General features: G+C 59.2%; 60 protein-coding genes and 1 tRNA gene (1 of these 61 running past the window's edge). 24 read left to right on the plus strand and 37 right to left on the minus strand.

Going from position 1 to position 54,722, the window contains the following annotated elements:
* Positions 1–35 precede the first annotated feature (35 nt).
* Positions 36–112 (minus strand) — tRNA-Asp (locus B5G03_RS02045).
* Between the two features lie 17 nt (positions 113–129).
* Entirely contained in the window at positions 130–336 is a 207-nt protein-coding gene (locus B5G03_RS16960; RefSeq protein ID WP_140401621.1) for a hypothetical protein, read from the minus strand.
* Between B5G03_RS16960 and B5G03_RS02050 the strand changes: the two genes are divergently transcribed.
* Positions 335–718 carry a hypothetical protein gene (locus B5G03_RS02050; RefSeq protein ID WP_087180145.1) on the plus strand — a complete coding sequence of 128 codons (384 nt, stop codon included), beginning with the start codon at positions 335–337 and terminating at the stop codon, positions 716–718. The genes B5G03_RS16960 and B5G03_RS02050 overlap by 2 nt on opposite strands.
* 76 nt (positions 719–794) lie before the next feature.
* Here B5G03_RS02050 and B5G03_RS17300 read toward each other — a convergent pair whose 3' ends face one another.
* From B5G03_RS17300 to B5G03_RS02080, 6 genes are all read right to left on the minus strand, one after another.
* Positions 795–2,078: a hypothetical protein gene (locus B5G03_RS17300; protein ID WP_087180146.1), complete on the minus strand. Its 1,284-nt coding sequence runs from the start codon at positions 2,076–2,078 to the stop codon at positions 795–797.
* Positions 2,079–2,095: 17 nt separating this feature from the next.
* Entirely contained in the window at positions 2,096–3,328 is a 1,233-nt protein-coding gene (locus B5G03_RS02060; RefSeq protein WP_140401624.1) for a hypothetical protein, read from the minus strand.
* A gap of 112 nt (positions 3,329–3,440) precedes the next feature.
* Positions 3,441–4,619 carry a hypothetical protein gene (locus B5G03_RS02065; RefSeq protein WP_087180148.1) on the minus strand — a complete coding sequence of 393 codons (1,179 nt, stop codon included), beginning with the start codon at positions 4,617–4,619 and terminating at the stop codon, positions 3,441–3,443.
* Positions 4,616–5,362 (minus strand): hypothetical protein, encoded by a 747-nt coding sequence (locus tag B5G03_RS02070; protein WP_087180149.1) that lies wholly within the window; start codon positions 5,360–5,362, stop codon positions 4,616–4,618. Before B5G03_RS02070 ends, B5G03_RS02065 begins: the two co-directional genes overlap by 4 nt.
* A complete protein-coding gene (locus B5G03_RS02075; RefSeq protein WP_087180150.1) occupies positions 5,359–6,759 on the minus strand; it encodes a sensor histidine kinase in 1,401 nt (466 codons plus the stop codon). Before B5G03_RS02075 ends, B5G03_RS02070 begins: the two co-directional genes overlap by 4 nt.
* Positions 6,756–7,415 carry a response regulator transcription factor gene (locus B5G03_RS02080; RefSeq protein WP_087180151.1) on the minus strand — a complete coding sequence of 220 codons (660 nt, stop codon included), beginning with the start codon at positions 7,413–7,415 and terminating at the stop codon, positions 6,756–6,758. Before B5G03_RS02080 ends, B5G03_RS02075 begins: the two co-directional genes overlap by 4 nt.
* A 216-nt stretch (positions 7,416–7,631) precedes the next feature.
* On the opposite strand from B5G03_RS02080, the gene B5G03_RS02085 reads away from it, so the two are divergent.
* The 4 genes from B5G03_RS02085 (at position 7,632) to htpG (ending at position 11,562) form a co-directional block, all read left to right on the plus strand.
* Positions 7,632–8,006, plus strand: coding sequence for a GntR family transcriptional regulator (locus B5G03_RS02085; RefSeq protein ID WP_058966647.1), 375 nt, complete (start codon positions 7,632–7,634; stop codon positions 8,004–8,006).
* 4 nt (positions 8,007–8,010) lie between these two features.
* Entirely contained in the window at positions 8,011–8,865 is an 855-nt protein-coding gene (locus B5G03_RS02090; protein ID WP_087180152.1) for an ABC transporter ATP-binding protein, read from the plus strand.
* A complete protein-coding gene (locus B5G03_RS02095) occupies positions 8,862–9,518 on the plus strand; it encodes an ABC-2 transporter permease (RefSeq protein ID WP_087180153.1) in 657 nt (218 codons plus the stop codon). Before B5G03_RS02090 ends, B5G03_RS02095 begins: the two co-directional genes overlap by 4 nt.
* Positions 9,519–9,639: 121 nt before the next feature.
* Positions 9,640–11,562 (plus strand): molecular chaperone HtpG, encoded by a 1,923-nt coding sequence (htpG, locus tag B5G03_RS02100; protein WP_087180154.1) that lies wholly within the window; start codon positions 9,640–9,642, stop codon positions 11,560–11,562.
* Positions 11,563–11,790: 228 nt separating this feature from the next.
* On the opposite strand, the gene B5G03_RS02105 is transcribed toward htpG, so the two are convergent.
* The 12 genes from B5G03_RS02105 to B5G03_RS02160 form a co-directional block, all read right to left on the minus strand.
* The gene (locus B5G03_RS02105) at positions 11,791–13,113 is read right to left on the minus strand and encodes a pyrimidine-nucleoside phosphorylase (RefSeq protein ID WP_087180155.1); all 1,323 of its coding nucleotides are present in this window, start codon (positions 13,111–13,113) and stop codon (positions 11,791–11,793) included.
* Positions 13,114–13,131: 18 nt separating this feature from the next.
* Positions 13,132–14,076, minus strand: coding sequence for an ABC transporter permease (locus B5G03_RS02110; RefSeq protein ID WP_087180156.1), 945 nt, complete (start codon positions 14,074–14,076; stop codon positions 13,132–13,134).
* Between the two features lie 3 nt (positions 14,077–14,079).
* On the minus strand, positions 14,080–15,147 hold the full coding sequence (locus B5G03_RS02115) for an ABC transporter permease (protein ID WP_087180157.1): 1,068 nt from the start codon (positions 15,145–15,147) through the stop codon (positions 14,080–14,082).
* Positions 15,140–16,639, minus strand: a complete 1,500-nt coding sequence (locus B5G03_RS02120; protein WP_087180411.1) for an ABC transporter ATP-binding protein — start codon at positions 16,637–16,639, stop codon at positions 15,140–15,142. The genes B5G03_RS02115 and B5G03_RS02120 overlap by 8 nt, the downstream gene beginning before the upstream one ends.
* A 205-nt stretch (positions 16,640–16,844) precedes the next feature.
* Positions 16,845–17,687: a YjjW family glycine radical enzyme activase gene (locus B5G03_RS02125; RefSeq protein ID WP_087180158.1), complete on the minus strand. Its 843-nt coding sequence runs from the start codon at positions 17,685–17,687 to the stop codon at positions 16,845–16,847.
* A 1-nt stretch (position 17,688) separates the two neighbouring features.
* Positions 17,689–19,230 (minus strand): YjjI family glycine radical enzyme, encoded by a 1,542-nt coding sequence (locus B5G03_RS02130; protein ID WP_087180159.1) that lies wholly within the window; start codon positions 19,228–19,230, stop codon positions 17,689–17,691.
* 278 nt (positions 19,231–19,508) lie between these two features.
* Entirely contained in the window at positions 19,509–20,582 is a 1,074-nt protein-coding gene (locus B5G03_RS02135; RefSeq protein ID WP_206423592.1) for a BMP family lipoprotein, read from the minus strand.
* A 201-nt stretch (positions 20,583–20,783) separates the two neighbouring features.
* Complete coding sequence (locus B5G03_RS02140) at positions 20,784–21,197, minus strand: cytidine deaminase (RefSeq protein ID WP_087180161.1); 414 nt, start codon at positions 21,195–21,197, stop codon at positions 20,784–20,786.
* A 2-nt stretch (positions 21,198–21,199) separates the two neighbouring features.
* Complete coding sequence (deoD, locus tag B5G03_RS02145; protein ID WP_087180162.1) at positions 21,200–21,919, minus strand: purine-nucleoside phosphorylase; 720 nt, start codon at positions 21,917–21,919, stop codon at positions 21,200–21,202.
* Positions 21,920–21,975: 56 nt separating this feature from the next.
* Entirely contained in the window at positions 21,976–22,764 is a 789-nt protein-coding gene (locus B5G03_RS02150) for a tyrosine-protein phosphatase (RefSeq protein WP_087180163.1), read from the minus strand.
* A 31-nt stretch (positions 22,765–22,795) separates the two neighbouring features.
* Complete coding sequence (locus tag B5G03_RS02155) at positions 22,796–24,778, minus strand: fructose-1,6-bisphosphatase (protein ID WP_087180164.1); 1,983 nt, start codon at positions 24,776–24,778, stop codon at positions 22,796–22,798.
* A gap of 141 nt (positions 24,779–24,919) precedes the next feature.
* The gene (locus tag B5G03_RS02160; RefSeq protein WP_087180165.1) at positions 24,920–25,789 is read right to left on the minus strand and encodes a DMT family transporter; all 870 of its coding nucleotides are present in this window, start codon (positions 25,787–25,789) and stop codon (positions 24,920–24,922) included.
* Between the two features lie 180 nt (positions 25,790–25,969).
* On the opposite strand from B5G03_RS02160, the gene B5G03_RS02165 reads away from it, so the two are divergent.
* Both B5G03_RS02165 and B5G03_RS02170 read left to right on the plus strand, forming a co-directional pair.
* Positions 25,970–26,863 carry a radical SAM protein gene (locus B5G03_RS02165; RefSeq protein ID WP_087180166.1) on the plus strand — a complete coding sequence of 298 codons (894 nt, stop codon included), beginning with the start codon at positions 25,970–25,972 and terminating at the stop codon, positions 26,861–26,863.
* Position 26,864: 1 nt separating this feature from the next.
* Positions 26,865–28,757 carry a hypothetical protein gene (locus B5G03_RS02170; protein WP_087180167.1) on the plus strand — a complete coding sequence of 631 codons (1,893 nt, stop codon included), beginning with the start codon at positions 26,865–26,867 and terminating at the stop codon, positions 28,755–28,757.
* Between the two features lie 7 nt (positions 28,758–28,764).
* On the opposite strand, the gene B5G03_RS02175 is transcribed toward B5G03_RS02170, so the two are convergent.
* From B5G03_RS02175 to B5G03_RS02190, 4 genes are all read right to left on the minus strand, one after another.
* Positions 28,765–29,058 (minus strand): hypothetical protein, encoded by a 294-nt coding sequence (locus B5G03_RS02175; protein WP_087180168.1) that lies wholly within the window; start codon positions 29,056–29,058, stop codon positions 28,765–28,767.
* Positions 29,059–29,162: 104 nt separating this feature from the next.
* Positions 29,163–30,272: a THUMP domain-containing class I SAM-dependent RNA methyltransferase gene (locus tag B5G03_RS02180; RefSeq protein WP_087180169.1), complete on the minus strand. Its 1,110-nt coding sequence runs from the start codon at positions 30,270–30,272 to the stop codon at positions 29,163–29,165.
* 121 nt (positions 30,273–30,393) lie between these two features.
* Complete coding sequence (locus B5G03_RS02185) at positions 30,394–30,873, minus strand: DUF1648 domain-containing protein (RefSeq protein WP_087180170.1); 480 nt, start codon at positions 30,871–30,873, stop codon at positions 30,394–30,396.
* A gap of 1 nt (position 30,874) precedes the next feature.
* The gene (locus B5G03_RS02190; RefSeq protein ID WP_087180171.1) at positions 30,875–31,858 is read right to left on the minus strand and encodes a Gfo/Idh/MocA family protein; all 984 of its coding nucleotides are present in this window, start codon (positions 31,856–31,858) and stop codon (positions 30,875–30,877) included.
* Positions 31,859–32,014: 156 nt separating this feature from the next.
* On the opposite strand from B5G03_RS02190, the gene B5G03_RS02195 reads away from it, so the two are divergent.
* A complete protein-coding gene (locus B5G03_RS02195; RefSeq protein WP_242962264.1) occupies positions 32,015–32,467 on the plus strand; it encodes a MarR family winged helix-turn-helix transcriptional regulator in 453 nt (150 codons plus the stop codon).
* Entirely contained in the window at positions 32,454–33,524 is a 1,071-nt protein-coding gene (locus B5G03_RS02200; protein ID WP_087180413.1) for an FUSC family protein, read from the plus strand. The genes B5G03_RS02195 and B5G03_RS02200 overlap by 14 nt, the downstream gene beginning before the upstream one ends.
* A gap of 86 nt (positions 33,525–33,610) precedes the next feature.
* Here B5G03_RS02200 and B5G03_RS02205 read toward each other — a convergent pair whose 3' ends face one another.
* Both B5G03_RS02205 and B5G03_RS02210 read right to left on the minus strand, forming a co-directional pair.
* On the minus strand, positions 33,611–35,248 hold the full coding sequence (locus tag B5G03_RS02205; RefSeq protein WP_087180172.1) for a DUF4148 domain-containing protein: 1,638 nt from the start codon (positions 35,246–35,248) through the stop codon (positions 33,611–33,613).
* Positions 35,245–36,150, minus strand: coding sequence for a hypothetical protein (locus B5G03_RS02210; RefSeq protein WP_087180173.1), 906 nt, complete (start codon positions 36,148–36,150; stop codon positions 35,245–35,247). The genes B5G03_RS02205 and B5G03_RS02210 overlap by 4 nt, the downstream gene beginning before the upstream one ends.
* Before the next feature lie 202 nt (positions 36,151–36,352).
* Here B5G03_RS02210 and B5G03_RS02215 point away from each other — a divergent pair, with 202 nt between their 5' ends.
* The 13 genes from B5G03_RS02215 (at position 36,353) to B5G03_RS02275 (ending at position 45,101) form a co-directional block, all read left to right on the plus strand.
* The gene (locus B5G03_RS02215) at positions 36,353–36,697 is read left to right on the plus strand and encodes a sigma-70 family RNA polymerase sigma factor (protein WP_087180174.1); all 345 of its coding nucleotides are present in this window, start codon (positions 36,353–36,355) and stop codon (positions 36,695–36,697) included.
* A gap of 138 nt (positions 36,698–36,835) precedes the next feature.
* Positions 36,836–37,492: a class I SAM-dependent methyltransferase gene (locus B5G03_RS02220; protein WP_087180175.1), complete on the plus strand. Its 657-nt coding sequence runs from the start codon at positions 36,836–36,838 to the stop codon at positions 37,490–37,492.
* Positions 37,493–37,583: 91 nt separating this feature from the next.
* Positions 37,584–38,972: an AmmeMemoRadiSam system protein A gene (amrA, locus tag B5G03_RS02225; protein WP_087180176.1), complete on the plus strand. Its 1,389-nt coding sequence runs from the start codon at positions 37,584–37,586 to the stop codon at positions 38,970–38,972.
* Positions 38,969–39,793 (plus strand): AmmeMemoRadiSam system radical SAM enzyme, encoded by an 825-nt coding sequence (gene amrS, locus B5G03_RS02230; protein WP_087180177.1) that lies wholly within the window; start codon positions 38,969–38,971, stop codon positions 39,791–39,793. Before amrA ends, amrS begins: the two co-directional genes overlap by 4 nt.
* 330 nt (positions 39,794–40,123) lie before the next feature.
* Complete coding sequence (locus B5G03_RS02235) at positions 40,124–40,348, plus strand: aspartate dehydrogenase (protein ID WP_087180178.1); 225 nt, start codon at positions 40,124–40,126, stop codon at positions 40,346–40,348.
* Positions 40,349–40,425: 77 nt separating this feature from the next.
* The gene (locus B5G03_RS02240; protein ID WP_087180179.1) at positions 40,426–40,818 is read left to right on the plus strand and encodes a rhodanese-like domain-containing protein; all 393 of its coding nucleotides are present in this window, start codon (positions 40,426–40,428) and stop codon (positions 40,816–40,818) included.
* A gap of 148 nt (positions 40,819–40,966) precedes the next feature.
* Positions 40,967–41,539, plus strand: coding sequence for an SGNH/GDSL hydrolase family protein (locus B5G03_RS02245; protein ID WP_087180180.1), 573 nt, complete (start codon positions 40,967–40,969; stop codon positions 41,537–41,539).
* Positions 41,536–41,946 carry a peptide deformylase gene (locus tag B5G03_RS02250; protein WP_087180181.1) on the plus strand — a complete coding sequence of 137 codons (411 nt, stop codon included), beginning with the start codon at positions 41,536–41,538 and terminating at the stop codon, positions 41,944–41,946. Before B5G03_RS02245 ends, B5G03_RS02250 begins: the two co-directional genes overlap by 4 nt.
* 13 nt (positions 41,947–41,959) lie before the next feature.
* Positions 41,960–42,682 carry an SDR family oxidoreductase gene (locus B5G03_RS02255; RefSeq protein ID WP_087180182.1) on the plus strand — a complete coding sequence of 241 codons (723 nt, stop codon included), beginning with the start codon at positions 41,960–41,962 and terminating at the stop codon, positions 42,680–42,682.
* The gene (locus B5G03_RS02260; RefSeq protein ID WP_087180183.1) at positions 42,679–43,143 is read left to right on the plus strand and encodes a flavodoxin family protein; all 465 of its coding nucleotides are present in this window, start codon (positions 42,679–42,681) and stop codon (positions 43,141–43,143) included. Before B5G03_RS02255 ends, B5G03_RS02260 begins: the two co-directional genes overlap by 4 nt.
* Positions 43,140–43,598: a metallophosphoesterase family protein gene (locus tag B5G03_RS02265; RefSeq protein ID WP_087180184.1), complete on the plus strand. Its 459-nt coding sequence runs from the start codon at positions 43,140–43,142 to the stop codon at positions 43,596–43,598. The genes B5G03_RS02260 and B5G03_RS02265 overlap by 4 nt, the downstream gene beginning before the upstream one ends.
* Entirely contained in the window at positions 43,598–44,110 is a 513-nt protein-coding gene (locus B5G03_RS02270; protein ID WP_087180185.1) for a DUF6933 domain-containing protein, read from the plus strand. The genes B5G03_RS02265 and B5G03_RS02270 overlap by 1 nt, the downstream gene beginning before the upstream one ends.
* A gap of 142 nt (positions 44,111–44,252) precedes the next feature.
* Positions 44,253–45,101, plus strand: coding sequence for a hypothetical protein (locus tag B5G03_RS02275; RefSeq protein WP_087180186.1), 849 nt, complete (start codon positions 44,253–44,255; stop codon positions 45,099–45,101).
* Between the two features lie 119 nt (positions 45,102–45,220).
* On the opposite strand, the gene B5G03_RS02280 is transcribed toward B5G03_RS02275, so the two are convergent.
* The 8 genes from B5G03_RS02280 to B5G03_RS02315 all read right to left on the minus strand — a co-directional run bounded on the left by B5G03_RS02280 (position 45,221) and on the right by B5G03_RS02315 (position 49,945).
* The gene (locus tag B5G03_RS02280; protein ID WP_087180187.1) at positions 45,221–45,694 is read right to left on the minus strand and encodes a DUF7000 family protein; all 474 of its coding nucleotides are present in this window, start codon (positions 45,692–45,694) and stop codon (positions 45,221–45,223) included.
* Positions 45,695–45,759: 65 nt separating this feature from the next.
* Complete coding sequence (locus tag B5G03_RS02285) at positions 45,760–46,413, minus strand: vWA domain-containing protein (protein ID WP_087180188.1); 654 nt, start codon at positions 46,411–46,413, stop codon at positions 45,760–45,762.
* An 89-nt stretch (positions 46,414–46,502) separates the two neighbouring features.
* Positions 46,503–47,165, minus strand: coding sequence for a CatB-related O-acetyltransferase (locus tag B5G03_RS02290; protein WP_087180414.1), 663 nt, complete (start codon positions 47,163–47,165; stop codon positions 46,503–46,505).
* Between the two features lie 119 nt (positions 47,166–47,284).
* Positions 47,285–47,635, minus strand: coding sequence for a DUF2200 domain-containing protein (locus tag B5G03_RS02295; RefSeq protein WP_087180189.1), 351 nt, complete (start codon positions 47,633–47,635; stop codon positions 47,285–47,287).
* A gap of 21 nt (positions 47,636–47,656) precedes the next feature.
* Positions 47,657–48,634 (minus strand): O-acetyl-ADP-ribose deacetylase, encoded by a 978-nt coding sequence (locus B5G03_RS02300; RefSeq protein ID WP_087180190.1) that lies wholly within the window; start codon positions 48,632–48,634, stop codon positions 47,657–47,659.
* A gap of 27 nt (positions 48,635–48,661) precedes the next feature.
* Positions 48,662–49,171, minus strand: a complete 510-nt coding sequence (locus B5G03_RS02305; RefSeq protein ID WP_087180191.1) for a zeta toxin family protein — start codon at positions 49,169–49,171, stop codon at positions 48,662–48,664.
* A 159-nt stretch (positions 49,172–49,330) separates the two neighbouring features.
* Positions 49,331–49,525, minus strand: a complete 195-nt coding sequence (locus tag B5G03_RS02310; protein WP_087180192.1) for a hypothetical protein — start codon at positions 49,523–49,525, stop codon at positions 49,331–49,333.
* A gap of 126 nt (positions 49,526–49,651) precedes the next feature.
* Positions 49,652–49,945, minus strand: a complete 294-nt coding sequence (locus B5G03_RS02315) for a hypothetical protein (RefSeq protein ID WP_087180193.1) — start codon at positions 49,943–49,945, stop codon at positions 49,652–49,654.
* Positions 49,946–50,126: 181 nt separating this feature from the next.
* Here B5G03_RS02315 and B5G03_RS02320 point away from each other — a divergent pair, with 181 nt between their 5' ends.
* Together B5G03_RS02320 and B5G03_RS02325 are read left to right on the plus strand one after the other, a co-directional pair.
* Positions 50,127–51,893, plus strand: a complete 1,767-nt coding sequence (locus B5G03_RS02320) for a recombinase family protein (protein WP_087180194.1) — start codon at positions 50,127–50,129, stop codon at positions 51,891–51,893.
* 7 nt (positions 51,894–51,900) lie between these two features.
* Complete coding sequence (locus B5G03_RS02325) at positions 51,901–52,248, plus strand: sigma-70 family RNA polymerase sigma factor (protein WP_242962265.1); 348 nt, start codon at positions 51,901–51,903, stop codon at positions 52,246–52,248.
* 111 nt (positions 52,249–52,359) lie between these two features.
* On the opposite strand, the gene B5G03_RS02330 is transcribed toward B5G03_RS02325, so the two are convergent.
* The 3 genes in view from B5G03_RS02330 to B5G03_RS02340 are tightly spaced (at most 21 nt apart) and all read right to left on the minus strand, a layout consistent with a single transcriptional unit that may run on beyond the window.
* Positions 52,360–54,003, minus strand: a complete 1,644-nt coding sequence (locus B5G03_RS02330) for an alpha-glucosidase (protein WP_087180196.1) — start codon at positions 54,001–54,003, stop codon at positions 52,360–52,362.
* A gap of 21 nt (positions 54,004–54,024) precedes the next feature.
* Positions 54,025–54,699 (minus strand): beta-phosphoglucomutase, encoded by a 675-nt coding sequence (gene pgmB / locus B5G03_RS02335; RefSeq protein ID WP_206423593.1) that lies wholly within the window; start codon positions 54,697–54,699, stop codon positions 54,025–54,027.
* Positions 54,686–54,722, minus strand: partial view of a carbohydrate ABC transporter permease gene (locus B5G03_RS02340; RefSeq protein WP_087180197.1) — the end only. The gene runs 794 nt beyond the window's last position; the window shows 37 of its 831 coding nt (coding positions 795–831); the start codon falls outside the window, past its right edge; the stop codon is at positions 54,686–54,688. Before B5G03_RS02340 ends, pgmB begins: the two co-directional genes overlap by 14 nt.

Here is a 54,722-nt window from a genome sequence, read left to right on the forward strand (position 1 = left end):
GGATGCGCTCTACCGACTGAGCTATAGCAGCAAGATGGCGACCCGGATGGGGCTCGAACCCACGACCTCTAGCGTGACAGGCTAGCGTTCTAACCAACTGAACTACCGGGCCATCTTTGTGTTGCCGCATCAGCGACGTTGTTTATTATACGGCATGAAAAGAGAAATGTCAACAGCTTTTTTCACATTTTTCAATTTTTTTCGAACTCGTTTTTCCGCCCTCTTTTGCCCTGTTTTTTCTGGCAGCAAAGGCACAAACCTGTTATAATGAAAAAAACAAACGCCGCCTGCCCTGCCGCCTGTTTGCGGCCCGGCTGCGGGAAGGGAAACTGCCATGAACATTTCTGCCAAACAGCTGGCGGGTGCGCACTGCGGCCGCCGCTACGAAAAGGAATACCTGAACAAATTCCGCGACTGCCTCTCGTTCTATTACGACGGCAAGGTTCGCTTTGAACGCTTCTGCTACGGCGAGGGGGCTTGCTTTGTGTTCGGCGTATGGGCCAGCATCTCCCCGGAGGGTGTGCTCAGCTACCAGCAGCCCTTTGACCCGCTGGTAGACCCCGACGCTCTGCCCAAGGCCCTGACCGGTCAGGAAGGCGATGTGCTCTACTTCGACAACCAGCGCTGGAAATGGGAGGTAGCCTCCGACTTTACCTCCGACGCAAAAAACGGCTACACCCCTTTTAAGGTAAAGCTGGGCAAACTGCTGGGCCGGTAACCGTTTTCCATTTCAATCAACAGCCCGCCGGGTAACGCGTTTTGCATGCGCTGCCCGGCGGGCTCTTTTTGTCGCTTTAGAATTTGTGGTTTGTTTCCAGGGTCAGACAATCCGCCGCACCCTCCCGGTATTGTTCCGGTGTGCAGACGCCCAACAGCGTCTCACTGGTCCGGCTGGTGATCCGCTGGCCGGTCTGGTCGGTATAGCTTTCCTCATATTCCAGATCCCCCAGATCCACGATCAGGCGGCCATCCTCCAGAACATCCAGCACCATCGCAGGCCGCAGATATCCGTTGTGGCTGGTCTGCCGCCGGATTTCCACAGAGTCTCCGTCCCTTTCCATATAAAAGGGTTTCGCCTCGCCGTCCTGAATGAAATTGCAGATAAGCACATCTCCCACACAGGCCGATCCCTCAGTAAGTTGCAGGCCTTCCGGAAGCCGGGCAAACGGCTCCGTCTCGCCGGTGGCAAGGTCCAGCCGCTCCATGGTCCCGGTGGTAGAATCAAAGCAAAAAGTTTCTGTTTCGCCCATATCCGTAACCAGGAAGGACTGTCCGCCCTTCGCTTCGGCAACGGTGCGTACCGTTCCATCCCACTGAACCAGGCAGAGCTCCCTGTGCTGCACCACCTGGGTCTGCCCCTCCATCCGGTGCTCCCACCGAATGGCAATCATCCCCTGCTCCGTACAGCGCCCGGTAAGCGAAAGCGTTGCGGGCAGCTGCCAGAAAGCCGCCGTGGATGCCTGACCGAAGCCTTTGGCCGCATCCAATTCGATGCGTATCAGGGAAACGTTGACACTTCCGTCCTCCTGCCACTGCTCCCAGAGATAGTACACCGCAATTCCATCGGTGTAAAACGTACTGGCAGGGCGGTTAGGCAATGGCGTCGCCGGGCAGACCACCGCCCCGGAAGTGTCCCTCAGCTCCACTGCCGCCGAGGGCTCCGTCCCCTGCTCCTCCAATAGACCATACCGGCCATACACAAGCACCAGACGGCCGTCCTCCATGGGCAGCACCTCGACCCCGCTTTCGCAATCCAGCCAGGCGCCGCAGCTTTCGTCCTGATGGGCACAACCCGGTTTGCTGCAAAACGCCTGCCGCTTGCCGGTGTTCAGGTCCACGGTCTGCAAAATTTCCCCTCTGCCCTGCTGGGCGGTCACCGTCGTATACATGGTGGTGCCGTCCAGCTGCCAGAGATCCCCATCCCAGCTGAGCTGCCGCAGGCTTGTCAGATCCGCTTCGGGAACACTGCTTTGTGCGGCAGAGGCCGTTTTTTCGTCAACCGTTTCCCTCTCTGTCCCACAGCCTGCCAATAGCAGCAGACAAGCCGCCAGAAGGGCCAGGCCGGTTCGTTTGTGCATTCCTTTCACACTCCCCTTTAAAATACTCCCTGGATGGGCAGGCAATCCGCACCGCCTGCCATGTACTGCTGCGGTGTAAACAGGCCGTAACTGTATTCGCTGGTCTGACCGGTAACCAGTCGGCCGTCCTTATCCCGGTAGCTGGTTTCCACCATGGTTTCGCTCAATTCCACCAGCAGCTTGCCGTCCATCACTGCCGACGGGACCGCCGGGCGCACCACACCGTTCCGGCTACTCCAACGGGCGACCGGCTCCACCGTTCCATCCCCGCTTATGGCAAATGCCTGCTGTTCTCCTCCTTCCCGATACGTACCCACATACAGAGTACCTTTCAGCCAGAGCGGCGTACCCGTCAGCGAAAGCCCCGGTTCCAGCCGGGCAGTCTGCACGCTCTCTCCGGTGGCAAGCTCCAGCCGGTCCAGCTGACCGCTCACATTGTCGTACAAACAAACCGTTGCCTCCGGCTCCAGGCTGCCAGAATACTGGGCTGTCCAGAACACCTGCTGGGGCTGCGCCTGCCGGATGGTGCGCACGGCTCCATCCCAGCACAATTCACTGAGGAGCTGCCCCTCGTCAGTCAATTGACAGACCAGCAGTCCCTGACCGGTGGTCTGGCCGGTGAGGATGGCCGTATGCTCCAGCTCCCAGACGGTCGCCTCTTTCATTTGGCCGAATTCTTCGCCCGGCCGGGTGTGAATCCGGTAAAGCCGGTAGCGAGGCAGCCAGCCGGACCGGTACCAGCGCTCCTCCCGCACCACATACAGGTCCTTTCCATCGGTATAAAAGGCCGAAGGGGACCAGCCCTGCCCTTCCTCCGGCAAAGCGGTGGCATCTTGAAGAAGCGTGCCATCCGCCGCCCGCAGCTCCACCGCTGCTGTGCCGCCCGTCTCCTCATTGGTCAGGTAATACAAAACCAGATTCCCGTTATCCAGGCAGTTCACATAGGGCAATATGCCCCGTTCTTCCACCCAGGCCGGGCAATCCGCACCGCTGTGGGTGCAGCCCGCCTTGGGGCAAAGCGGCGCACAGCGGCCGTCGGTCAGGTCGATCGTTTGCAGAAACGCTCCCTGGCCGCTGCGGCTCACGGTGAACGCGGTCTTACCTGCAACGCACCAGTCCACGCTGCCGCTGCCGCTGGTCTGGCGCAGTGTACCCACCGCGTTCGGCTGCTCACTTTCCCGCCTTTGCGCCCCGCAGCCTGCCAGGAGGAGAAGCCCCAGTGCCAGCGCAGCGATTCTTCTTGTCATCATTCCTACTCTCACATTCCCCGCTCCGATTCCACCATTATATAGCTCGTATCGCCGTTCAAGTATTGCTCCGGGGTGAAAATTCCCCACAGGAACTCGCTGGTCACGCCTTCTGTCAATTTGCCGTCATCATCCAGGTACTGCTCCGAAAACTCGTTTTGATCCATTTGCACCAGGAGCCGGCCGCCCTCCAGTGCCTGCCGCACCACCGGGCTCTGCTGCCTGCCGTTGAGGACAATCTGCAGCGGGCTGCGTTGGGCTGCCCGCCCTGCTGCACCGCGAAGGTGAAATCATTCTGGGCACCGTCGCTCACATTGCAGAACAACCAGCCATCCGTGAACACCGCCCCTTCGGTCAGCAAAAGGCCGGGCTGGAGCTGCGCAAAAGGACTGTATTCACCGGTTTCCAGATCCACCTGTTCCAGCATGCCGGTATCGTAATCATAGCGGAAGGCCGCTGCCTGCCCGCTGTGCGGCAGCCATAAGGCCTGCCGCTCCCCAGCCTGGGCCAGGATGCGTTGACCACCGTCCCACGCAAGCTCATACAGCACACCGCCCATCGGGATTCGCACGCCGTCCACGCCCTGTTCAAACGTTGTTTTCGCCGCGAGGATCCCGTTCTTCGTACAGATTCCGGGAAAAAATCTCTCGCTGTCATTTTCCCAGTGGGCGATCTCCTGTTTTTGCCCAAAGTTCTCGCTTTCCAAACTGATTCGCACCAGAACATGGGTGATCACTCCGTTTTCCGTCTGCGAATACTCCCGGTGAACCAAATAAAGCCCTACGCCGTCGCTGTAAATCACACCCTCCAACGTCTCCGGTTCCACCGAAGCGGAACGCAGTACCCGGCCGGCTTCGTCTCGTAGCTCCAGTGTGAGCGGCTCCTCCTCTCCCGGTAGCCCCCGCCCATACAGAAGAGCAAGAGTTCCATCCGGCAGAGGGCACAGGTAGTCATCGTTACCCAGTTCCAGCCAGCCGTCGCAGCTACGATCCGTGTGGGTACAACCCTTCTTTGCGCAGAAAACTTCCCGTTCTCCGGTTTTCAGGTCGACAGCCTGCCAAAGAAATCCTCCGTCCACCTGCACATCCCCTTTCAGCCACGCGGTGTCGCCCCAGGTGCTGCACACACTGCTTCCGCTTACCGGTGTCATGGTTCCGTCAGGCTGCCATACCTGCTGTTCCGCCTGCTGCTCCAGCGAAGCCGGTGCTTGCCCAGCTGATTCCGTGGAGCCGGTTTCCGCAGCCCCGCAGCCCACCAGAAGCAGCAGCGCGGCCGCTTTTCGTTTGCCGTTCATTCCGCTCCCTCCTTCTCATTTGTTGCCGTGGCCACCTGTTCCGTCGTTTTGTGCTCAGCGCCAAGTGCGACGCCGCCCCGGTCCAACGCGTACACATACAGCTGTGCCGCCGGAGAATAAGCCGCGGCAAGATGGCCGTCCTCGCCGGAAAGATCCTGCCAATCGGAAAATTCCGTTACCTGCAAAAATCGCTTGTATCTCTCCAGCAGCTCGGCCGCCCGTGCCTGGCCGCTTGCGCCGCTCCACTGAAACCGCACCACCTCGCCGCCGGGGCCCAGCTCCAGCAAGAGGCTATCCGCCTCTTTGCTCCACTCATAGCGCATGAATCCGGCCGCATCCTGCAGCGCGTTTTTCCGGATATCTGCTTTCTCGCCTTCAAGCAGCGCGTATGCGGTCGCGGCTAGGGTGTCGCTCAGCAGGCCTTCGCTTTGCAGCTGTTCCACCACTGCACGGATGGTCTGTGCCTGCTCCTCTTCGGTTTGCTCCAGCGGCTGCCAGCCGGTGGAATCCCATTCCGGCGTGGTACCCGCCAGAAACTGCCTGTCATACAGAAGCTTTGCCAGCCCGTTCTCCCGCCCCTGGCCGGAAAGGGCATTTTCTTCCGCCGGGCGGGCATGGGTGGTTTGCAGCAGCCTTGCCTGCTGCAGGGTGCAGAAGGCAGAGGGCAGCGCCATGCAGGCCAAGCCCAAAAGCAGCGCCACCGCACAGGAAAAAGCGATTCGGATTCGCCGATTCTTGTTCATTCCCCCGCCTCCTTTAATGTAAAACGTACCGTTGTACCCTCGCCGGGCTGACTCTCAAATTCCAGTCGGGTACCATGAAGCCGGGCGATCCGCGCGCACAGCGCCAGGCCAAATCCGCTGCCATTCTGTGCTCTGGCGCGGGACTTATCCACCATATAAAAGGGCTCGGTGATGCGTTCCAGCTCCTTTTGCGGAATTCCTCGGCCCCGGTCACGTACCGTAATCTCCACCTGCCCGTTTTTTCTGTGAGCCGTGATGGATATTCTGCCATCCTTCGGCTCGGCCCGCATTCCGTTGTTGATCAGGTTTTCCAGCAGGGAGGTGAGCAGGTCCTCGTCCCCCAGCACCCGGCCCGCTTCAAAGCCCTCCCAGCACAGCCGGACCGGGTATTCCGCGGGCAGCGCGCGGGCGGTCCGTTCCGCCAAGGCCGCCAGGGCCACCGGACGCAATTCCAGGGTCTTGTGCTCCGGGTCCAGCGCCATGAAGGTCATCAGCTTGGCGCTCAGCGATTCCAGCCGTTTTGTCTCGTGATAAATGTAATTCGCCGCCCGCTGGCGTACCTCCGGCTTCACCTCGGCGCTGCGCATCAGGTCCGCATAGCCCAGCATGCTGGTCATGGGCGTTTTCAGCTCATGAGTGAAGGCGCTCACAAAGTCCTCCCGCTGGTGCACCGCCAGGTCCAACTGATTGGCTCGCTGCTCCACCGCCTCGGCCATGGCATCAAAGCTGGCGGCAAGGCTGGCCACCTCGTCGGCGCCGGTCATGCCGGTACGCCGGTCATAGGAGCCCGCCGCGATGGCCCGGGCGGATTCCTCCAGGGCTTTCAGCGGGCGGGTCAGGCGGCGGCTCACCGCCCACACCGCCAGCGCCACCCCGGCAAAGGCAATCAATTCCAGCCGTGCAAAGCCCGCCAGCTGCTGGTTCCGCAGCTGGAACACACTGCTCACATCGCAGCTGCTCACCAGCCACAAGGTTCTGCCCTGCCACTGCACCGGGCTTGCGAACAGCTGCCAGACCTTCGCCCCCTCTTGGGCGTAGGTCATCCCGTCCTCTCCAGCATCCAACGCCCGCAGCACCGGCTGCCAGCCGTTTTCCATTCCGGTGCCGGAATAAAGAAACGCGCGCTCTACGCTGAGGATGGCCAGCCCGACCCCCGCCTGTGCAGTACGCTGCTGCCCGTAGAGGACCACCAATGGGGGCTGCGTCTCCAGATTCGGGGTCTCGATCATGGCCTTTTGCAGCTGGTAGCACTCCGCCCGGTGGACGGCCACGTTCTGCTGCGCCGCCGCCTGCAGCTGGGCGGAAAACCCGCTGCCGATCAGCCAGGCCGCGCCCAGATTCAGCAGCAGCGCCAGCAACAGCAGAATGACGAGCGTCAGTTTTGCTGCCAGTTTCACGTTTCCACCTCCAGCAAATAACCGATCTTATATACGGTTTTAATCTTGTCCGCAAGGCCCAGCTTTTTGCGCAGGCGCTGGATGTGCAGGTCCAGCGTGCGGCTGCCTGCTTCCTCCTCGCCGCCCCACACCCGTTCGTACATCACGTCCCGGTAGAGGGCAATGCCCTGGTTGCGCAAAAGCAGCACCAGTAGATCGAACTCCCGGGGCGTGAGAGCCACCGGCGCACCGTCCTTTTCCACCCGGCGGGCCGCCGGGTCCACCACGACGCCAAAGGCCCGCAGCAATCCGCCGCCCCGGCCTGCCCGGCGCAGTACGCTTTCCACCCGGGCCAGCAGCTCCAGCGGCTCGAAGGGCTTCACGATGTAATCGTCCGCTCCCATGCGCAGGCCGCGTACCCGGTCCGCCAGCATGCCCTTGGCGGTCAGAAAGATCACCGGCGTTCCGGTGGGGCGGATGTATTCCATCAGCTCATAACCGCTGACGCCAGGCAGCATGATGTCCAGCAAAATCAAATCATATCGGCCGGTCTCGATTTTATCCGCGGCGGTCTCGCCGTCCAGCGCAATCTCGCACCGGTAGCCCGCCTGCAATAAAGTAAGCTCGATCAGCTCGGCAATGGGGCGTTCGTCGTCAACGATCAAAATCGGGTTCATCTGGGGTTCCTCTTTTCGTTTCTGCGTGGGCGGGGCCCATCCTGTGCTTTGATGATACCTGCCGCTCGTATCCAAATTGTATCACGTCCGCATCCGGCCGTTGGCGTTTTTCAAATTTTTTCTGCTGCGGCCTTGACAACTGTGTATATACGCGTATATACTGTATATGTCAGATATGTACAGTCTGATAAATCAAAGGAAAAGCGAGGAAGACTGATGGAGATCTACATCAGCAATTCCAGCCCAAAGCCGATCTATGCCCAGATCACCGACCAGATCCGCGCCGCCATCTTTGACGGCAGGCTCAAGGAGGGCGAAGCGCTGCCCAGCATCCGGCTGCTGGCCAAGGAGCTGCGCATCAGCGTGATTACCACCAAGCGGGCCTATGAGGACCTGGAAAAGGCCGGGTTCATCAACACGGTACCCGGCAAGGGCTGCTTCGTTGCGCCCCAGAACATGGAGCTGCACCGGGAGGAGACCCTGAAAAAGATGGAGGGATACCTGCAGCAGGCGGTGGACACCGCGCTGGCCGGAGGCATCAGCAAGGCGGAGGTGCTGGCAACATTGAACTTGTTGTTGGAGGGAGACTGATTCTATGGAAAACGCGATCTGCATCCGCGGTCTGTGCAAGCATTACAAGGATTTTTCGCTGGAGAATCTGGACCTGACCGTGCCCACCGGCACCATCGTGGGCTTTGTGGGAGAAAACGGTGCAGGCAAAACCACCACGCTGAAGGCCATCTTCGGAGCCATCCGCACCGACGGGGGCAGCATCGAGGTGCTGGGCTGCACCGACCCTAACCGGCTGGACAAATCCCAGATCGGCGTGGTGATGGAGGATTCCTTCTTTTATGAGACGCTCACGCCCCGCCAGGTGAACAGCATTATGAAAAGCCTGCAGCCCGGCTGGGACAGCGGCGAATTTGCCCGGCTGCTGAACGCCTACCAGCTGCCGGAGAAAAAGCTCATTAAGGATATGAGCAAGGGCATGCGGATGAAGTTCCGGCTGGCCACCGCTCTGGCACACAAGCCCAGGCTGCTGATTCTGGACGAAGCCACCAGCGGCCTGGACCCGGTGGTGCGCGGCGAGGTGCTGGACTACCTGCGGGACTATATTCAGGACGAAAACCACAGCGTTCTGATGAGCAGCCACATCACCAGCGATCTGGAAAAGGTGGCGGATTCCATCGCCTATCTGCACAAGGGGCGGCTGCTGTTCCAGATGGACCGGGACGAGCTGCTGGAAAAGTACGGCGTTCTGCGGTGCAGCCCGGAGCAGCTGGATGCGCTGGACACCCGGGTCAAGGTGGCCACCCGCAAGACGGGTTTCACCTGTGAAACGCTGGTCAGCGACGTGGCCGCCGCCCGCCGGACTCTGCCGGACGCGGTGATCGACCGGGCCAGCATCGAGGACATCATGCAGTTTTATACCGGGAGGGATGCACAATGATCGGCCTGCTGAAAAAAGACTTTTTCATTCTCTGGCATGCGTACCACAAAAATCTGGCCCTGGTCCTGGTGCTTTACAGCGCCATGGCTCTGGCGATGGACTTCACTTTCATGGTGTTCTTCTTTGCCTGGATCTCCGGCTTCTATATTCTGAGCGGACTGACCATCGACAACTACTCCAAATGGGACCTGTACGCCGCCAGCCTGCCGGTGAGCAAGCGGCAGCTCGTAGGCGCCAAGTTCATTCTTATTACCTTGGCGCTGCTCATCAGCTTTGCCATCGGCACACTGCTGTGCAGTCTGCTGGCTCTGTTGAAGGGCGAGCCTTTGCTGGAAAACCTGTTGAGCCTGCTTGCGGTTTCCTTTGTCTGCCTTGCCTACTTCGGCGTTTCCCTGGTGCTTTCCTACAAGTACGGCGTGGAGAAGGCCCGCACCACGGTACTGCTGGTTGCGGCGGCATTGTTTGGCTGCGTGATGGTACTGGACAAACTGGATCTGCTGCAGGATGTGGCCCTGCCTCCCCTGCTGCAAACGCTGTTTCTGGGGGATCTGGCCGTTTGGGGCTGGGCCGTGGTGATGCCGGTGGGCTGCATCGTGATGTATCTGCTCTGCTGGGCCATTGCCACCCGCATCTACAGCCGCAAGGAGTTTTAAACTTTTTGTGAACCCCCTTGCAGTTTGTTTCAAAAAGGTGTATATTAGATTAGCACTCAAATATAACGAGTGCTAATCTTTTTTGTTTTATAATACTTTTTCATAAAGGGAGCGTTCAATCATGGCTGTAAAAGAATTTAAGGCCGAAAGCAAAAAGCTGCTGGATATGATGATCCATTCCATCTACTCCAACAAGGAGATCTTCCTGCGCGAATTGATCTCCAACGCCAGCGACGCCATCGACAAGCTCTATTTCAAGAGCCTGACCGACCACAGCGTCACCACCAAGAAAGAGGATTACCAGATCCTGCTGGAGCTGGACAAGGCAAACCGCACCCTGACTCTGACCGATAACGGCATCGGCATGACCAAGGAAGAGCTGGAGGAGAACCTGGGCACCATCGCCCGCAGCGGCAGCCTGGACTTCAAAAAGGACAACAAGGCCGAGGACATCGACATCATCGGTCAGTTCGGCGTGGGCTTCTACTCCGCCTTCATGGTGGCCAGCCGGGTCACTGTGATCAGCCGCGCCTTCGGCAGTGACACCGCCTGGCAGTGGGAGAGCACCGGTGCTGAGGGCTACACCATCACCGAGGCCGACAAGGAAGACGTGGGTACCAAGATCATCATGGTGATCAAGGAGAACGCCGAGAACGAGAACTACGACGAGTTCCTGGACGAGTACAACCTGGTGCACATCGTAAAGAAGTACAGCGACTATGTGCGCTACCCCATCCGCATGGAGCGGGAGAAGACCCGCGCCAAGGAGCGCCCCGCCGATGCCGGTGAGGATTACAAGCCCGAGTACGAGACCTACACCGAGCTGGAGACCCTGAACAGCATGGTCCCCCTGTGGAAGCGCAGCAAGAGCGAGGTAACCGACGAGGAATACAACCAGTTCTACAAGGATAAGTTCTACGACTTCACCGATCCCGCCCGGGTGATCGTGAGCCGCACCGAGGGCACTGCCACCTATAACGCTCTGCTCTTCATCCCCGGCCATGCTCCCTTCAACTACTACAGCCGCGACTACGAAAAGGGCCTGCAGCTGTACGCCTCCGGCGTGCTGATCATGGACAAGTGCGCTGACCTGCTGCCCGACCATTTCAGCTTCGTGAAGGGCATTGTGGACAGCCAGGACCTGAGCCTGAACATCAGCCGTGAGATGCTGCAGAAGGACGGCCAGCTCAAGCTGATCCGCAACAGCCTGGAAAAGAAGATCAAGAACGAGCTGAACGCCATGAAGAACAACGACCGTGAGAAGTACGACGAGTTCTTCAAGAGCTTCGGCCGCCAGCTGAAGTTCGGCTGCTACGAGGGCTACGGCATGAACAGCGACCTGCTGAAGGATCTGCTGCTCTTCCACAGCGCCAAGGAGAACAAGCTGATCAGCCTGCAGGAATACGTGGACAAGATGCCCGAGGACCAGAAATACATCTACTACGCCGCCGGCGATTCCACCGAGCGCCTGGCCAAGCTGCCTGCCGCCGAGCTGGTGCTGGATAAGGGCTACGACCTGCTGCTGCTCACTGAGGACGTGGATGAATTCTGCCTGCAGGTGCTGCGCCACTACGGCGAGAAGGACAAGGAGAAGGAATTCAAGAACATTTCCAGCGGCGATCTGGGTCTGGAATCCGAAGAGGAGAAGAAGGCCGCCGAGGAGGCCAGCGAGGCCAACAAGGATCTGTTCGAATCCATGAAGACCGCGCTGGACGGCAAGGTCACCGCGGTGCGCCTGTCCACCCGTTTGAAGAGCCATCCGGTCTGCATCGCCAGCGAAGGCCCCCTGAGTCTGGAGATGGAGAAGGTGCTGAGCTCCATGCCCAACAGCGGCGACATGCCCGCGCCCAAGAGCGAAAAGGTGCTGGAGCTGAACGCTTCTCACCCGGTGTTCGAGACTTTGAAGAACCTGCAGGCAAACGGCGAGACCGAAAAGCTGGGCAAGTACGCGAACATCCTGTACAATCAGGCGTTGCTCATTGAGGGGATGCCCATCGAGGACCCCGTGGCCTACGCCCAGGCTGTGTGTGAGCTGCTGAAGTAATTCCGGCTTCTCCCAAAAGCAAGCATAACAAAACCGTCCGGTATCGTCAGCAATGCTGACCGTACCGGGCGGTCTTTTCATTTTCCTTTTCTCTATTCACGGTTTCGTTCCGAATGCCCTATAAATCGGCAGTAAGCCAGAACCACAACGCATTTTCAAACAAAAGTAAAGCCCGGCGGAAGAATTCCGCCGGGCTTTGTGTGTTTTCTTCTGGAATTGCGCAGGTTCTTAGAACCGCTCCACGCCTTCCTCGGTCACACGGGCCATGACCAGTGCGGGCACCGGCTCCGGCTCGGAGCCGAAGGTGAGGGCCGCGCGGAACATCTCCTCCGCCGCGGCAAACTTCTCCTCATGATCCGCATACAGGGTGGCCAGGCACTCGCCCTGCTCCACCTTGTCGCCGGTCTTTTTGTGCAGCACGATGCCTGCCGCGAAGTCGATGGCATCCTCTTTGGTGATGCGGCCCGCGCCCAGGCAGACACTGGCGTTGCCCACCATTTCGGTGTTCATCCGCACCAGATAGCCGCTCTCAGCTGCAATCAGCGGACGGCTGAACTTCGCCTTCTGGAACTTGTCCGGATCATCCAGCACCGACACGTCGCCGCCCTGAGCGGCAAACATCTGCTTGAGCTTCTCGTAGGCCGCGCCGCTGGCAACAGCCTCCTCCGCCATGCGGCGGCACTCCTCCAGCGAGCCCTTGCCCGCCAGATACAGCATGTTGGCGGCCAGCTGGTAGCAAACCTCGGTCAGGTCCGCCGGACCGTGGCCCTTGAGCACCTCCACCGACTCGATGACCTCCAGGCTGTTGCCGATGTTGTGGCCCAGCGGGGTATCCATATCGGTGATAAGGGCGGCCACCTTACGGCCGTTGTGCTGGCCGATGCTTACCATGGCCTTTGCCAGCTCGATGGAATCGTCCAGCGTCTTCATGAAGGCGCCGTTACCAGTCTTCACATCCAGCAGGATGCAGTCGGACCCGGCGGCCAGCTTCTTGCTCATGATGGAGGAAGCGATCAGCGGTACACAGCCAATGGTGGCGGTCACATCCCGCAGGGCGTACATCTTTTTGTCCGCCGGGGCCAGGTTGCCGCTCTGGCCGATCACGCTGATGCCGATCTGGTTCACCTGAGCGAAGAAACGCTCCCGGTCCACGGCGGTCTGGGTGCCGGGCACGGCTTCCATCTTGTCCACCGTGCCGCCGGTGTGGCCCAGGCCGCGGCCGCTCATCTTGGCGATCTTCACTCCGCAGGCAGCCACAATGGGCGCGATGACCAGAGTGGTCTTATCGCCCACGCCGCCGGTGGAATGTTTATCGGCCTTGATGCCGGAGATGGCGGAAAGGTCCACCATATCGCCGGAATGAGCCATCACATCGGTGAGCTGGGCAGTCTCCTTTTCGGTCATGCCTTTCAGGTAGATGGCCATGAGCAGTGCGCTCATCTGGTAATCCGGCACCTGGCCGTTTACGAAACCCATCACCGCAAATTCCAGTTCTTCGCGGCTCAACACGCCGCCATCGCGTTTTTTCGCGATAATATCAAACATACGCATAGGGCCGCAGCCTCCTTGTTATTTTGCTTTCACGTAGGGCTTGCCGTTGGCGGAAGGCACATGAGCCTTGCCCACGAACAGGATCAGAACCACCACGGTGACCACATAGGGGATCATGGAGATCAGCTGGGCGGATACCATCGCGTTGCTGCCCACGACCACGCGGATGCCGGAACACATGCCGAACAGCAGGCAGGCGATCATGGCGCCCTGGGGACGGAACTTACCGAAGATAACGGCAGCGATGGCAATGAAGCCCTGGCCCACGATGGAGGTGGGGCGGAACTGGTTCATGGTAGCCATGGTCACGCAGGCGCCGCCCAGACCGGCCAGGAAGCCGGAAATGCAAACAGCAGAGAACCGCATGCGGATCACGTTGATGCCCAGGGTATCACAGGTCTCGGGATGCTCGCCGCAGGCCCGCAGGCGCAGGCCGTAACGGGTCTTATAGAACACGAACCACACGATGACCAGCACCACGAACACCAGGTAGGTGGTGGCATAGGTGGAGAACACGTTCTTCATGAAGTTATCCCACACGCTGCCGCCGGTAAAGGCGTCAGCAAACAGGGTGGGGATCTTGCTGCTGGAGTCCAGAGGCGCCGTGTCGGAAGAATTGAACAGCGCCTTGGCCATCAGCACAGCCACGCCGGGAGCCAGGAAGTTGATGGCGGTACCGGAAATGGTCTGGTCCGCGTTCAGCTTCACAGTAGCCAGCGCGTGCAGAGCGCCGAACAGCATGCCCGCCAGGCCGCCGCAGATAAAGGACAGCCAGGGGTTGCCGGTGTAATGGCCGGTGGCCGCGCCCACGAAGGCGCCGATGGTCATCATGCCCTCGATGCCGATGTTCACCACGCCGCTCAGCTCAGAGAAGCAGGAGCCCATGGCCGCGAACAGCAGCGGAGGGGTGAACAGCAGGGTGGCGTAAATGATGATGCCAAGGTTGTTTACGATCAGATCCATTGCTCAGGCCTCCCCCTTCTTGTTGTTCTTGCGTTTTTTCACGAAGCGGAACACATGGGAGATGGCGATGAAGAACACGACCGTACCCATGATGATGTTGATCACCTCAGACGGGGCGCCGATCAGGTTCAGCTTGGAGCCGCCGTACTTCAGCGCGCCGTAGAACAGGCCGGCGAAGAACACGCCGATGGGATTGGAAGCGCCGATCAGAGCCACGCTGATGCCCTGGAAGCCGAAGCTTTCCTGGGCGGTGAAGATGCTGATACGGCTGCCCATGCCCAGCAGCTGGATCGCGCCGCCCATGCCGGCCAGCGCGCCGGAAATGGCCATAGCGATGTAGATGGACTTGTTCACGCTGATGCCGCCGTATTCCGCAGCCGAGCGGTTGAAGCCCACCGCCTTGAGCTGGTAGCCCAGGGTGGTCTTTTCGATGATCACGTAAACCAGGATCACCGCCAGCACCGCCAGCACGATGCCCCAGTTGGAGGCGGGGCACAGAGCGTCCAGCCAGGCCTTGGGGAACAGGATGCGGGCAGCGTCCTGCACGTTCTTGGTGGCCTCGGCGTTGCCCTCGTTGTGAATCATGGGCAGGTCAGCGATGTAGTTGGACAGGTAGAAGGCGATCCAGTTGAACATGATCATGCTGAGCACTTCGTTGATGCCCCACTTGACCTTCAGGAACGCCACGATCAGGCCCCAGGCAGCGCCCACGGCCAGAGCCGCCAGGAAGCACAGGGGAACCAGAATGATGGAGGGGGCGGGCACCAGAATACCCACCACACAGGCCGCCATGGAACCCATGACGAACTGACCCTCGGCACCGATGTTGAACACGCCGGTACGGAACGAGAACGCCACTGCCAGACCGGTGAAGATCAGCGGGGTGGCATACACCACGCTGTAAGCCATGTTGCGCACGCTGCCGAACACGCCGTCGAACAGCTTGGCATAGGCCTCAACGGGGCTGATGCCCATGGGCAGCAGGAACAGTGCGCCCACCACAAAGCCCAGCAGGATCGAGAACAGAGTCACCAGGAACTTGCTGTTCAGAAATTTTTCTACTTTATTCATCCGCCTTACCTCCTGCCATCCACAGGCCAAGGGTATTTTCGTCCGCATCTTTGCCGGGCAGACTGCCGTTGATCCGCCCGTCAAAGATCACGTCGATCTCGTCTGAAAGGCTGATGATCTCATCCAGCTCGAAGGACACCAGCAGCACGGCTTTGCCTTTGTTGCGCTGCTCCACGATGTACTTGTGCACATACTCGATGGCACCCACGTCCAGGCCGCGGGTGGGGTTCACCGCGATCAGCAGGTCCTTGTCGTTGGTGACCTCGCGGGCGATGATGACCTTCTGCTGGTTGCCGCCGGACAGAGTGCCCGCGGGCTTGTTCAGACAGTCGCGGGGGCGAATGTCGAACTTTTCAATGGCTTCCTGGGTGAAGCTGTTCACCGCGTCCATCTTACGGATACCGCGGCTGGAATATTTGTCCTCGGCAAAGTTCTGCAGGACCATGTTGTCGGCCACGCTGAACTCCAGCACCAGGCCGTGCTTCTGACGGTCCGCCGGAATGCTGGACACCCCATGCTCGAAGCCGTAGCGGGGCGGTTTGTTGAAGATGTCGGTTCCGTTCACAGTGATGGAACCCTTGGTGGCCTTGCGCAGGCCGGTGATGCACTCCACCAGCTCGGTCTGGCCGTTGCCGTCGATGCCCGCAAGGCCCAAGATCTGGCCCTTGCGCACCTGCAGGTTCAAGCCGCGCAGAATCTCCACGCCGCGGTAGTCCACCGCGTGCAGGTCCTTCACGTCCAGAACCACATTGCCGGGCTCCTGCTCCTGCTTGTCCACCTTGAAGTTCACGTTGCGGCCCACCATCATGCTGGCCAGATCGTCCTCGCTCACCTTGTCCACTTCCACGGTGTTGATATACTTGCCCATACGAATGATGGTGCAGTAATCCGCAGAGGCCTTGATCTCCTTCAGCTTATGGGTGATGAGGATGATGCTCTTGCCGTCTGCCGTGAGGCTGTGCATGATGTCGATCAGCTCGCTGATCTCCTGGGGAGTCAGCGAAGCGGTGGGCTCGTCCAGGATCAGGATCTCCGCGCCGCGGTACAGCGCCTTCAGAATCTCCACGCGCTGCTGCATGCCAACGGAAATATCCTCGATCTTCGCGTCGGGGTCCACCGCCAGGCCGTATTTCTTGGAAATGGCTTCCACGTTCTTGCGGGCGGTCGCCATATCCAGCATGATGCCCTTCTGAGGCTCCATGCCCAATACGATGTTCTGCGTGACGGTGAAAGGCTGCACCAGCATGAAGTGCTGGTGAACCATGCCGATGCCGGCGCTGATGGCCTTTTTGGGGCTGTCCATGTGGATCTTCTGCCCCTTGATATAGATTTCACCCGAGGTGGGCGGATACATGCCGTACAGCTGATTCATCAGCGTGCTCTTACCGGCGCCGTTCTCGCCCAGGATGGCGTGGATCTCACCCTTGTGCACGGTGAGTTGGATGCCGTCGTTGGCGGTGAATTCACCGAATTTTTTGGTGATGTTCCGCATGTCCACCACGACAGTGTTCAGGTCCAGATGTGGATTGTGCAAAAATAAGCCTCCTTTTCGCCCTGCGCCCCGCACGCGTCATCGGCCTGCGCGCGGGATGCAAAGCGGTCTCATATCCGGCGGGCGCCGCCCGGTTTGCAAGCGGCGCCCATCGGTTCCGGGAAGGGTGTGTACTCTTCCCTGTTTTCCAGGAATATCGCGGCGATCAGGTGATCACCACATCGCGGATGCCCTGGCTACGGGCCAGATCGGCCAGCTGCTGCAGGTATTCCGCCGTGGGCTGCTGCAGGCGCTGCTTCTCGCTTTCCCGCACGCCCATGGGACGGTAGCAGATAATTTTATAGCGCATGGAGTGTTTGTCCTGCCAGGGGGCCGCCACAGCCGACGCTTCGCGCACTGCGGTTTCTGCGTCGAAGAGACCGGGCACCACCACGGTGCGCAGCTCCTCCAGCTTGCCCGCCTGGGCCAGAAATTCCAGATTCGCCCGCACCTGGGTGTTGTCCACCCCGGTAACGGCCTTGTGATCCTCGCTGGTCCAGGCCTTGATGTCCAGCATTACGCCGTCGGTCACGGCCAGCAGCTGGGGATCGGCGGAGAAATCATAGCTGCCGTTGCTGTCCAGCAGGGTGGACAGGCCTTCGGCTTTTGCAATGCCCAGCAGCTCCACCAGGAAATCCCGCCAGCGGGTGCATTCTCCGCCGGAAACGGTGATCCCGCGAATGAACGGCACATTCTTGCGCACTTCCGCCATGACCTCCTCCGGGGTCAGGGAACGAACCCGGGGCGAGGAGCTATTGGGGCACTGCTTGAAGCAGGCGTCGCAGAATACGCACTTGGTGTAATCGTAGCAGACCTTACCGTCCTGCATGGAAAGCGCGCCCACCGGGCACACCTTCACGCACTCACCGCAATTCACGCACTGGTTGATGGTTTCGGGATTATGGCAATACAGGCAGTTGAAGTTGCAGCCCTGCAGGAAGATCGCGGTGCGGTTGCCCGGCCCGTCCACCGAACTGAACGGGATGATCTTGTTTACCAGCGCTTTCATATCAGCGCACCCGGCGGTCCTGAGCGTGGCAGTTGCGGGTGGCGCCAAGGGCCAGGCCGGTGGTGTTCAGCAGCACGTTGTGCCCCTCGGCCAGCTTCTCGATCTCAGAACGCTTGGCCAGGTAGCCGGTCACACGGATCACGTCGCTGTCGCTGCCGTAGAAGCTCAGGTAGCGGATCTCCAGATCAAAGGAGCCGCGGATGATGTCCAGCAGGAACTTGTGGTTCTTGTGTACGGTCAGGTCCACCGGGAAGATATCGCCGGCGCCGGAAACGAAGTACTTATGGAACAGATTGATGTTCTTCAGGTGGTCGATCAGCTCGGCAGGCTCCTCGCCAACAGGGATGCGGGTGCCGGGAGTGCTGTTCTTGTCGTAGTCCATACCCACCTGGGCGTGCAGCAGGTAATGACCGCCGGTGGCCTCGCAGTAGGGGGCGGGATGGGCGTTGCAGAAGGCGTTGATCTGCTCCATGATCTCCACGCCCAGCTTGTCTGCGGCCTCGCTGTGGCCGAAGCGGCCCTCGATGCCCTCCTTGGCCAGCAGGTCGTTCACACACTCAGCCATGCCCACCAGGCCGAACATGGCGCTGAAGCGGTCGCGATGGAGCAGGCCCTCTTCCACCAGGAAGTTGCTCTCGAAGAAGCCGCTCTCCTCCACCAGGAAGCGAACGCGGGCGTCCATGTAGCGGGCCATCACGTCCATCACGTAGGGCAGCTGGTTCTCCTTAAAGTCCTGGATGTTCTTGCTGCGCTTGGCGATGCCGGCCAGCAGCAGACGGCACAGGGTGTACGATCCGCCGCCCTTGTACAGGCCGTTGTAGCAGCTGGCGATGCAGTAATCATCGCCCAGTTCACTGCGGAACATACGGTCATTGGCAAAGCTGGGCTTGGCGCAGCGCAGCGCACACTCAATGCCAGCCATCAAGAACTCGTCCGAGGTGTCCTTGCTCACGCGCATGGTCAGGTTGGGCACTGCATTCTGCAGCTCGGCCTCCACTTCCATCAGCAGCATGCCCGCGCGGGTCATGGTGGGGCCGATGTTGGCGTGACAGAAGGAGTCCAGGATGGTGCGATCCACGCTGGTGAGGAACAGGCGCAGCGCCTTCTTCACGGTCTCGTCGTCCAGATCCTTCACAAAGGGCTCCAGCAGCAGGTCCAGATCGCCGATGTAAACGGGATAGTTGGTGATGCTGGGCACGTTGTGGTACAGGATCTGCAGGCTGTTCAGCGCCTCAAACAGGTCCTTCGGGGGGTCCAGCTGCAGGAATGCGCTGCCCTGCTTCATGAACTTGGGATAGTCCGGGCAGATGTAGCGGGGACGGTAAGGTGCGTCGCCCTCAAACAGGTTACAGATGCAGCGGTCCTCCTGAGGGCAGTACATCAGCTCATCCAGACCTTCCGGCTCGTCCAGTACGGTCAAAAAGTTTTCGGCGTGGCGGGCAAGATAAGTCACCTTCTGCTCATGCGTAGCGGTCTTATCCTTCAAAGTGGCCAGAATTTCGGCGCGCTTTGCCTCCACGGTCTCCATTGAAATGCTTCTCATAATCAAGCATACCCTCCCTTGATATCAGCTTTGTAGCTTATCCAGAGCCGGCAAAAAAGCCAACTTTTTTTCAGTATTATTGTATCAAAAAGACCGCCTTATTTCAACACGGAACACGTGTTTCCTACTAAACAGACTGAAATTCAATCGCCCTTTTGTTCAAAAAACCGAAAGTAGTACTTTACACCTTTTTCAGTGCAAAGCCGCGACTCTTTTCCTTCCCAAAAAAAGAGCCGCGCACCACAAGGGTGCGCGGCTCTTGCAAGCCAGAAATACGCTTACTTCAGGGTGAACAGGCCGTCGCCCAGCTCGTCGGGAGTGGAGGGAACGGTCACTTCGCCGGCAATGATCTTGGCCTTGGCGTCCTCAACAGCGGTCAGCATCTCTTCGGTCAGCAGATCGCGGGTGGGAGACAGGTCAACGCCGCCGTTCTCCAGGCTGTACAGGTGCACGCCGGGAGTGAAGGTGCCGTTGGCAACTGCCAGAGAGATGTCCTGAGCAGCGATGTCAACGCGCTTCATAGCAGAGGTGATCACGGTTTCGGGGGCCAGAGGAGCCTGGTCGGTATCAACACCGATGGCGTATACGCCGTTGGCCTTGCAGGCCTCGATCACGCCGTTGCCGGTAGCGCCGGCAGCGTGGAAGACCACGTCAGCGCCCTTGGTGATCATATCGGTGGCAGCGGTGTTGCCGCCGGTGGGATCGCCGAAGCTGTTGGCGTTGAACTGCAGAACGGTAGCCTCGGGGTTCACGGACTTAACGCCAGCGATGAAGCCGCAGCCGAACTGGTTCATGGAATCGGAAACCATGCCCTGCACGTAGCCAACGGTGTTGGACTCGGTAGCCATACCGGCCACGATGCCCACCAGGTAGGAAGCCTCAGCCTGAGAGAACATCAGGCAGGCAACGTTGGGCAGATCGATGGAAGCGTCGTCGATGATGGCGAACAGCTGATCGGGGTTGGCCTCGGCGGCAGCCTTGGTGGCCTCAGCCAGCATGTAGCCAACGCAGATGATCAGGTCGGTGCCCTCGCTCAGGTAGGTCTCGATGTTGGCGCTGTAGTCAGCATCGGTCTTGGACTCCAGGTAGCTTACCTTGATGTTGGGGTTCTCCTCGGCCAGAGCCTGCAGGCCCTCCCAGGAGGTCTGGTTGAAGGAACGGTCATTTACGCCGCCTACGTCGGTGATCATACCAACGGAGAACTCCTTACCGGAGGTCTCCTCGCCGGAAGCAGCAGTGGAAGCAGCCTCGGAAGAAGCGCCGGTGGAAGCGGGAGTAGAGGAAGCGCCGCCGCAAGCCACCATGGACAGAGCCATAGCTGCTACCAGTACGATCGAGATCAGTTTTTTCATGATTCAATCTCCTTTGTTCTGTTGTGGAAAACCGCGTCGCAAGCGGGCCGCGGTTTTTGGGGAAATTCCCCACTAGCTATTTTATTATAGCCATAGAGGTGACAAATTTCAACCAGTTCCAGCAAATACAGGGCATTACAATTTGTTAACATTAACCAAAATAAGTCGTACTTTGCTGTCATTTGGAGGCTTTTTCTGCACTCAGGCCAAATCCTTGGGACCAAAGTTGTAGGGCAGCAGTTCGCCCAGCGTCACCTCGGTCCAGCTGTCCGGTCCGGTGACCAGCAGGATGGGCATATCCAGCTCGCAGAATTCATTCAGCGCCTGGCGGCAGACCCCGCAGGGACCGGTCACCGGGAAGGGCGGCTGCTGACCGGCGGGCGCGCCCACCACAGCCAGCATGGAAAATTCCCGCGCGCCCTCGCTCACGGCCTTGAACAGAGCGGTGCGCTCCGCACAGTTGGAGGGGGTGTAGGCGGCATTCTCGATGTTGCAGCCGGTGAAGACCCGGCCGTCCTTTGCCAGCAGCGCAGCGCCCACATTGAAATGGGAGTAGGGCGTATACGCCATTTCCCGCGCCTGGATAGCCAGGCGTGCCAATTCAGCCTTCTCCATGCTTACACCTCCGCGCCCAGCGCGATCTTCATCATGTTGGTGAAGCTGAGCTGACGCTCCTCAGCGGTGGTGGCTTCGCTGCTCACGAAGCTGTCGGAAATGGTGAGCAGGCAGGCAGCCCGCTTGCCCAGCACATTGGCATTGTGGAACAGGGCGAAGCTCTCCATCTCCACGGCCACACAGCCCTTTTCATCCCGCAGACGTTCCCAGTAGGTGGGATTGGTGCGGTCGTCATGGCGGTAGAACACGTCGCTGGAATGGATCACGCCCTCCACCATGGGGATACCCAGTTTGGCAGCGCTGGCGCGCAGTGCGTCGCACAGCTCGGTGCTGGGGGCCAGGGTGTCGTCCTCGCAGCCATTCTGGGTGCGGGCATAGCTGCTCTCGGAATAGGCGCCGGTGGCCAGCACCACATCATAGATCTTGGCCTTGTCGGTGTAGGAACCGGCGGAGCCGATGCGGATGATGTTCTCCACGCCATACTGGGTGTACAGCTCATAGGAGTAGATGCCGATGGAGGGCATGCCCATGCCGCTGCCCATCACGCTGACGGGGCGGCCCTGGTAGGTGCCGGTGAAGCCCAGCATGCCGCGCACATCATTGAACAGCACCGGGTTCTCCAGGAAGGTCTCGGCAATGAATTTGGCACGCAGGGGGTCGCCGGGCATGAGAACGGTTTTTGCGATCTGGCCCATTTCGGCTTTGTTGTGAGGGGTAGGCATAGTGTGTCAACTCTCCTTTTGCTTTGGTTGCTTGTTTGCGGCCGGGAACCCCGGCCTTATTCCAGGCACCGGTCCCGCAGCAGCCGCAGCTGCTCTGGACCCATGCCATATTCGGCGGCAAAAAAATCTTCCATGCAGGCATAGCGCCGGTCGATGGCGTCGAACACTGCCTGCATGCTCTCCGGCCGCACCCCGCTGACCGATTCCAGAATGGGGCGCAGCTCCGGTTCCCGCTCCAGCTCGCTGCGGTATACCTCCAGGCATTCCCGCACCGCGCCGGGGCGGCAGTCGTTGGTGGCCAGAAAATCCGCCATCACCGTTTCCCTGCTCGCGCCCAGCGCCAGCAGAATCAGCGCGGCGGCAACACCGGTGCGGTCTTTCCCCGCGGAGCAGTGAAAGAGCAGCGGCAGCTCACCGGCCAGCATTTCCCGGAAAATTTCCCGGTAGGCCGGGTTATGGAAGGGCAGCGCGGAATAGATCGCCTCCATCTCCTGCGAAAGAGCCCGCAGTCCGTCCGCGTCCAATTGCAGGGAATTGTTGGCGTCGATGGGCAGTTCCCCGCCCCCGGCGTCCCGGATGGCCCCGATGTCGTGGCGGCGCACTCCGGCAAATTCCGGGTCCGGCTTGCGCGCCCGCTCCACGCCGGAGCGCAGATCGCACACCACCCGGATGCCCAGTGCTTCAAACCGCTTGCGGTCCTCTTCACTTGCAATCTGGCACAACGCGCCGCTGCGCCAGAACAGGCCTCGCTTTACCCGGCGGCCGTCCGCCGCGGGCCAGCCGCCCAGCTCCCGGAAATTCTCCGCTGTTTCAAAGGGCAGCGGTGTGCCCGGAGTCCATTCCATCGGTCTCACCTCTTTATTTGCATCTGACCGGTCAGGTCTTTTCCTTGACCAGACCCATCTGGTAAGCCTGCACCAACAGCTTCAGATCTTCCACATCCGCGGCAAGACGACGGCCGTTATCGGTATCGCCCACCAAAGTGCGCTTTTCGCAGGTCTCAAACACCTCCACGGTGGAGGCAATATCCAGGTTTTCCCGGATGGCCTTTTCCGCGCTCTCGAAGGGCTGGTGCTGCCGCAGCGACATGCCCCGGCTGTTGTACACCAGAGTGTAACCGGCGATGCCGGTCTTTTCGTGATAGGCACGGCAGAAGCCGCCGTCGATCACGATCAGCCGGCCCTCCCCCTTCACCGGGGTTTCGCCGTTTGCCGCGCGTACCGGCACATGGCCGTTCACGATGTGGCTGTGGGTTTGATCCAGCCCGAACTCCGCCAGAATGGCCCGGGCCATCTTGGAATCGTTCACATGCCGGTAATAGGGGTTCTTGGTCTCGGTATGAGTGGCCGGGTCCTCCACAAAGAGCCGCTCGAAGGTGGTCATCTTGTCCCGGCCGTAAAGGGGCGACAGCTTGCCGCACCACAGATACCACAAAAAGTCCGCGCCGCTCTGGCGCTCGGCGCTGCCCTCGGGGGCGAAATAGCCCCGCCGGGCCCGCTCGTCACAGTAATCCATCAGCGCCCGGCCTGCATAGCCGTGCTGCTCAAAGGTCTCCACCGCAAAGCTGCCGCTCTCGGTCAGGGGCACCGCGCCGTGGAACAGCAGGTTGCCGTTTTCAATGTGGTATACGCCGCCCTTGGAGAACAAAAAGCGCACATGACGCTGCAGCCGCTCACTTTCCATAAAGCTGCGCTGCAGAGCCTCCATGACCTCCTTCTCCTGACGGGTGAGCCGGGCGGGGTCCGCCGGATTCACGGTGGGGAAATCATCATCCCGCAGGGGATAACACTTACCCTCCACCTCCACGGTGCCTTCCCGGTAATTGATGTGCCGCAGGAAATCCCGCCCTTCCAGCTCAAAATCCGGGTTGCGGTCGATGACCTGGCACTCCAGCTTGAACATAATGATGGCGATGGCCTTGTGCATGCGGGCGGTGCGGATCAGCTCGCTGCGGTGATAGGGACCGCGGGCCTCGTCGGTGCGGGGATAGAAGTGATGCATGTCACAGTCCCGGTATTCGCTTTCGGCGAACAGGGCCAGCGGCCGCAGGTTGATGCCGTAACCGTCCTCCAGGGCTTCCAGATTGTTATAGGCCAGGCTGGTGCGCAGCACGGTGGCGATGCAGATGGGGCTGCCCGCGGCCGCGCCCATCCATACCACATCATGGTTGCCCCACTGGATATCCACCGAGTGGTGGTTCAGCAGCTGCTCCATGATCTGGTCCGGCCGGGGACCCCGGTCGAAGATATCGCCCACGATGTGCAGCTTGAACACCGCCAGATTCTTGATGAGAACGCACATTGCCTCGATGAAATCGTCGGCCCGGCCCACATCAATGATGCTCGAGAGGATCTGGTCGTAGTAAAACTCCTTGTCGTGGTCCTCAAAATGGGCGTGGAGCAGCTCGTCCAGAATATAGGCGTAATTCTTGGGCAGGCGCTTGCGCACAAAGCTGCGGGTGTGCTTGGAGGAAACCACACGGCACACATCAATCAGCCGGTAGAGGGTCTGCCGGTACCAGCCGTTCAGGTCGGTCTGACGCTCCTTCAGCTCGTCCAGTTTCTGGGCCGGGTAATAGATCAGGGTGGCGAACTCCGCCCGCTCCTGGTCCGGCACGCCGGGGCCCAGCACCCGGTCCACCTTTTCCTTGATGACGCCGGACGCGTTGTTCACGATATGGGTAAAGGCCTCGGCCTCGCCGTGCAGATCGCTCATGAAATGCTCGGTGCCCTTGGGCAGCTTTAAAATGGCCTGCAGGTTGATGATCTCACTGCTGGCAGCGGCGATGTTGGGGTATTCCCGGGCAAGCAGCGTGAGATATTTCAGGTTTTTGCGCGCCCGGGCGGATTGATCCTGCACTGGCAGCGCCTCCTTTCAAACAATGATTTTTCGCTCCGCTGTGCTGAAATTGCACCTGACGCGGACGATAAGTATCATTATTATAGCATGAACCACACCAAAATGGTAGGATGCACAGGGAAAAAGCCGTGGGCCCTCTGTTCACTTTCTGCCCGCCTGCAGCGAAGCGGCAAGGCTCACGCCCAGGATCACCGCGCCACCCGCCAGCTCCCGGCCAGTGGGCGCTTCCCCCAGAAAAGCAAGGGCGAACAGGATGCCGTAAACCGTTTCCATACCGGACACGATGCCTGCCGCCTGGGCGCTCACCCGCCGCTGGGCCGCCACATACAGCGAGTGGGCCAGGGCGGTGCACACCACGCCCAGAGCCCCGATGCCCCAAAGGTCCGCCGCCGTCCAGCTGCCGGACCAGAGCAGCACTGCCGGAAGCAATGCCACCGCCGCTGTAGCCTGCTCATACAGGCAGATCACCCGGGCCGGATAACGGGCGGAGAGATGCCGGTTGGCCAGCGAAAGCACCGCATAAGCCAGGCCGGACAGCATGCCCCAGGCCGCACCGGCCACGGCCCCGCTGTTCAGGCCGTCGGGCGGAAGGGTGATGAGCACGCCCGCCAGTAGCAAGACCGCCTCCACCGCGCTTTTTGCCCGCAGCCGTTCCCGGAACACCAGCGGCTCCAGCACCGTGAGAAACAGCGGAAAGGCGGAAAAGATAATGGTCCCCATGGCCACCGACGAGACCTGAATCGCCTGAAAAAAAGTGGTCCAGTGAAGGGCCAGCACCAGCCCCGCGAACACCGCCAGGGCCAGATCCCGTTTTTCCGCCAGCCGCAGCGGCGTGCGGGTGACCAAAGCAAGCGCCAGCAGCACCGTCGCCGAACAGATCACCCGTCCGCCTGCAATCACCGCCGCCGGGACCTGCACAAAGCGGCCGATCACCGCCGCAAGGCCAAACAGCATCACCGCCAGATTCAGCGCAGCCACGCTTTTTGCCGCGCCGTTTTGTTCGTTTTTCATACGTTCCCCCACCCTTTTACAAAGCTTTGTTTCGTCAACTGGATATTATACGGGAGGGCAGCGAAGTGCGTCAACCGGAGTTTTTGTGGCGCAGGGCCCTGTAAATATGGTATAGTAAGGGTTGTTCTATTTTGTTTTTCAGGCGGGGTGAACACTCTGCCTGTTTCGGGAGGTTTTATCTTGCAGATTCCCACATCCTGTACCCTCTGCCCCCGTCGCTGCAATGCGGACCGGACCCGGCGCGCCGGTGTGTGCGGTGCGGCCGGTCAGCTGATGGTGGCCCGCGCGGCGCTGCATCACTGGGAGGAGCCCTGCATCAGCGGCAGCAAAGGCAGCGGCACCGTGTTCTTTTCCGGCTGCAGCCTGAAGTGCTGCTACTGTCAGAATTATAAAATCAGCCAGGAGGGCCTGGGCAAAGCCATCGACACCGAGCGCCTGACCGAAATCTTTCTGGAATTGCAGCAAAAGGGCGCGCACAACATCAATCTGGTCACTGCCACCCAGTGGCTGCCCTGGGTGCTGGAAGCGCTGCAGCAGGCAAAGGCCCGGGGGCTTTCGATCCCCATCGTGTACAACACCGGCGGCTATGAGACGCTGGAGACGGTCCAGCGGCTGGACGGCATTGTGGACGTATGGCTGGCGGACGTGAAATATGTTTCGCCGGAGCTTTCGGTCAAATATTCCGCCGCGCCGGATTATTTTGAGGTATGCAGTCAGGCGGTGCGGCAGATGATCCGCCAAGTCGGCGCTCCCCAATTTGATGAAGAGGGGCTGCTGCAAAAAGGCGTGATCCTGCGGCACCTGGCCCTGCCCGGCGCGCTGTCGGATTCCAAGGCGGTGCTGGACTTCATGGCCAGCCTGCCCGCCGGCAGCTTTCTGCCCAGTCTCATGAGCCAGTACACCCCCTTTCACAAGGCAGCGCAGATGAAGCCGCTGGACCGGCGCATCTCCACCTGGGAATACCGCCAGATGGTCAATCATGCCATTGATTTGGGGCTCACCGAGGGCTACATGCAGCAGAAGAGCAGCGCCAAGGAGGAATACACCCCACCCTTTGATCTGGAGGGCGTTTGAGATGGGAATTTTGTTCAGTATCATTTATATGGCCGTGTTCCTGACCGCCGGTTTTTCGCTGACGCGGCGGCTGTTGCCCGCGTCCGGCGCCGAAGAAAAGCTGGTGTTCACCGCTGCCTTCGGGCTGGTGCTGCTGATCGCGCTGCCCGCGCTCTTCGCGCTGGCGCTGGGCTTCACCCTGCCCGCCGCCCTGCTGGCGCTGGTCGCTGCGGGTGCGCTGGCGGCAGCCGGATTCTGGCCCCGGTACACTGCGCCGGATAAAGCTCCGAGTCAGCCGGGCAGCTCCGCCCGGGCCACTTCTCCCGCCTTCTGGGCCTGTGTTGCGCCGCTTTTCCTGTTTTCGGTCTGGCTGCTGCACACCCATACCCTCTATTCCAAGGACGGCGGCTACTGGTGCGGCCAGAGCACCTACGGCGATCTGCCCATGCACCTTTCCTTCATTAAAAGCATTGCCGAACAGGGCCTGTTCCCGCCGGAATTCCCCATGCTGTCGGGCCAGACTCTTTACGGCTATCCGTTTTTGTGCGAGAGCGTTTCCAGCGTATTCCTTCTGCTGGGCGCTCCTCTGAAATTCGCCTGCATCCTGCCCCAGGTGGTCGCGCTGGCGGCGGTGTTCGGCGGCGGCTGGCTGCTGGCCAAAAATCTGCTGCAAAGCAGCCTCAAGGCAAGCCTTGCCTACGTGCTGTTCTTTCTGGGCAGTGGCTTCGGTTTCGCTTATTTTCTGGAGGGCGGCGTGGAGAACTTCACCCGCATTTTCACCGCCTATTATGAAACGCCCACCAACTATGTGGAGGAAAACATCCGCTGGGTGAACCCCATCGCGGACCTGCTGATCCCGCAGCGGGCCACCATGTTCGGCTGGGCGCTGCTCTTCCCCTGCCTGGCCCTGCTGATGCGCTTTGCTTTGAACGAGGAGCGCCGCCTATGGCCCACTCTGGTGCTGCTGGCCGCTCCGCTGCCCTTGGTGCAGACCCACTCTGCGCTGGCGCTGGTGCTTATCTGCGGGGTGCTCTTTGTGCGGGCGCTGGCAGTACACCGGACAGACTGGCGCGCCCTGCGGCCCTGGCTGCTGTTTGCCGGAGCGGCGGGGATCATCTGGCTGCCGCTGATGCTCACTCAGATTCTTCCCCACACCCAGGAAGGCTCGGGCTTTCTGCGCTGGCACTTCAACTGGTCCAACGAGGGAGACAATTACTTCTGGTTCTATATCAAGAACATCGGCCTGGTATACACCCTACTGCTCCCCGCCTTTTTGTGGGCGGGCAAAAAGCTGCGCTGGGTCTACGGCGGCGGACTGCTGATTCTGCTGCTCAGCGAGTTTGTGGAGTTCCAGCCCAACAACTACGACAACAACAAGCTTTTGTTCATCTGGCACCTACTGGGCTGCATTCTGGTGGCAAACCTGATCGTGGACCTTTTGAAAAAGGTGGACAAAAAGAGTGTGCAGGCCGTTCTCGCTGCTATGCTGGTGTTCACCGGAACCTTTGGCAGCATCCTCACCCTGGGACGGGAGGCGGTAAGTCAATACCAGCACTTTGACGCGGACGCCATTGCCGTGGCTGATTATGTGGAGGAAAACACCGACCCTATGGGCCGTTTTCTGTGCGGTACCCAACTGCTGAACCCGGTGCTCAGTCTGGCCGGACGGCCCATTCTGTGCGCTTCCGGCACCTGGCTGTATTACCACGGTATGGACTATTCCACCCAGGAAGCGGCGGTGCGTCAGCTTCTGGAATCTCCCAGCGAGGAAGAGCTTGCCCAGTGGGACATCGACTATGTGATGGTCGGCCCCTCCGAGCGGGCGGACTACACAGTGGACGAAAGCTGGTTCGCCGCCCACTGCACCCTGCTCTATGACCAGGGCGGCTACAGCATCTATCAGGTCAACGGCTGACCTATCCTCATAGTTTGCTGAACGGAGCCACACTCCCCTGCACCAATCCTACCTGCGAGACGAACAGGACAAAGGCGGCGAATACCAGTGCACACACCAGCACCGCCCATTTCCGGCTGTTCAGCACAGCGGTGATTTTCTCGTAATAGCGCCCGAGCAGCCACACCTCGGATGCGAAAAACACCACAAACGGCCATTCGGCACGGAACACCAGAGTCATGCTGCTCAATGCGTAGCTGATGACCCAGTAATTCAGAGTTTCCACGCTGATCTCCAATGCCTTTGCCAGTTGTTTTTTCATCAAACGGCCCGCCTTTTTCTTTTTTTCTCATTGTATCGTTCTTTTATGACAAAAAGCAAGCCGCCCGGCGCTCTGGCACCGGGCGGCTTGCTTTTTTATCATAATCAATAATACATGTACACCTGGCAGGGGATCATGCCGTTGTACAGCTTGCGGCGGCGGCTGGCCTTTTTGCCGAAGTGCTTTTCCAGGTCCGCGTCCGCGGTGATGATGTAGGCGCCGGTCACCGGATGCTCCTCCAGCGCCTTGCCCAGCACACCGGCCAGCTTTGCGGCGGTGGCCAGATCGCCCAGACGCTCGCCGTAGGGCGGGTTGGTCAGCACGATCATCTCCGGCCGGGGCGCGAAGTCCCTCACGTCCGCCAGCTCAAAATGGCACCGGTCGCCCACGCCCGCCAGTTTGGCGTTCTGGGTGGCAAGAGCCACTGCGGCGGGGTCAATGTCGTAGCCGAAGCCCTCGAAGGCCGCGTCCCGGCGAATCTCAGACAGGGCCTTTTCCCGCTGCCGGGCCCAGATCTCGGGCGGGCAGAAGGTGTAGTGCTCGGCGGCAAAGCGGCGGCGCAGGCCGGGAGCAATGTTCATGGCCTTCTGGGCTGCCTCGATCACCATGGTGCCGCTGCCGCAGAAGGGGTCGGCCACGATGGAATCCCGCCGTACCCGGCCCAGGTCCGCGATGGCGGCGGCCAGAGTTTCCTTGATGGGAGCGCCGGTGGCGTTGCGCCGGTAGCCGCGCTTGTGCAGGCCGTCTCCGGAGGTATCCAGCATTACCTCCACCACGTTCTTGCGGATGGAGAAACGAATCTTGTACAGCGCGCCGGTCTCGGGCAGCATCAGGGTTTTGTGGCCCTTTTTCAGCCGCTCCACCACCGCCTTTTTCACGATACTCTGGCAGGCGGGCACGCTGGACAGGGTGCTGGACAGGCTGGAGCCCTTCACGGGGAACTGGGCGTCCGCCGGGATCAGCTCCTCCCAGGGAATGCTGGCCACGCCGTCGAACAGCTCGTCGAAGGTGGTGGCGGTGTAGGTTTTCAGCAGCACCAGCACCCGCTCGGCGCAGCGCAGGTTCAGGTTCGCGGCGGCGATGATGTCCGCCGGGCCGGAAAAGGCGATGCGGCCGTCGGTCACCTTCACGTCCTCAGCGCCCAGGCGGCGCACCTCAAAGGCGGCAGTGCTTTCGGTACCGAAGTAGCAGGGGGCAATCAGATCAAATTTCATAATAAGGCAAACTCCTTTTGGATGCGGCCTGTTGCGGTTGATTTTCACAGGCCGGTGTGAATGGTCGCAGGGTCTATCATATCACGGGGCAGCAGGCGGCGCAAGGCTTTTTCTGCCTTGGTTATTTCTTGCGGTAAAGCTGGACCAGGCAAACCACGATGGGCCCAAACACCAGCAGCATGACCAGTGGCATGAACCAGCCACCCAACGGCTGGGAGCGGGCCGAGCAGACCGGCATCCAGGCGAAGATGGCCGCAATCACAAACCGTATGGTTACCAGCAGATTTTTCAGAATGCGATAGACCCGCACCCGGTTTTCCTCGGTTACCGTCACGCCGGTGTTCCAGATCATGGGGAGCTGCTCGATCCCCCACATCATCAGACACATCACCACACCAATCACCAGCAGGACCACACAGCTGCTCCTGTCGCCCCAGGCATCCGGCTGACCACCAAAGCCGTAATGGGTGGGAATCTCCTTCGGAATCGCCTGCCAATTGGCCCACAGATAAAACCCGGACGCTGCCAGAAAGCCCAGGCTCAGCCAGTCCACAATCCGGTCATACCAGGTTTTGGGAATCTTCCATTTACTGTCATTCATCTCACAGTTCCTCGCCGGGGTAGCGAACACCCCATTCCCGGCGCAGGGCGGTCATGGTGTTCATCACATCCCGGCTCCAGCCCAGCCGCATGGCCGACGCGTCTCCGGTGCGCACCGCCTGCTCCATGGCAGTCACTTCGTATTCCAGCGCCCGACCGGTTTCGCCCACCTGAATCTGGGTCACGGCACCGGTGGCGGCATCCACCACCCGGGCCGCCTGGGCGCGGGGGTAGTCGTCAATTTCAATGTATGCCCGCTCGCAGCCGATCACCGCCCGCTTGGGCAGCTTGGAACACAAGCTCATGGTCACGGTGACCATCTGGTTTTCCGGGTTTTGCAGCAGAATAGCCGCCTGCTCGTCCACCCCTGTGGGGGCGAGCTTCACCCGGCTGAGCACCTGGTCCGGCGCGCTGGCCAGAAAGCTCCGGGCGCAGCTGAGGGCATATACACCGATGTCAAGCAGCGCGCCGCCCGCCAGCTCCGGATTGAAAAAACGGTTGGTCATGTCATAGTCCTTGAAGCTGCCGAAGTTCAGCTGGATCAGCTGGACGTTGCCCCATTCTCCCGCCGCCAGGCGCTGCCAGAGCTCCTGATACAGGGGCATGTGCCAGATGGTCATGGCCTCGGCCAGCACCAGGTCCTTTTGCCCAGCCAGAGCCACGCACCGCTCCAGCTCCTCGCTGTTCAGGGTGATGGCCTTTTCGCACAGCACATGCTTGCCCGCGGCCAGCGCCTGCTCGATCAGTGCCGCGTGGGTATTGTGGGGCGTGGCCAGATAGACAATGTCCACCTCCGGGTCTTCAAAGGCCTGCTGCGGGCTTTCGTACAGCTTCTGTGCCCCGCAGCGCTGGGCCAGGGCCTGCGCCTTTTCCCGGGTGCGGCCTGCCACGCCGTAGGACCGGCGGCCCATGGCAGTGAACGTCGAGGCCATCTCACCCGCAATGCCGCCTGCACCTACAATCACCCAGTTGAACGTTTTTTCCATCCGTTATCGCCCCTTTTCTTGTTGGTTCTGGCGTCATTATACCACGCTGCCAACCGCTCGGCCAGAGCCGCTGAATATTTTCTGTATACCCGTTCTTGACAGAGAAAGCCCACAGGCATATAATTAACACCGTTAACTATATTGTGGAGGGAACGCATGCAAATCGAATGGACCGAAATGGCGCGCTACCAGCAGCAGCTGCAAAAGCTCGTGCGCACTTTGCTGCCGGTGCGAAGCGCCGCACTGACTGCCAGCGAATGCGAACTGCTGGCCCGGCTGTACCTGCAGCCGCAGCAGAACACGCCGATCCTGCTCAGCCAGGGCAGCGGCATGAAAAAGGAGGCGGTGAGCCGCTGCCTGAAGGCGCTGTATGAAAAAGACTGCATCCGCAAGGAGCGGCAGCCCGATGACGAGCGCAGCTACCGGCTCTTCATCACCGAGACCGGACTGGCGGAACTGAAAAAGGGCTACGAAAGCATTCTCCAACCCTTTTATGATCTGTGGCGCAGCGCCGGAGAGGATTTTGAAGCATTCGTGCAGTGTGCCGACCGGCTGGCGGCGCATATTGAGGAAAGGCGGGAAACAAACAGTGGACATGAAATTTCATGACGCCTTGCAGCTGGACCCGGCGATTCTGAAACGAAAGATCGCCGCCTGCTCCACCCGGCGGCAGAAGGCCTGGTACTGGACGGCCATGGCGGTGCGCTCGGTGCTGATCGTGGCCTTTGCGATTTTGTTCATCAGCACGCTGTCCGGCCTGTTCGGTGCGGACAACACCCCCATGGCGGTGGCGCTGTTCTGCATCATGCTGGGCATCCGTTTTGTGAATTTTGAATACTGCATCGGCGACTCGCTGGTCACGCTGGCATTGGCGCTAGCCATTCTGGTGGCGGCTCCCTGTGCAGCGGCAGTGATTCCCGCGCCGCTTTTGGTCCCGATGCACGCCGCGGCCTTTTTCGTTCTGCTGTATATCACTACCCAGCGGCCGGAGCTGGGCAACGGCGGGCTTTACAGCTTTGCCTATGTTTATCTGACCGGCAACCCGGTGGCAGGCGAAGCCCTGGCCCGCCGGGCGCTGCTGGCGCTGGTGGGATATCTGATCTGCGGCGCGATTCTGTTCGCCAAGCACCGGCATCATCATAAGGCGGTGCGGTTCCATCATGTGGTGCGCCGCTTCGACCTTGCCAACATCGTGCATCTGTGGCAGCTGCGGATGGCGCTGGGCGTCGCGCTGGTGCTCACCGCCGGGCGGGTGTTCGGGGTGGAGCGCTTCATGTGGATGGGCTTTGCCTGTGCCTCTCTGCTTTCGGAACATCCCTATTCCGGCAACGCTGCTCCCCGCTTTTTCCAGCGCATCGTGGGTGCGCTGGCCGGTTCGCTGGCGTTCTTCGTTCTCTATTCCATCACGCCAGCCGGTCTGCACTCTTTGCTTGGCCCCCTGGGCGGGTTGTGCCTGGGCTTCTGCACCGACTACCGGTACAAAACCGCCATGAACTGCTTCGGCGCTCTGATGCTGGGCGCGGGCATCTATGGCATCCAGGGTGCGGTGGTTCTGCGTATCGTGGATACCGTTCTGGGCGTGGCCTTCGGGCTGGTGTTTGCCGCTGTATTCCACCGGCTGGTGGCGGTGCGCTTTCTGCCCAGCCCGGAAGGCGCGGAGGGATAAAGGCTTTCATTTTCCATCTCAAAAAAGGCCTGCCAGAAGGATTGCTCCTTCCGGCAGGCCTTTTCGCTTTCATGCTCGTCCGCTCTTTAACCGATGTAAGACACTCCGCCCGGCACCTTTTGGCATTGATACACATACCAGTGACCGGTGCCGTCCAGAGAGCGCTCCATGGTATAAACCAGGTCGTAATCCGGCACAAGGCCCAGCGTGTCCTTGTAATACCGCCGGATCACTGTGGCCGTTCCCGCGGCAAGGTCACCGCCCAAGTTCCGGCAATTGTCTCCAATATCCGCAGTCAGCCCCCCCATTTCCATCAGGCTGAACCGGCCGTCCTGCTCATAACAGCAGCGGAGAAGATGTTCCTTGTCCGCCTGATAATCCGGCGCATTCAGGTAATCCCTTGCCGCCTGATTGAATTGCTCTTCCGTGAACAGGCCATCCGTTCCAATCAGGCCATCCTGATGCATTCGAGCCACCACATAGGGCACTTCTCCGCCCTCCTGCCACCAATCCCGGTCGCAGGGGGAAGCGCTGGCCCAGCCCCGGAAGGTGTTCACCACAGCCATCAGCTCTTCGTTCAGCCGGGCGTTCTCCTCTTCCTTGCCGAAGCTTTGGTCCCTCCCCAACCCGAACACCGCATTTTCGCCGTCCGGATACATCCGACGAATGGTGCCGTTCACCTTTCCGGTTCCATTGTCGGAAAAATCCAGCAGATACCAGTTTCTCCCCTGGCGCAGCGGGGTATTGCCCGGCTGCGTCACATCCAGCATCAGATAAACCTTCTCCTCCGGGCCAATTTCCACCTCAAATTCTTCCACCTTCAGGTCTGAGAGATCCGCCAGCGGATATTCCTCCCCCGGCACTTCCACCGGAGGCTCGAACAAACCGGAAAAGCACCAGTCGACCCAACGCTGGCTGCCCCACACCAGGCCATCCCCCAGCATCCAGGCATAGCGCAGTTGGGAGGCCAGTTCCGGGTCCTGCTGTGTCTGCTGCTCCAGTTCCTCGGGCAATGCCACAAAGGAATTGTCGCCTTTTTCATCGGTCTTCCAGCCGTCCAGTACCCAGCGGCCTTCCTCTCTTCGCAGCGTGAGCGGCCAGTTCTCTGTCAGCTCGCCATCATTGTCACGCAGCTCCGCCTGCAGACTGATGCTGTCCTCCGTGCAGCCGATCACCACGAAGTTTCCGGTATACCGGAATACATTCTGATTATCAAATCCAAAGTCTCCATTTGCATACAGCGCCCCGTTCTGCTCCTGCAGAGAATACGGTGCATCCGGACCGAAAATGGTTTCCATCTTTTTGTCCACGTAATTCCGGCTGAAGATTTCCAGCAAAGCGTTCTCCACCTGGGCCCTGCTCTCCATATCCGGCAGCCGGTATAGAGTGACCGGCTCACCCAAACGCTCCACCGTAATGCTGTCGGAACAGTCCAGCTGTTGAGCCGCTGGATCAGATGCCCAGCTCTCCCAGCGCTGACCCGCTTCCACCAGTTCCGTGGCCAGACGGACGATCTCCTCGCTGGTCATCTCGGTACCCAATGGAGCGGCGCTTTTTGCATTCTCCGCCTCGCTCTGAACCTGACTTTCTGAAAGCGGCGCACTCTGTATGCTTTGCGCCGGGGCACCTTCCTGGCCGGTGCATCCGGCCAGGCTCACCACCAGTATCACTGCGCATCCCGCGGCTCTGGCCTTTTTCCAATAGCTGCTCTGTTTCCGTTTCATTCCGCAAAGCCTCCTTCTTTAACAAGTTCGTCCTGCTCCAGCCGGGCTTTCCTTCTTTCAAACTCCTGCTCCATAAAATACCACTGCTGCGCATCCGCATGGATGCAGTCGTTGTATTCCCGGGAATCATATTTTGCAAACACAGCGGCAGGCACTCGCTGGTGCAGGCAGTCCAGTGCCGCTTGCATCTCTTTGGGCGAGCGCAAATCGGTCGGCTGGCACTGCTGGCGGTCATCCAGAAACCAAAGCTGCAAAATGCGGGCGGTAGTGACCCGGTTACCGCTGCGCCTGGTCCTGATTTCATCCCGCCAGAACACACCCCGTATGCGCGGGATGTACAGCACTTCATCCCCCAAAATCCACTCGCTGCCCACCGCCAGTCTTCCAAACCACCGGCCATTCCGGCGCAGGTCTTCATCCACCATGGCAAACAGCTCCTTCGCCGGGGGCGCTTCCTCCGGGTAGGGCAGTTGGTCCCGGATGGACTGGGCCAACCGGCTCTTTTCCGGGCAAAACGCATCCCGCAAGCCGGTATAGATCAAATACCCGGCGGCCGGCACTCCTCCCACCGCCAGCAGACCGGCGGCTGCCAGTTTGATGTACTCCATGAAGTCCCAGCCGGTTTTGTCCGCTTTCCAGGAAAGAGTCAGGTAGGCCGCCCCAGCCGCAGCCATCAGCAGAGCAGCCGCCGCCCATACCAGAAGGATCAACTGCCCTCTTGCACGCTGCAGGCAATAGCCTTCCGCCGGGCCGTCCGGCTGCTGTTTTTTGTTCCACCGGACCAGCAGCAGGATCACCGGAATGGAAAACACTCGAAGCAGAACCACCAGCAGGGCATACACCATCAGGTCCCAGGGCCATTTGAGATAAAACCGCTTTTGTTCTTTCTTCTCCGGCTGCATGCACTTGCTCCCCCACAGGCTTGGCCCGGCATTTTTGCTTGCCCGGCCGTTTTCCTTATTATAACACCGCCGCCGTTTTTTTGCAGCCCGGAAACCGCCATGTAAAGCCCTTTTTGGTTTTGCCCCGCTCGCGCCCCGCATAGGCTGTAACAGGCGAAATCCGCTGATTTTTCGCACACGCGCAAAAAAGGAGGCTTTTTGTATGCTCGAGGTATTTCTGCAATTTTTGGCCAGCCAGGTGCTGTATCTGGCACTTCATCTGGAAAGCGGAAGCTTTCCCCGCCCGCTGACTCCACGCCAGGAGGTGGAGGCCTTCGCGGCCCTGCGCCGGGGCGAGGCGGAGGCACGGGACACCATCATCCGGCACAACCTGCGGCTGGTGGCCCACATCGTAAAAAAATACTGCACTCTGCCTGGCGACGCGGAGGATCTGATCAGCATCGGCACCATCGGCCTAATCAAGGCGGTGAGCAGCTTCGACAGCACCAAACAGGTGCGCTTTTCCACCTATGCGTCCCGCTGCATTGAAAATGCTATTCTCACATAAACGCTCCTTTTTATGTGTGCTGCGGGACGCCGTTCGCCGCTTGTGCCCCCTTACCGGATGCGCTACAATAAAAGCAGGAAAAACGCCGCAAAACAGCGCGGCACTTGTAATTTCACCACCCAATCAGAGAGGCATATCATGCTTGAAAAAATGAGCGATTTCTTTAACAGCCGCCTGGACGGCTACGAGGAGCACCAGCTGCACGCCATCGAGCAGGCGGAAACCTTTTATCCCATGACGGCAAACTATCTGCCCGCAAAACCCCACGCCCGTGTGCTGGACCTCGGCTGCGGCACCGGCCTGGAGCTGGGATATTATTTTGATCGGAACCCCACTGCCCAGGTGACCGGCATTGATCTGGCCGGAGATATGCTGAACGAACTGCGCCGCAAATTTCCGGACAAGTCCCTGCGCCTTGTGCAGGGGTCCTACTTCACTGTCCCCTTTGAGGAAAACTGCTATGATGCAGCTGTCTCAGTGGAGTCTCTGCACCACTTCACCCAGGCGGAGAAGATTCCGCTGTACCAAAAAGTCCTTCGGGCACTGGCTCCAGGCGGCTACCTGATCCTGACCGATTATTTTGCCGAATCCGATGAACAGGAAACCTTTTTTCAAAACGAGCTGCGGCGGCTGAAAGCGGAGCAAGGCATCCAGGACGAGGAATTCTATCATTACGATACACCACTGACGGTACCGCACGAGATCGAAGCCCTGCAAAAAGCAGGCTTTGCTCGTGTGGAGGAACTGGGCCGGTGGGGAGCTACGCATCTGCTGCGTGCAGAAAAGCGTGAATAACCGAAGCATCGCGGGCAGCACTCGCTTTAAAACGCCCGGATGCACATGGAAGTTCTGATCGGATAAAGTTGATTCAAAAGGAGTGACCGATATGCCGATGCTTGGTGCATTTTTAACCCCGCATCCCCCTGTATTGCTGCCTGAAGTTGGCAAAGGCCGGGAGCGGGAGATTTCCGCCACGGGAAATGCCATGCGCATGGCCGCCGAGGAGGTAGCCCGCTGGTCCCCCGAGGTGCTGATCGTAGCATCCCCTCACACTATTCTATATGGGGATTACTTCCACATCGCACCAGGCAGCGGCGCCGACGGTTCCATGGCAGCCTTCGGCGCGCCCCAGGTGCGCATTGAGGCGCAGTACGACGAACCACTGCGGGAGGAAGTCATCCGCCGGGCCGAACACATGGGCCTGCAGGCCGGAACACTGGGCCAGCGAGACCCGAGCCTCGATCACGGCGTGCTGATCCCGTTGTATTTTCTGCGCAAAGCAGGGGTGAACTGCCCCATTCTGCGAATGGGCCTGTCCGGATTTTCCGCGCTGGACCACTACCGGCTGGGTCAGTGCGTGGCCGAGGCGGTGGAAGCGCTGGGCCGCCGCGCTGTTTTTGTGGCCAGCGGCGATCTTTCCCACAAGCTCAGGGCCGACGGCCCCTATGGCTTTGCGCCGGAAGGTCCGATTTTCGACAAAGCCGTGACACAAACCATGGCATCCGGTAATTTTCTCGAATTTCTCACCATGGACCCGTCTCTCTGCGAGCGAGCGGCGGAATGCGGTCTGCGCTCCTTCCAGATGATGGCAGGCGCGCTGGACGGTCTGGCGGTCCAGCCCCGGCTGCTGAGCCACGAGGACACTTTTGGTGTAGGCTATGGCGTGGCCCTGTTCCCGGTCACCGGCCGGAACGATGCCCGCCGGTATGCTGCGGCCTGTGAGCAAAACCGCAAGGAACGTCTGGCAGCCCGCCGCGCCAAAGAGGACCCCTGGGTACAGCTGGCCCGCCTTTCACTGGAAACCTGCATCCGTCAGGGTCATCCCCTGCAAACTTTGCCAGAGAGCCTGCCCGCCGAACTGACGGAACAAACGGCCGGAGCCTTTGTCTCGCTGCACAAGGACGGACGGTTGCGGGGCTGTATCGGAACCATCGCTCCCACTCAGGAAAACACCGCAATGGAAATCGTGCAGAACGCAGTCTCGGCCGGTACCCGGGACCCGCGGTTCCCACCGGTCAGCGCCGAAGAACTGGACGAGCTGGAATACAATGTGGACGTGCTGGGGCAGCCCGAGCCGGTGGATTCCCCTGCCCGGTTGGACCCGAAGCAATACGGCGTCATCGTCAGTTGCGGACACAAGCGCGGTCTGCTGCTGCCGGATCTGGACGGTGTGGACACGGTGGAGCAGCAACTGGAGATCGCCCGCCAGAAAGGCGGCATCCGGGAGAACGAGCCCTATACCATCCAGCGTTTCAAGGTGGTACGGCACACATGAAGGTACAATGCGGACTTTGTTTTCATCATTGCATCCTCAGCGAAGGGCAAACCGGCCTTTGCCGGGCTCGCGCCAACCAAGGCGGCATCATCGTGCCGCTGAACTACGGCAAACTCACCGCGCTGGCCCTGGACCCCATCGAGAAAAAACCGCTGCGCCGGTTTCATCCCGGCAGCCTGATTCTCTCGGCAGGCAGCTTTGGCTGTAACCTGCACTGCCCCTTCTGCCAGAACGCGGAGATCGCCGCCGTCGGGGTGAATGCCCATACGCAGGACTGCACCCCCGAGCGTCTGGTTCAGGAGGCCCTGCGGCTGCAAAGAGAAGGCAACATCGGCCTTGCCTATACCTACAACGAACCGCTGGTGGGCTATGAGTATGTGCGGGACTGCGCCGGTCTGGTGCATCGGGCGGGCATGGTCAATGTGCTGGTGACCAATGGAACCATTGAGAAAACTTCCTGGCGAGCGCTGCTGCCATTAATCGACGCGGTGAACATTGACCTGAAGGGCTTCACCGAAAGCTGGTACCGGAAACTGGGCGGCGATCTGGAAACGGTCAAGCGATCTATCCTGCTGGCAGCAGAATACTGCCATGTGGAGGTCACCACCCTGATCGTGCCCGGTGAAAACGACAGTGAGGAGGAAATGCGAGCCCTGTCCGCCTGGCTGGCTTCGGTCAGTCCTGAGATTCCGCTGCACGTCTCCCGCTTTTTTCCGCGGTACCGGATGCAGGACCGGCCACCCACACCGGTGCGAACGGTTTACCGCCTGGCCGAAGTGGCCCGGGAATCGCTGCGGTATGTTTATACCGGGAATTGCTGAAAGACTGAGCGTCAATCATCAAAGGCACTGTAAAATTCCGCTTCGCCCATTAATCAAAGACAAGTCCTCTGTCAAACGTTCGCACCCATGAACTACACGGCAGAGGGCTTATTGTTATACCGCTTTGCTGAAATCTTGAACGCCAGCAACACCGGCAGCTGCATACACATTCTCTACCACTTCCACCAACCACTGCAAACGGATTTTGTTTACGCCGGTTGCGTGTCGATCAAACGCATCTTTCCCCCACTGTGATTTCGTCCCATTCGAGCGTTGACAGCGTCGCGGAGCAAACGGTATGATAAGGGCACAAAAGATGTGCCGGGAGGGGTGGGCTTGTTCTTTCGAAAAAAGCAGGAAATCCACAGTTACGACCGGGAAAGCCAGCGGCCGGTGATCCGCGCCAGCATCTGCACCGGGGAAAGGACAGCCGGTTTTCAGGACATACGAACCGGTAAGATCACCGAGGTGATGCTGATTCGCACCCCTGCCGATCTGGAACGATTCCGGCAGCTTTACGGCATCGGCGCGGATGAGATCCGCACCGAATACTGATTTCCCCCTCATTCATTGCTTTTACCGGGCAGACAGCTGCCCAAAACTATCTGCAAAAACCATTTGGAGGTACACACATGAAACGAATTTTTTCCGCTCTGCTCTGCCTGCTCTCCCCTGTTCTGCTGCTCACCGGCTGCGGCGGAGCAGCGGCCAGCGGCTCCTATCAGCAGATCAGCCAGGAAGAGGCGAAAGAGATGATGGACACCGAAGAAGTCATCATTCTGGATGTACGGGAGCAAAGCGAATACGACGGCGACCACATTCCCGGCGCGGTCCTGCTGCCGGTCGGCACCATTGACGAGGACTCCGCAGCAGCGGTCATTCCGGACAAGGATTCCACCGTGCTGGTTTACTGCCGCAGCGGCAACCGCAGCAAAACCGCTTCCGCCGCCCTGGCGGAGCTGGGCTACACCGGCATCTACGAATTCGGCGGCATTAACACCTGGCCCTACGAAACAGAACAGTAATTTTCATCAAACGCCTGCGCAGGATCACGATGATCTTGCCCGGGCGTTTTTATTTTCCCGCCCCTTTTCCCCTCACTGACAGGACTTGTTCCGATCTTTCCAAGCATGTATAATTCAATTGGTACAAAGCGAAACGAGGAGCGGTGATATGCGTATTTTGATGCTGGGCAACAGCCTGACCTTCGCAAATGATATGCCCCGAATGCTGGCACAGCTGACCGGCGCGCAGGTGGTGCCCCACACCCGGGGCGGGGCCCGGCTTTCGGAACAGCTGAACCCCAAGACCAGGCTGGGTGCGCAGACCCAGGCAGCGCTGAGCCGGGAGCACTGGGATTATGTGATCCTGCAGGAAATGAGCCACGGGCCGGTTTCCTCCCCCGAACGCTTTTTCGCCAGTGTGCAGCAGCTATGCGCGCAGATTCGAGCAGCCGGTGCCGTGCCCATCCTCTATGCCACCTGGGCCTACCAACGGGGCGGCGCTAAGCTGGCAGCCAAGGGCTGGGACTACGACGAAATGGCCCACGCTCTGACCGAAGCCTACCGCACCGCCGCCAAAGAGAACCAGGCCCTCCTCGCCGAAGTGGGGCTGCGGTTTTACCAACTGGCTGATGCATGCAATTTATACGCCGCCGATGGTATTCACCCCAGCGAAGCGGGCTCCCGCTTTGCTGCTGAGACCATTGCGGCAGTGATTCAAACCCATAAGGAGACACAATCATGATTCGAGACATCTGCAAGGACGAAGCATTTCTGGCCCAAAAAGCCGAACCCGCTACCCCCGAGGACATTTCCGTTGCGCAGGATCTGCTGGAAACACTGGAACATCACCAGGATGGCTGCGTGGGCATGGCGGCCAACATGATCGGCGTGAACAAGCGCATCATTGCCTTTGAGGACGAGGGCGGTTACATGGTCATGTTCAACCCGGAAATCATCAAAAAGTCCGGTCCCTACGATACCGAGGAGGGCTGCCTTTCCCTCACCGGCACCCGCCCCACCAAGCGTTGGCAGTCCATCAAGGTACGCTGGCAGAACGAGAAGTTTCAGGAACGGCTGAAGACCTTCACCGGCTGGACGGCCCAGATTATCCAGCACGAGATCGACCACTGCGAAGGCATCATCATTTAAGGAGGGTTTTCCCATGCCGGAATTTGAAAACAAGGTAGCGGTGATCACCGGCGGAGCCAAGGGCATCGGCAAGGCCATTGCCGGGGAATTCCGCAAGGCGGGCGCTCAGGCATGCGTCATCGACCTGCTGGAGAATGATTATTTCGTGGGTGATATTGCCGACCAGTCCGTGCTGGAACGTTTTGCGCAAAAAGTCATCGCCGACCACGGCCATGTGGACTATCTCATCAACAACGCCCTGCCCCTGATGAAGGGCATCGACAAATGCAGCTATGAGGAGTTCAACTATGCGCTGCGGGTGGGCGTCACTGCGCCCTTTTATCTGACCAAACTGTTTGCGCCCCACTTTGCGCCCGGGGCAGCCATCGTGAATATCTCCTCCTCCCGGGACCGGATGAGCCAGCCCCAGACCGAAAGCTACACCGCGGCCAAGGGAGGCATTTCTTCCCTGACACATGCGCTGGCGGTGAGCCTGGCGGGCCGGGTGCGGGTGAACTCCATCTCCCCCGGCTGGATCGACACGGATTATACCGTGTACCAAGGCCCGGACACAGACCAGCACCCCGCCGGGCGGGTGGGCAACCCACTGGACATCGCCAACATGGTGCTGTTCCTCTGCTCGGACAAGGCAAGTTTCATCACCGGTGAAAACATCTGCATCGACGGCGGCATGACCCGCCAGATGATCTACCACAACGACTTCGGCTGGACCCTGCAAGGAGGGAAGGATTTATGAAAACCGCCATCTGCTACTACTCCCGCCACCATGGCAACACTTTGAAGGTATTGCAGGCCATGGCCGATGTGGGTGACATCGACCTGATCGACGTGACCAAACAGAAGGCCGCCCTTGCGGATTACGACTGTGTGGGCTTTGCCTCCGGTATTTATGGCTTTGAATTTCAGAAGGCGGTGGTGGAATTCGCCCACCAGCAGCTGCCCCAAAGCAAGCCGGTGTTCTTCGTTTACACCTACGGCGGCGCAAAGGGCAACGGTGCGAAGACCATGGCGGAAATCGCTGCCGAAAAGAACTGCCCGGTGCTGGGGGAATTCAGCTGCAAGGGTTTTGATACCTTCGGCCCCTTCAAGCTGGTGGGCGGCATCGCCAAGGGCCACCCGAATGAAAAGGATATGGAAAATGCCCGCCGGTTTTACCAGGAGATCCAAGCCGCATGTGAGGGAGGAATGAAACGATGAGACTTGCTATTCTTTCCGATACGCACGGCTTGCTTCGGCCGGGGGTGCTGGAACAGCTGGAAACCGCCGACGCCATCCTGCACGGTGGCGATATCAACAAGCAGAGCATTGTGGACCAGCTGCGGCAGTACGCGCCGCTGTACGTGGTGAGGGGCAACAATGACAAGGAGTGGGCCGAGTCCATTCCCCACGACCTGACCGTCACGCTGGGCGGCGTGACCTTCTGCATGGTTCACAACAAAAAAGAGCTGCCCGCCGACCTTTCCGGCGTGAATGTGGTGGTGTTCGGCCACTCGCATAAATACGTGCAGGAGGAAAAAGACGGTGTGCTCTGGCTCAATCCCGGCTCCTGCGGCCCCCGCCGCTTTCATCAGGAAATCACCATGATGATGGCAGAGGTCTCGGAGGGGACGATCCGGGTAGAAAAAATTCTGATTCCCCATGAGGTGCAGTGATGGAGCTGGGACTGACCTTTCCACTGCAGCGCTTTTTGAAACAAAAGACGCCGGGCTACGGCATTGAGCCGGACCGGCGTTTTTGCTGGGATCTGCACTGCATCGACCTGCGGGGGCGCAAATGCCTGCTGGCGGTCCACTGCCACACCCGCTACACCTTTGTGTACTACGACGCTGCACCTTTCCAGTGGGCGGACCTGCCCGGCCTGTTCCGCCAGGGGCTGACTGAGAGCCTTTCCGCCGCCGGATTTTCGCCGATTCAGACCGAGGAATATCTGCGCCGGGCTAATAGCATCGCCCTCACCCGCACCCATGGCCGCCGGGAGGTGGCCTTTCTTAACCGTGCCTGGGAGGATGTACTTGCACTGGACCTGTGCCTGGACACTGCCAGCCAGACCCAGCCCCTGCTGGATCACGCGGTGAACACCCGCCCCAGCCGCTGCGCAGGCTTCGAGGGTCTGGGCACCGGGCTGGAACGGATGCGGAATGCATTTCATACAGGCGGATATTAATTTGCGGCCGCCTGTGCATGCTTCGCGAAAATTGCAAAGATCATTATGAGAGCAGACAGTCTCATGGAGGTGACAAACACAATAAAGCTGCCTGCCGGAATACACTGCAAATGGAAGCAGTCAAAAAAGAGGAGCGTCAATCATGAAAGAAACATTACAAAAGAAAAGCCTGCACATCATAATCCCTGTGCTGATTGCGGTGTTGTCCATTTTTCTGCTGTCCGGTTTTGCCTCGTCTGCCGATTTCCACAAAGGCACCCTCGCCGCATTGGAGGAAAAGCAGACCACCGTGCTGGAACTGTCCGCCGCTTCGGCAACCGTTTCGGCGGCGATCACGCTGATTCCCGGCGATGTGGCTACCCCAATCGCTGACAAGCTTGCCGACCTGAGTTCGCATTTTCTGCTGGTCCTGTGCGCGATTTTCCTGGAAAAATACCTGCTGACCATCACCGGCTCCATCACTTTTTCGCTGCTGATTCCGGTGGCATGCGCACTTTATGTGGTATACATTCTATTCGACTGGGAGAGCCTTCGGCTGCTGGCGTCGAAGCTCGTTATTTTCGGGCTGCTGATCTTCCTTCTGATTCCCGCCAGCGTCAAGCTCTCCAACATGATCGAGAGCACCTATCAGGCATCCATTGAGGCGACCATTGAAACCGCCACTTCAACCGCCGAAGAAATCGAGAGCACCACAAACACCACCATCGAATCCGAGGAGGGCTTTTGGTCCGGCCTGGTTTCCTCGGTGACCGAGGGCGTTTCCAATGCAGTTTCCGGCATTACCGACAAGGCCGGTGAAATGGTCAACCGCTTTATCGAGGCACTGGCCGTCATGCTGGTGACCTGCTGCGTCATCCCGATTCTGGTATTGATGGCCTTTGTCTGGTTTGCCAAAATCCTGCTGGCCGTAGATCTGCCGGTAAATTACAGTCAGCTGCATCATGGTCTTCGAAATACCATTTCCCCCAAAAAGCCGAAAGAGCTCCCCTGATTTCCTTACCCGGTTCAGGACTTCCCTTCGAGCCGGACGGAAAACGCAGGCGAAGTCCTGTTCACCCCCTATAAAAATGCCGGAGCTTCTGCCATTTCTCAGAAGCTCCGGCTCTTTTATTATTTCAGCAAAAGGAACGCCCGCAGCCGTTCCGCCGCCTGTTTCACTGCCTGCACAACGACTTCCCCATCCGTCAGATCAGCTTCGACCGCAAGCCGCACCAGATAATCCGTGCAGGCCGGGTTCTCGCTTTGTTTCATGGGTGGCGTGCAGTTGCTCAGACGAGCCGCCCAGCGGCACTGGGCGGCCCGGTTCACACCGGACAGCCACACCTCCAGCTGAAAGCGTTCGGGGACAAACACGACCACCAGCTTGAGGCCCTGCTCTTTCAGCAGCGAATCGGCGAAGGAAAAATAAGCATAGTCCATGCCGTTTTCGTTTACGCTGCCCTGAAACCGGTAGTCCGGCAGCTGCTGTTCCAATGTGGTGCGCAGATACCGGAACACGCGAAGCCATTCCTGATAGGCCTTCTGCAAATTTGTGGTCTGCAAAAGGTTGCGGTAGGTTTTCAGAAGCGCTTGATCGAACTGCATGGCGGCTCCTCCTTTGCGGTGGATTTTTCTTTATTATAGCACACGCCGCAAAGCATCCGCACACCTTACCGGCGTACACCTCGTTTGCGGAAATCCTCCTCGATAGCGTCCTTCCAGTGCTCGTCCAGCGGGGCACTGCACCGTACCGCCGACACCGCCTGGGCCAGAACCTGATAATTCAGACGGGTGCCCGCGCTGTCGCAATGGTAATTTACCGCCCGGTCTGCGCCAATGCCCAGATGCCCTGCCGTTTCCACCGCGTCGATGTTGGCGCCCAAAAAGAGGAACTCCCAGCCATACTTCTTTTTCTGCCGCCGGATCATCTGGCGCACCTGACGGGCGGAATAGCGGTGGCTGGCATTTTCCATGCCGTCGGTGGTGATGACAAAAAGGGTGTGCTCCGGCACATCCTCCGGCCGGGCATATTTGTGGATGTTTCCGATGTGGTGGATGGCTCCACCCACTGCATCCAGCAACGCGGTGCAGCCCCGCACATAGTATTCCCGGTCAGTGATGGGTTTCACCCGGTCCGCCCGTACCCGGTCATGGAGTACCTCGACCCGGTCGTCGAACAATACGGTGGAGACCAGCGCCTCGCCGGGCCCCTTCTTCTGCTTTTTCAGCATGGAATTGAAGCCGCCGATGGTATCGGCCTCCAGCCCCTGCATGGAACCGCTGCGGTCCAGAATGAACACCAGTTCGGTCAAATTCTTTTTCATAAACAAATCCCCCTATACTGTGTTGTTTTGGTTACAAGCACAGTATAGGGGGATTTTATATTTCCGGGGTCGCCTGATGGGCGACAAGTTTATTCTTTGCTTGTGAGTCTTGCCTTTATTTGCCCTTTCACCTTTTCCAGGTCCGGGTCACAGAGCATCGGCAGCACCTCCACCAGCGCCTCCGGTGCAAGCTCCCACCAGCGGAATTGCACCAGCAGGCTCGTCAATTCTTCATCGAATCGCTGCTTGATGAAACGGGCCGGGTTGCCCCCAAACACTGTGTACGGCGGAATATCTCCGGTCACCACAGAACAGGCGGCCACGATTGCGCCGTCGCCGATTTTCACACCCGGCATGATGACGCACTCCCGCCCGATCCATACATCGTTCCCGATCACGGTATCACCCTTTCGGGGGAGCTGATCCATATGGGGCGGAGTATTTTCCTGCCATGCTCCGCCAAATACATGGAACGGGTAGGTGGTCACACTGCTGATCCGATGATTGGCGGGCCCCATGATAAACCTGGTTCCGGAAGCAATGGCACAGAATTTGCCGATGATTAGATGGTCGCCAAACTCCGGATAATTGAACAATACATTGTTCTTTTCAAAACCGGTGGGGTCCTGGGCATCATCGTAATAGGTGTAATCTCCGATGATGATATTGGGTGCTTTGACCACGTTTTTAATAAAACAAGAGGTCTTGTATTCGTTGGGAAAGACCTGATTGGGGTCTGGGATATAACTCATGGTTTTCATCCTTTCTTTTGGTTCACATCACATCCTTTCCGTGGCACCCTCGAACGGCAACCGCCCGCTTTTTCCGAATTTCTTTCATTGCTGCACGCTCCTGTAATCATGTGCGGCGATTATTTCCGCAAAATCTTCTCCATGGGTTTGCCTTTTGCCAGTTCGTCCACCAGCTTGTCCAGATAGCGAATCTGGCGCATCAGCGGGTCCTCGATCTCCTCCACCCGAACGCCGCAGATTTTACCGGTGATGAGTGCGCAATTGGGATTGATGGCAGGCGCGGCGCGGAAGAATTCGCCGTAGCTGATCTCGCTCTGTTCCATGGCGGCAAGCTGCTCCGGGGTATAGCCGGTGAGCCAGCCGGTCACCTGGTCCACCTCCTGGCGGGTGCGGCCCTTCTTTTCGGCCTTGGTCACCAGCAGAGGATATAGCTTTGCAAAGGACATTTCGGTCACATCCATACGGGGCATCGTAATTCTCCTTTCCCGGGCTTAGCCGCCCAGAAGGCTCTGGTCAAAGGCAAACAGAGCCTCGTTGATCTCGAAAATGTTGTAGTTTTTGTGGGCGATGAAATACTCCACAATGATATCGAACTTGCTGGCGTGGGAAAAGGCAAAGCCCGCCTTTTCCAGCAGCTGGCGCGCCTGGTCCAGCGGCAGCTCCAGCGCGATGGCAAAGGCCATGGCCGTGGGCTTGGAGGGCTTGTAATGCACATCCGAGCGAATCTTAGAAAACAGCTTGCGGTCGATGTTGGCCTTTTTGTAGCACTGGGCGTCGGTCATGCCCTTTTCGTCGATCTTGCGCAGCAGCATCTGGGAAAAGCTCTCGTCCATCCGCTCCACCGCCCGGTTCAGGCCCTCGGGCACACCCGGCGCCGCTGCCGGCGCGCAGGCGAAGACTATGGCGCGACGGTACTCCTCTTCCCGGCTTTCGGTGCGCTGCTCCACATAGCGGTCGTCAATGTATGCGGCGATGTCCGCAAAGAGCCTGCTGCCAATGGTATAGGCCGCCCGGTCGAAAATGACCAGGTAAACCGTCATGTCATGGGCCAGCAGAAAGTCACCGATGGTATCCACCGCCACCTTGAGAGCCTGGTCCTTGGGATAGCCATACACCCCGGAGGAGATCAGCGGAAAGGCCACCGTGCGGCAGTCCTGTTCCAGCGCCAGCGCCAGCGAGGAGCGGTAAGCGGAAACCAGCAGTTCCCGTTCCCCATGGCCGCCGCCCCGCCAGATGGGACCAACGGTATGGATCACGAAGCGGGCGGGCAGCCGGTAGCCCTTTGTGAACTTGGCACAGCCGGTTTTGCAGCCGCCCAAGGTGAGGCACTCCGCCAGCAGCTCCGGCCCGGCAGCCCGGTGGATGGCTCCATCCACTCCCCCGCCGCCCAGCAGGCTCTCGTTGGCAGCGTTGACGATGGCGTCCACCTTCATGGTGGTGATGTCATTTCGAACAATATGCAGGGGCATACAGCCACCTCCTTGCGGTGCATCGAATCAAATGTCTATCCGGTAATCGTTTTCAATCAGGGTATAGGGCACGCCGTATTTACGGCACATTTCCAGCGTATGGGCATTGTCTCGCAGCAGGCTTTCCAGGGTGCAGTCGGAATCATCCAGCCGCTGCTCCGCCACATTGGCATAGGCCTTGATGTCCTCATAATGGGTGCGGATGTAGCCCTCGCTCATCACAAGGCAGCGGTAACGAATTCGCGAACGGTATTCCGGTGCAAAATCCTTTACCCAGTCGAAGGGGATGTAACAGCCCTCCACGATCAGATCCTGCCCGTTTTCAATGGCAGTCTTCACCATCTCCCGCACCACCGGCCACAGATAGCCTGTCAGTTCCTCATCGCTGCTGGTGGGGGTAAGCGACGTGTAGCCGCTGCGGATCAAGCCCATTTTCAGATGATCGATGGACAGGCAGTTGGCTTTGTATTGTTCCACGAGCCGCCGGGCCAGAGCAGTCTTGCCCGTGTGCGATGCCCCCGCAATCAGAAACACCATGTGTTTTTCCTCCCCTGCACGCCGAACCTGGCGGTTTGCTTTTGCTCAATTTCCAATAGCCTTATCATAGCACGAGCGGCCCCCGCCTGACAATCAGCGGGGGCCGCTTCGGTCTGCTTTTCGTCAGTTTATCAATGATGAAAACAAGCATCACGTTCTCTATCGCTTTGAACGATACATATCCTTGATTGCCCACAACAGTTCCTGCTTTTGATTCGCCGAACAGTCCAGATTTTCGATGGCATTCATCACAAAATCCGCGTGAAGTTCTGCTGCCCGCCGGGCCAGTTCCCTTTCATCCGCTTCATTTTTGGGGCAATGCACGATCACCTCGATGGGCGCGCTGGTTCTCATTTCGTTCCCCTCCTCGCCTTTTCGTCTGATTCCATCCTATTATGCACAGCCTGTCTTTTATACCGAAAGGCCCCGGCCGCATGGAACGAACCATGTGGCCGGGGCCTTTTGTAAGTATTGAAAGTCTCAGGAATAGATAAAGTCCACCAATCCGCCGAAGATGCCATCTACCACTTCCACCAAAAGCGACGCGGCCAGGGAAGCCGCAAAGCAGATCACTTCTGCCACAAAAACCCCGCCCACCATTGGCCAGTTCCCCTGAAATGCAGCGATCACTCCACTGATAAACAGCAAAAACATGAGCAATCCAAGCGCAACATGGGAAAGGCCGGAAGTGATTTTCAATAAAACGCCAATGGTCCCAACCACCAGCATCAACACTACAGCGATCAACTTAAAGGGCAGCTTTACAAGCCACATCACAGCACCCCATTTCTGATTTGTTTTGATTCCACTATACCGCAAATCGGAAATACAGGCAAGCCATCCTGTCTGTTTCCGAATCGTCTCTTCTTTAATAACGCCGCTCCGCCTGTCTTGTCTTCAGCCTGGTCTATCCTTTTTCGTCTCCACGTTATATTTCTAAAAAGGAGGTAAGACCATGGAAAAGAACAGCGATACCATCGCCATTTATTCCCGCAAATCCCGGTTCACCGGCAAAGGAGAGAGCATCGGCAATCAGGTGGACATGTGCCGGGCATACATCCGCACCGCCTTTGGCGATGCTTATGCCGACCGGGCAATCGTTTTTGAAGACGAGGGCTTTTCCGGCGGAAATCTGAACCGGCCGGACTTCAAAAAAATGATGAACGCAGCCCGGGAGCATCGGTTCCGGACCGTGGTGGTCTACCGGCTGGACCGAATCAGCCGCAGCATCAGCGATTTCTCCGCCCTGATCGAAGAGCTGGGGCGGCTGGGAATCGACTTTGTGTCCATCCGGGAAAGCTTCGATACCTCCAGCCCCATGGGACGGGCTATGATGTACATCGCGTCGGTATTCAGTCAGCTGGAACGGGAAACCATTGCCGAGCGCATCCGTGACAATATGCACGAGCTGGCCAAAACCGGCCGCTGGCTGGGCGGCGTCACCCCCACCGGCTACACCTCAGAGGCGGTGGAGACCGTTACGGTGGACGGCAAAAGCAAACGTGCCTGCAGGTTGAAGCTTCTCCCTGAAGAGGCTGGCATCGTCCGCATCATCTATCAGCTGTACGCAGAAACCGATTCCCTCACCCGGACCGAAGCCGAACTTCTGCGCAGGCATATCAAAACCAAAACCGGCCGCGACTTCACCCGGTTCTCCATCAAGAATATCCTGCAAAACCCGGTCTATCTCATCGCCGAACAGGACGCTTACCGGTATTTCAAGGAAAAACAGGCAGAGCTTTTTTCCTCTCCGGAGGAATTCGACGGGGTACGGGGCATTCTGGCCTACAATCGCACCGACCAGGAAAAGGGCCGTGCTGCCGTCCTACTGCCGGTCAGCGAGTGGATCGTCTCGGTCGGGCAGCATCCGGGGCTGATCCCGGCCCGCGCCTGGATTCAGGTTCAGGAATCGCTGGAGCGTAACCAGTCGAAAGCCTATCGCAAACCTCGCATCAATGAGGCCCTGCTCACCGGGCTGCTCTGGTGCCGCTGCGGCAGCCGGATGTACCCAAAGCTCACCCAGCGGGCAGCAGCAGACGGCAAGCCGGTCTACCGCTATGTGTGCAAACGAAAGGAGCGCAGCAAACGCAGCCTCTGCAGCCTGAGCAATGTCAGTGGCAATCTTCTGGACGCCGCCGTTCTGGAGCAGATCAAATCCCTGCATACGGATGACACCCATTTTCTTGCCCTGCTGGAAAAAGGAAAACGCTTCCATCCCGGAAACCAGGAGGAACCGGCACAAGGTCTGGAGGAACTGCAGCGGCAGCAGGCAGAGCTAGCGCGCAAGATATCAATGTTGGTGGATTCACTGGCGGACTTTGGCGGCAGCACCGCCGCCGGTCATGTGAAGCAGCGCATTGAGGAACTGCACGTTCAAAGTGCTGAGCTGTGTTCCCGCATCCAAAAGCAGAAAACGCTGGACGCAAGCCATGCTTTGAGCGATGCGGAATTCAGCCTCGCGCGGCAGGTGCTCTCCGTATTCCGAAGCAGTCTTGACCGCATGTCCGTGGAGCAAAAGCGGGCGGCAGTCCGCATGCTGGTGCGCAAAGTGGTCTGGGATGGCCAATACGCCCATGTGGTGCTGTTCGGGGCCCCGGATGAAGAGCAGTTCAGCGTCACGGCGATCCGCCCGGAGCCGGCGTCCGATGCATCAGGCGAAGCCGTTCCGGACGGTCCTCAGAAGCCTTTTGCAAACAGTCCTTTGGGTGAGGATAGCAAATGAGATTCGAATGCACCTTCGGCGGGAACGGAAAACCCCACTCACTCTTTCCATGCAGGAGCCGATCCAGACCAGCAAGGACGGCAGCCACCTGACCGTACTGGATGTGGTACCGGATGATTTTTTGCTGGACGAGGACTGCGAGTTCCGGGAGGAATCCAGCCGTCTGCGCACGCTTGTGCAGCAGCTTACCGGCCGGGAGCGTCAGGTCATCCTGCTGCGCTATGGCCTGAGCGGCCAGCCCCCGCTGACCCAACAGCAGGTGGCCCAGCTGCTGGGAATCAGCCGGAGTTATGTCTCCCGCATCGAAAAGGCGGCGGTGCAGGAGCTGCGGGCCCAGCTGGACCCGGCCCGCTGACCTTCAAGACTCTGGCCACACAGAAAAGGCAGCGCCCCGGTGGGTTTCGTTGTTCCGAAACACCGCCGGGGCGCTGCCTTTATGCCGATTTATGATAATACTTTCCCATAATTACAGGCAGCAGATCACTGCCTCCCAGGGGCGCAGATGCAAGCTCTCGCCCTGTACGTCCGGGTCGGGGTAGTTGGCCAGCAGGACCTGATACTCCCCTTCCACCGGGCGCTTTGCCTCCACCGGCCGGCCGGTCAGGTTCAGTGCGATGAGCCAGCGCTCGCCGTCCAGGCTGCGGGTATACAGATATACATCCTCCCGCTCCGGCTCATATTCTTGGAATTCCCCGTAGACCATCACCGGATGCTCCTTGCGCAGCCGAATCAGAGCCCGGTAGTAATTCAACACGCTGTCCGGGTCGTTTTCCTGCTGCTCTGCGTTAATGGCCGGATAGTTCGGGTTCACCATCAGCCACGGCTGGCCCTCGGTGAAGCCCGCATTCGAACCATCGGTCCACTGCATGGGGGTGCGGGCATGGTCCCTGCTGTACCGGTTCAGTACCGCCAGCGCCTGCTCCGGCGTTTTGCCCTTGGCCAGCAGCTCCTGATAGTCAAACTTGGCGTTGATATCATTGTACTGGTCAATGGAGGTGAAGGCGGTGTTGGTCATGCCCAGCTCCTCGCCCTGGTACACATAGGGCGTACCGGGAAGGGTGTGGAGCAGAGTGCCCAGCATCTTGGCGGACTGGACGTGGTATTCCCCATCGTCGCCGTACACAGACACGCAACGGGGCTGATCATGGTTCTGTAGGAACTGGCTGGACCAGCCCTTGCTCCACAGCGCGTCCACCCACTTGCGCTGGATGGCCTTGAAGCCGCCCCAGGTGAAGTTGTCCCGCAGCTCCACGATCTGGAAGTGGAATACCATCGACAGAAGCCGCTCCGGCTCGCCCACATAATCCAATGCAAACTCCGGGGTGACCTTGGCGGTCTCGCCCACGGTCATCACCGGATAGTGGTCCAGCACCTCCCGCTTCATTTCCCGGTAAAAATCCGTAAGCCCCGGGTTGTTGGCGTACAGGTCACAGTCGAAGGTATAGCCCTCCGCACAGGTGGCGGGCAGCGGGGAATCCGGCAGGCCCTCCGGCTTTTTGATAAGATTGATCACATCCATGCGGAAGCCATCCACCCCTTTGTCCAGCCAGAAACGCATGATCTTCCACACCTGCTGGCGGACCTCCGGGTTTTCCCAGTTCAGGTCCGGCTGCTCCTTGGCAAACAGATGCAGATAATATTCGTCGGTGGCCGGGTCATATTCCCAGACCGAGGGGGTGAAATGGGAGCCCCAGTTGTTGGGCGGGGCCCCATTTTTGCCTTTCCTCCAGATGTAGTAATCCCGGTAGGGGTTCTCCTTGGAGCTGCGGCTCTGCTGGAACCAGGGATGCTGATCGGAGGTATGATTCACCACCAGATCCATGATCAGCTTCATGCCTCGGGCATGCACCTGGCGCAGCAGCTCGTCGAACTGGTCCAGGGTGCCGAACTTGGGCGAGATACCGCAGTAATCCGAGATATCATAACCGTTGTCCACATCTGGCGAGGGGTAGCAGGGGTTCAGCCAAAGCACCGTTACCCCCAGCTTCTGGAGATAATCCAGTCGCTGGATGATGCCGCCGATGTCGCCCACGCCGTCGCCGTTTGAATCCTGAAAGCTGCGCAGGTACACCTGATAGATGACCGCTTCCTTCCACCAGCTTCGTTCCATGGCTTCATTCCCCTTTATGGTTTAGGCCAGCTGAAAATATTCCTTCAGCATACCCAACTCCAGCTTGGCAGTGCTGGGCAGGATCAGCTTGGCCTCCTGCATCTGGCTCTTGATGCCCACACCCACCGACATCATGCCAGCGGCGTTGATGGCCTGGATGCCCGCCTGGGCATCCTCCACGCCGATGCAGTTTGCAGGCTCCACGCCCAGGTTCTGGGCGGCGGACAGGAAGATGTCCGGGAAGGGCTTGGCGCGGGGCACCTGAGCCGCATCACAGATGTAGTCAAAGTACTTGTCCAGCTCCAGGCGCTCCAGAATGAAGGGCGCGTTATGGCTCACGGAGGCCACGGCGGTCTTGATGCCGGCGGCCTTCAGCTGTTCCAGGAAATCGTGGATACCGGGCAGCACGTCCTCCGGGGTGATCTGGTGGAGCAGCTGTTTGTAGAACTCGTTCTTTTCGGTGGCCATGGCCACCTTCTCCTCCTGGGTGTACTTATCCTGAGCATTGCCGTTCTGCAGGATCAGCTCCAGGCTTTCCATACGGGAAACGCCCTTGAGCTTCTCGTTGTATTCCTCATCGAAGGGAATGCCCAGCTTGTCGGCCAGCATCTTCCAGGCCTGATAGTGATATTTTGCGGAATCGGTGAGCACGCCGTCCAGATCAAAGACAACGGCTTTCAGATTATTTTTCTCCATCCATTCGTACTCCTACTAAAAAG

It is taken from the genome of Gemmiger sp. An50, from assembly GCF_002161595.1.
GTDB lineage: Bacteria > Bacillota > Clostridia > Oscillospirales > Ruminococcaceae > Allofournierella.

Coding starts and splice junctions, on each gene's coding strand:
- B5G03_RS02080 (WP_087180151.1), bottom strand. CDS start 7,415: ATGAACCCGATTTTGATCGTTGACGACGAACGCCCCATTGCCGAGCTG.
- B5G03_RS02170 (WP_087180167.1), top strand. CDS start 26,865: ATGGGAATTTTGTTCAGTATCATTTATATGGCCGTGTTCCTGACCGCC.
- B5G03_RS02180 (WP_087180169.1), bottom strand. CDS start 30,272: ATGAAATTTGATCTGATTGCCCCCTGCTACTTCGGTACCGAAAGCACT.
- B5G03_RS02110 (WP_087180156.1), bottom strand. CDS start 14,076: ATGGATCTGATCGTAAACAACCTTGGCATCATCATTTACGCCACCCTG.
- B5G03_RS16960 (WP_140401621.1), bottom strand. CDS start 336: ATGGCAGTTTCCCTTCCCGCAGCCGGGCCGCAAACAGGCGGCAGGGCA.
- B5G03_RS02320 (WP_087180194.1), top strand. CDS start 50,127: ATGGAAAAGAACAGCGATACCATCGCCATTTATTCCCGCAAATCCCGG.
- B5G03_RS02175 (WP_087180168.1), bottom strand. CDS start 29,058: ATGAAAAAACAACTGGCAAAGGCATTGGAGATCAGCGTGGAAACTCTG.
- B5G03_RS02265 (WP_087180184.1), top strand. CDS start 43,140: ATGAGACTTGCTATTCTTTCCGATACGCACGGCTTGCTTCGGCCGGGG.
- B5G03_RS02125 (WP_087180158.1), bottom strand. CDS start 17,687: ATGAAAGCGCTGGTAAACAAGATCATCCCGTTCAGTTCGGTGGACGGG.
- amrA (WP_087180176.1), top strand. CDS start 37,584: ATGCCGATGCTTGGTGCATTTTTAACCCCGCATCCCCCTGTATTGCTG.
- B5G03_RS02295 (WP_087180189.1), bottom strand. CDS start 47,635: ATGCCCCGTATGGATGTGACCGAAATGTCCTTTGCAAAGCTATATCCT.
- B5G03_RS02250 (WP_087180181.1), top strand. CDS start 41,536: ATGATTCGAGACATCTGCAAGGACGAAGCATTTCTGGCCCAAAAAGCC.
- B5G03_RS02270 (WP_087180185.1), top strand. CDS start 43,598: ATGGAGCTGGGACTGACCTTTCCACTGCAGCGCTTTTTGAAACAAAAG.
- B5G03_RS02290 (WP_087180414.1), bottom strand. CDS start 47,165: ATGAGTTATATCCCAGACCCCAATCAGGTCTTTCCCAACGAATACAAG.
- amrS (WP_087180177.1), top strand. CDS start 38,969: ATGAAGGTACAATGCGGACTTTGTTTTCATCATTGCATCCTCAGCGAA.
- B5G03_RS02160 (WP_087180165.1), bottom strand. CDS start 25,789: ATGAAAAACGAACAAAACGGCGCGGCAAAAAGCGTGGCTGCGCTGAAT.
- B5G03_RS02090 (WP_087180152.1), top strand. CDS start 8,011: ATGGAAAACGCGATCTGCATCCGCGGTCTGTGCAAGCATTACAAGGAT.
- deoD (WP_087180162.1), bottom strand. CDS start 21,919: ATGCCTACCCCTCACAACAAAGCCGAAATGGGCCAGATCGCAAAAACC.
- B5G03_RS02210 (WP_087180173.1), bottom strand. CDS start 36,150: ATGCAGCCGGAGAAGAAAGAACAAAAGCGGTTTTATCTCAAATGGCCC.
- B5G03_RS02195 (WP_242962264.1), top strand. CDS start 32,015: ATGCAAATCGAATGGACCGAAATGGCGCGCTACCAGCAGCAGCTGCAA.
- B5G03_RS02285 (WP_087180188.1), bottom strand. CDS start 46,413: ATGAAAAAGAATTTGACCGAACTGGTGTTCATTCTGGACCGCAGCGGT.
- B5G03_RS02150 (WP_087180163.1), bottom strand. CDS start 22,764: ATGGAATGGACTCCGGGCACACCGCTGCCCTTTGAAACAGCGGAGAAT.
- B5G03_RS02140 (WP_087180161.1), bottom strand. CDS start 21,197: ATGGAGAAGGCTGAATTGGCACGCCTGGCTATCCAGGCGCGGGAAATG.
- htpG (WP_087180154.1), top strand. CDS start 9,640: ATGGCTGTAAAAGAATTTAAGGCCGAAAGCAAAAAGCTGCTGGATATG.
- B5G03_RS02135 (WP_206423592.1), bottom strand. CDS start 20,582: ATGAAAAAACTGATCTCGATCGTACTGGTAGCAGCTATGGCTCTGTCC.
- B5G03_RS02065 (WP_087180148.1), bottom strand. CDS start 4,619: ATGAACGGCAAACGAAAAGCGGCCGCGCTGCTGCTTCTGGTGGGCTGC.
- B5G03_RS02305 (WP_087180191.1), bottom strand. CDS start 49,171: ATGGTGTTTCTGATTGCGGGGGCATCGCACACGGGCAAGACTGCTCTG.
- B5G03_RS02240 (WP_087180179.1), top strand. CDS start 40,426: ATGAAACGAATTTTTTCCGCTCTGCTCTGCCTGCTCTCCCCTGTTCTG.
- B5G03_RS02105 (WP_087180155.1), bottom strand. CDS start 13,113: ATGCGTATGTTTGATATTATCGCGAAAAAACGCGATGGCGGCGTGTTG.
- B5G03_RS02220 (WP_087180175.1), top strand. CDS start 36,836: ATGCTTGAAAAAATGAGCGATTTCTTTAACAGCCGCCTGGACGGCTAC.
- B5G03_RS02070 (WP_087180149.1), bottom strand. CDS start 5,362: ATGAACAAGAATCGGCGAATCCGAATCGCTTTTTCCTGTGCGGTGGCG.
- B5G03_RS02205 (WP_087180172.1), bottom strand. CDS start 35,248: ATGAAACGGAAACAGAGCAGCTATTGGAAAAAGGCCAGAGCCGCGGGA.
- B5G03_RS02060 (WP_140401624.1), bottom strand. CDS start 3,328: ATGATGACAAGAAGAATCGCTGCGCTGGCACTGGGGCTTCTCCTCCTG.
- B5G03_RS02310 (WP_087180192.1), bottom strand. CDS start 49,525: ATGAGAACCAGCGCGCCCATCGAGGTGATCGTGCATTGCCCCAAAAAT.
- B5G03_RS02245 (WP_087180180.1), top strand. CDS start 40,967: ATGCGTATTTTGATGCTGGGCAACAGCCTGACCTTCGCAAATGATATG.
- pgmB (WP_206423593.1), bottom strand. CDS start 54,699: ATGGAGAAAAATAATCTGAAAGCCGTTGTCTTTGATCTGGACGGCGTG.
- B5G03_RS02120 (WP_087180411.1), bottom strand. CDS start 16,639: ATGCGGAACATCACCAAAAAATTCGGTGAATTCACCGCCAACGACGGC.
- B5G03_RS02185 (WP_087180170.1), bottom strand. CDS start 30,873: ATGAATGACAGTAAATGGAAGATTCCCAAAACCTGGTATGACCGGATT.
- B5G03_RS02095 (WP_087180153.1), top strand. CDS start 8,862: ATGATCGGCCTGCTGAAAAAAGACTTTTTCATTCTCTGGCATGCGTAC.
- B5G03_RS02215 (WP_087180174.1), top strand. CDS start 36,353: ATGCTCGAGGTATTTCTGCAATTTTTGGCCAGCCAGGTGCTGTATCTG.
- B5G03_RS02315 (WP_087180193.1), bottom strand. CDS start 49,945: ATGTGGCTTGTAAAGCTGCCCTTTAAGTTGATCGCTGTAGTGTTGATG.
- B5G03_RS02330 (WP_087180196.1), bottom strand. CDS start 54,003: ATGGAACGAAGCTGGTGGAAGGAAGCGGTCATCTATCAGGTGTACCTG.
- B5G03_RS02085 (WP_058966647.1), top strand. CDS start 7,632: ATGGAGATCTACATCAGCAATTCCAGCCCAAAGCCGATCTATGCCCAG.
- B5G03_RS02255 (WP_087180182.1), top strand. CDS start 41,960: ATGCCGGAATTTGAAAACAAGGTAGCGGTGATCACCGGCGGAGCCAAG.
- B5G03_RS02200 (WP_087180413.1), top strand. CDS start 32,454: ATGAAATTTCATGACGCCTTGCAGCTGGACCCGGCGATTCTGAAACGA.
- B5G03_RS02280 (WP_087180187.1), bottom strand. CDS start 45,694: ATGCAGTTCGATCAAGCGCTTCTGAAAACCTACCGCAACCTTTTGCAG.
- B5G03_RS02325 (WP_242962265.1), top strand. CDS start 51,901: ATGCACCTTCGGCGGGAACGGAAAACCCCACTCACTCTTTCCATGCAG.
- B5G03_RS02300 (WP_087180190.1), bottom strand. CDS start 48,634: ATGCCCCTGCATATTGTTCGAAATGACATCACCACCATGAAGGTGGAC.
- B5G03_RS02260 (WP_087180183.1), top strand. CDS start 42,679: ATGAAAACCGCCATCTGCTACTACTCCCGCCACCATGGCAACACTTTG.
- B5G03_RS02190 (WP_087180171.1), bottom strand. CDS start 31,858: ATGGAAAAAACGTTCAACTGGGTGATTGTAGGTGCAGGCGGCATTGCG.
- B5G03_RS02130 (WP_087180159.1), bottom strand. CDS start 19,230: ATGAGAAGCATTTCAATGGAGACCGTGGAGGCAAAGCGCGCCGAAATT.
- B5G03_RS17300 (WP_087180146.1), bottom strand. CDS start 2,078: ATGCACAAACGAACCGGCCTGGCCCTTCTGGCGGCTTGTCTGCTGCTA.
- B5G03_RS02115 (WP_087180157.1), bottom strand. CDS start 15,147: ATGAATAAAGTAGAAAAATTTCTGAACAGCAAGTTCCTGGTGACTCTG.
- B5G03_RS02050 (WP_087180145.1), top strand. CDS start 335: ATGAACATTTCTGCCAAACAGCTGGCGGGTGCGCACTGCGGCCGCCGC.
- B5G03_RS02275 (WP_087180186.1), top strand. CDS start 44,253: ATGAAAGAAACATTACAAAAGAAAAGCCTGCACATCATAATCCCTGTG.